This is a genomic window from Phenylobacterium sp., from assembly GCF_030698145.1.
Classification (GTDB): domain Bacteria; phylum Pseudomonadota; class Alphaproteobacteria; order Caulobacterales; family Caulobacteraceae; genus Phenylobacterium.
This window is the reverse complement of record NZ_JAUYNW010000017.1, coordinates 1-54519: the sequence shown is the minus strand read 5'-3', so window position 1 is coordinate 54519 and position 54519 is coordinate 1. Positions and strand designations below refer to the sequence as shown.

Genomic DNA, 54519 nt, shown 5'->3' with positions numbered 1-54519 from the left:
GCTGCTGGCCGTCCTCGTGGCCATGCCGGCGCTCGGCCAGGAAGCTGCGCCGCAGGACGGCGACACCCTGATGAGCGAGCTGGTGGTGACCGCGCAGCGGCGCGAAGAGGCCCTGCAGGACGTGCCGATCGCGGTGTCGGCCTTCTCGCAGACCATGCTCGAGGCGCAGAAGATCGACGGCGGCGCCAACCTCCAGCGCGCCGTGCCGAACGTCACCTTCTCCAAGGGCTTCTATAGCGGTTACAACTTCCAGATCCGCGGCATCGGCACCAAGCAGACGGCGGTGACCGGCGACACCTCCACCGGCGTCCACCTGAACGGCGCTCCGCTCACCGAAAACCGCCTGTTCGAGGCCGAGTTCTTCGACGTCGAGCGCGTCGAGGTCCTGCGCGGCCCGCAGGGAACGCTCTACGGGCGCAACGCCACGGGCGGCGTGGTCAACGTCATCACCGCCAAGCCGACGAACAGCTTCGAGGCCGCCATCCGCGGGGAGATCGGCAATTTCGACACCCGCAAGGTGCGTGCGATGGTCAACATCCCGCTCATCGACGACACCCTGGCCCTGCGGGTCGCCGGCTCCTATCTCAGCCGTTCGGGGTTCGCGACCAACCTGACCACGGGCCACGACATCGACGGCCGCGACCTCTATTCGGTCCGCGCGAGCCTGGCGTTCACGCCGGTCGAGACCTTCAAGGCCAATCTTGTCTGGCAGCACTTCGAGGAGGATGACGATCGCCTGCGCACTGGCAAGGGCCTGTGCACTCGCGACAACGGCCCCTCGTCAGTCGGCGGCGTGGCGGTCACCAACAATGTGGTGCGCGGCTTCCTCAGCCAGGGCTGCACCAACGGCTCGATCTATGCCGACGCCGCCAACGGAACGCCCAACTCGTTGTCCACCCTGTTCGGCCTGCTGGCCTATCGGGGCGGTCTGGCCAGCGGGGATCTCAGCGCCAACAGGCGCCAGGTCGCCGACCTGAGCACGGTCGAGTCGGCCGTCGATCCGAGCTACTACGCCAAGGAGGACGTGCTTGAGCTCAGCGCCGCCTGGGACATCACGCCGACCCTGCAGTTCAACCTGCTGACCTCGTACTACAAGGGCGAGTACAACTCCGAACAGGACATGTACCGCTTCGGCTTCCCGACGGCGTTCAACGCCACGGCGACGGCGCCGGGCGGGGTGGTGAACGATCCGCAGCTCGGGCCAGCGAACACGCTGCAGGTCTACGATTCCAACCAGCATCCGTCCGAGCAGTGGACCCAGGAGGTGCGGCTGTCGTCGTCGTTCGAGGGGCCGTTGAACTTCAGCATCGGCGCCAACTACGTCGACTACGAGACGATCCAGTCCTTCTACATCCTGTCGAACGCCCTCACGAACTTCGCGCGGGTGGCGAACGGAGGGGCGACCTGCGCGCTGGGCGCCACCAACTGCATCTACATCAACCCGAACCCGGAGCCGAACCCCAGCGGGCACGGCAACTATCTGAGCTATCAGCCCTACACACTGGATTCCAAGGCGGCCTTCGGCGAGATCTACTGGGAGGCGACCGACGCCCTGAAGGTCACCGGCGGCCTGCGCTACACCAAGGACACCAAGACCCTCTACAGCTATCCGGTGAAGCTCCTGACGCCCGGCTCGGGTCTGACCCCCGGAGCGCCGGCATCGTACACGGCCGAGTTCAGCGAGATGACCGGCCGGGTCGGGGTGGACTGGAAGCCGGACCTGTCGTTCACCGACAGCACCCTGCTCTACGCCTTCTATTCGCGTGGCTATAAAGGCGGCGGTCCCAACAATATCGGCGCCGGCGGGATCGGGGCTCCGCGGCCGATCTACGACCCGGAGTTCGTCAACGCCTACGAAGTCGGCATGAAGAACACGCTGCTGGACGGGACCCTGATCCTCAACCTCACGGGCTTCTACTACGACTACAAGGGCTATCAGATCTCGAAATTCGTGAACCGGATCTCGGTCACCGAGAACATCGACGCCATCGTCACCGGCTTCGAGGTCGAGGGCATTTGGGAGCCGGTGAACAATCTGCGGTTCAACGTCAATGCGGGCTTCCTCAACACCGAGGTCCAGAACGGCTCGTCCATCGACCCGGTCAACCGCACGCAGGGCAATCCGAGCCTGACCCTGGTCAAGGCCTCGAGCATGGCCGGGTGCGTCGCCCCGACCGCGGCCCTGGGCAATCTCCTGGCGATCATCCAGCAGCAGCCCGGCGCTGCGACCGTGGCGGGCGTCTCGGGCAATCCGCTGGCTCTGCTCGGCGTCTGCTCGGGGACCTTCGCCTCGCTCGGCGTCGTCCCGGCCGAGGGCGTCGCGGCCAAGCTGTCGGGCAAGGAACTGCCCAATGCGCCGCCCTGGACGGTGTCGCTGGGCGCCCAGTACACGTGGAACCTGCCCTCCGGTTGGGACGCCACCCTGCGCGCCGACTACTACCGCCAGGGGGAGTCCTTCTCCCGGGTCTACAACACCACGGTCGACCGCCTCGAAGGCTGGGAGAACGGGAACATCTCAATCCAGGCGAAGAACGAGGCCATGGGCCTGGAGATCGAGGCCTATGTGAAGAACGTCTTCAACGACCGGCCGATCACCGACACCTTCTTCGTCGATGAAGCCATGGGTCTGCTGCAGAACGCCTTCATCCTCGACCCCCGGACCTACGGCGTCTCGATCAGCAAGCGGTTCTGATCAGACGGGGTTCGCCTCCCCGGCGGCGGCCTTCCGGCCGCCGCCGCCCGGCCTGAGATCCTGAACGCCGATCGTCCGCCGCATGGCTGCTCGCCTCCGAGTTCGCCCAGCGCCGATGTTCCTTGGGACAGAGACCATGCACCAACGCGTCGCAGCCGCCGGCGGGATCGCTCGGGACGTCACGCCGGGCTACCGGCGCTATGTCCTCATCGTGCTGATGCTCGCCTATGCGTTCAACATGCTCGACCGGCAGATCGTCACCATCCTGGCCGAGCCGATCAAGCACGACCTCAAGCTCGCCGACTGGCAGGTCGGCGCGGTCACGGGCCTGGCCTTCGCACTGTTCTACACCGTGCTCGGGATTCCCGTGGCGAGGCTGGCCGATCGCGCCAATCGGGTGGCCATCATCGCCGGCTCGCTCGCCATCTGGAGCGGCTTCACCATTGCGTGCGGCTTCGCCCGCGGCTTTCCGGAGCTTCTCCTGATGCGGATGGGCGTGGCCACTGGGGAGGCGGGCTGCACGCCGCCGGCCCATTCGCTGATCACCGAGTACGCCCCAAAGGAAAAGCGGGCCTCCGCGCTCGCCTTCTATTCCCTAGGCATTCCGCTGGGATCGCTCCTGGGCCTGACCATGGGCGGACTTCTGGCCGACAGCCTGGGTTGGCGGACGGCTTTCGTGCTGGCCGGCGCGCCGGGGCTGCTGCTGGCGGCCGTCATCGCACTGACCCTGAAGGAGCCGCGTCGCGGCGCGGCCAAGGCCAGCGCCCCGACGCCTTCCTTGAGCCTGCGCGATGCGATGGCGGAGCTACGCGCCAAGCGTTCCTTCTGGCTGGTGGCGGTGGCGGGCGGCTTCTCCTCGTTCGTCTTCTACGGACACTCGGCCTTCTACGGCTCCTTCTTCCTGCGCACGCATGGCGAGGCGCTCGGCCGGCTCGGCGAGCAGAGCGGGCTCGGTCCGATCGGCTTCCTGGGTGTCGCCCTCGGTCTCCTAGTCGGCGCGGGGTCGGGCGCCGGGACCTATCTAGGCGGCGTGCTGGCCGATCGCGCGGCGAGGAGGGATATCAGCGGCTATGCCCGGCTGCCGGCCCTGGCGACCCTCTTCGGCGCGCCGGCCTTCGCCCTCGTCATGGCGCCGGCCTCCCTTGAGCTGTCACTGGCCCTCGTGCTGCCGGCGGTGCTCGCCAACGGCCTGACCTTCGGGCCGGCCTTCGCCGCCGTGCAGAGCGTCGTGCGCCCCGAGGTGCGCGCGACGGCGGCCGCAGTGCTTCTGTTCCTCGTCAACATCATTGGCCTCGGCCTGGGGCCCCTGACGATCGGCGTCCTGAGCGATCTCCTGGCGCAGCACCTCGGCGCCGAGGCCGGCCTTCGGTGGTCCATGGCGCTGATGGCTTCGATGATGCTGGTCGCCGCCTGCCTGTTCGGCCTGGCCGCGCGGACCATCCGCCAGGACGAGGTCGGCTAGCCCGTCCAAACGCCGCAATTCAGTGGAGGCCCGATGCCGGCCGCGGACACCCTCTTCCGAACTTACGATGTCGCGGGCCTGCGGTTGCCCAACCGCGTGGTCATGGCGCCGATGACCCGGTCGCGATCGCCAGGCGGCGTGCCGGGCCCGGACGTCGCGGCCTATTACGCGCGCCGCGCGCGCGCCGGCGTCGGGCTGATCATCACGGAAGGCACGGTGGTGGAGCGCCCTGGATCGGGGGATGATCCCAACGTGCCCAGGTTCTGGGGCGAGGCGGCGATGACCGGTTGGGCCGAGGTCGTTTCGGCCGTGCACGCGGAGGGCGGACGGATCATGCCGCAGCTGTGGCATGTGGGCGCCACCCAGGGCCGTCGGTCGCAATGGGCGCCCGACGCGCAGGTGGAGAGCCCGTCGGGCCTGATGTCGCCAGACGCGCCGTTCGGACGGGCCATGAGCGAGGGCGACATCGCCGACACCATCGGGGCCTTCGCTGCGGCGGCGCGCCGGGCCGCCGACCTGGGTTTCGACGGTGTCGAGATCCATGCCGCCCACGGTTATCTCATCGACCAGTTCTTCTGGGCCGGGACGAACCGGCGGACGGACCGCTATGGGGGCGCCACGCTCGCGGAGCGCACTCGGTTCGCCACCGAGATCGTCCAGGCGATCCGCCGCGAGGTGGGTCAGGCCCTGCCAATCTCCCTGCGCGTCTCACAATGGAAACAGCAGGACTACGCCGCCCGCTTGGCCGACGGGCCGCGCGAATTCGCCGCCATGCTGGAGCCGCTGTGCGACGCGGGTGTGGACATCATTCACTGCTCGCAAAGGCGCTTCTGGGAGCCGGCCTTCGAGGGTTCGGATCTGAACCTGGCGGGGTGGGCGCGCCGCCTGACCGGCCGGACCGCCATGACGGTGGGATCGGTCGGCCTGTCCGGCGACTTCATCACCGGCTTTGGAGGCGGGACATCGGCGCCGACCTCCATCGACCAGCTCCTCGAACGGCTGGCGCGCGACGAGTTCGACCTGGTGGCCGTCGGGCGCGCCCTGCTTAGCGATCCGCATTGGCTGGAGAACATCGCAGAAGGGCGCGGCGACCGACTGCGGGCGTTCGATATCAGCAAGCTCGACGAGCTCCATTGATGGACGACTTGGCGAGATTGATCATCGAGCGGGCGTGCGAGCGCCTTTTGGCGGACTATTTCCGCCTGTTGACGTCTCGCGACGGGGAGGCGGTGGCGTCGCTGTTCGCCGTGGATGCCGAGGTCGTGCGGAGCGGATCGCTTCCCTTCAAGCTGAGGGGCCGGTCGGAGATTGTCGACTTCGTAAAGTCGATCCCGGAGCAGGGCCTCAGGCTCTATGTGGCGCTCGACGCCCATCGACGCCGATACGGCGCAGGGCGGCTGCCTGGGCGTGGTGATCGCGAGCGAGGAGGGACCAGGAACGGCGACGCCGGTCGGCCGCGCCACTGGAGTCGTCAGATACAACGACTTATTTCGCCGCGGCTCGGGCGGCTGGTGTTTCAAACGGCGTGCAATCACGCCTCTGATGGCGTTGCCATAGACCCTGCGGCCCACACGATCATGCAGACCTATCCAGAACCGGGGGAGACCCATGACCAACACCGACAAGCTGCAGGAACTCTGGGATCGAGAGATGATCCGAGACTGCATCTATCGCTACTGCCGCGGGATCGACCGCAAGGACGAGGCGGCCCTGCGCTCAGCCTACTGGCCGGACGCCACCGACAATCACGGCGCCTACCAGGGCAGCGCTGAGGGCTTCATCGCCTGGGCCCTGAAGACCCTGCCGACGATCGAGAGGGGCATCCATCAGATCCACAACATCCTTATCGAATGCAAGCCGGGCGGCGCGGCCGTCGAGTCCTATTTCACCGCCCTGCAGCGTCAGACCGAGAACGGGGCCCTCGTGCAGTGGGACATGGCCGGCCGCTATGTCGACTGGTTCGAAAAGCGCGGCGACGAGTGGCGGGTGGCCCGCCGTCTGGTGGTGTTCGACTGGGTCGAGCAGATGCCCCTGCCGCCGGGAACGGAAGCCGAGCGCTTCGGCCGACGCCAACCGATCGGCGGCTCATGGCCGGACGATCCGATCTATGCGCTGATCGGCCGACCCAATACACCCTAGACTTGACCTATCCCGGCGACGGGGGCTGGGTCATTGGCGACGAAGCCACGTGGTCGGGCGGCGATAAAGATGACAAAAGCGCGTCGCGCTCCGCCCCACTCTCGTCGATCCAAGATGCGACTGGAGGCTCTTCCGCCATCTAAGGTTCGTCATGACTCAGGTGCTCGACATCGCCGGCGCCAGCGGCGCCACTTACCGGTTCCGGCGTCATCAGGAGCGCGAGGAGCTCCCGGCCACGGCGGGGAACGTGATCTACGTCCGGCGAGATGACGCTAGCTGGGCTCTGATCTGCTGCGCTGAGATCGACAGCCTCCGCGAGGCATTTCGCGGCTGGAAGGTAGCGCAGACTGTCCACCGCGCCACGGACGTCTTCATTCGTCTGAATGTCAGCCGAGCGAAGCGTCACGAGGAGTGCCTCGATATCGCCGAGAAACACGAACCCCCGATGCGGACGCTCGAGACGAATCTCTAGGGGGCGAAGCGCCGGCTTGCGCACTGCGTCTCGGCCTCGATGTGGCGGTGTCTCCGGCCGCTTTCGCCTCAACACGCCGCGAGGGCTCTGATGTCAGTGGTCGCGAGTTTGCCGTTCCAAACGCCGTTCTAATGTCGACGCTTGACTATCTCCCGAAAGGGTCGGCCTTAATTCTCGGAATTCTAAGAGAATTTTTGTGGGTGCGGTAGGATTTGAACCTGCGACCCGCTGATTGAGAGCGGGTCCTCCCGGCAGTTCGGACCGCGCCGCCAGGCCCCATGCTTGAGGCCCAGGAAGGTCGTCTGGGCTGTCGATCGGCGCGGGACTATGTCGCCGCGGCGCCGCGAACGGTCACCAGAATCCGGTTGCCGGCGCCGTGCTCATCACTCAGCGCCACCGCGTCGAAGCCGCCCAGGCCGAGGGCGCCTTGAAACGTCCGCCAGTCGGGTCCGCCATGAAGCCACGGGGTCACGTTGACGACGGCCATGCCTCTGGGACGAAGCACCCTCGCCACCGCCCGCCAGAAGGACTGGGACAAATAGGCCTTGGGCGTCTCGATAGAGTCCTGGAAATCGATGAGGACGCCGTCGAAGGAGGTCGCCGCGGCCCACTCGACGTAGGCCGCGGCGTCGCTGACAACCACATCGAGGCAGGGCGGGGCCCGAAAGAAGAGCTGCGCCAGCGGCTTGGCGCAGGGATCGCAGTCCACAGCGAACACATCCACGCCAGCTCGGTGCAGCATGGTCGAGGCCGCGCCGCCGCCATAGCCCAGCACGAGCGCCTGGCGAACCTTCTCCTGCAGCAGGACATCCACCGCAGCGTTCACATGCGGCGCGAGGTTGTGGCCGCGGGCGTCGATCAGCGTCTGCAGCACCCCGTCTTTCACATAGCCGACGGCGCGATCGGACCGGCGCAGGATGACCGCCACTTCGCCGCCAGCCGTCTGGACGCTTCGAAGCGGGATCATGCGACCGCCGTCGTGGCGGCGCGGGCCGTGGCGAAGTCCGGTGCGAACCCGACCTTCTCCAGGACGTGGGCCTCCACCGTGCGCAGGAGATTGGTCCGCACGCTGTCACGGGCGCCGCAGACGACGATCTCGGCGCCGTCCTGGATGGCGCGGCGAAGGAACGACGAAAGGGCGGCGGCTCCGGTCGGATCGATCAGCGGAACCTCCTCGAACCTCAGGATGTAGCGCCGGCTGCGGCCGCCGATCTGGTCAAGGGCGTCCTTCAGCACGCTGGTGCTGCCGAAGAACAAGGGACCCCTGAAGGTGATCACCGCGGTATCGTGGGGCAAACCCTCATGGGGTTCGTAGGCCGGCTCGTCCGCGCGGTTGAAGTCGTCCCGGTCGCCGTCGATGAGGGCCGGGCCGCCGCCCTCCACGGTGGAGAGCTGGCTCATGCGATGCATGAACACGAAGGCGGCCAGCACCATGCCGACCTCGATGGCCAGCGTCAGATCCACGACGACCGTCAGCCCGAAGGTCAGCAGCAAGACGGCCCGGTCGCCGTTGGATGTGCCGAGCAGCAGCCGGAAGCGTTGCAGCTCGGCCATATTGATCGCGACCACCACCAGGATGGCCGCCAGGGCCGCCAGCGGCACATACTTGGCCAGGGGCGAGAGCAGCAGCATGAAGAGCAGCAGGAAGGCCGCGTGCAGCATGCCGGCCACCGGAGAGTGGGCGCCGGAGCGGATATTGGTCGCGGTGCGCGCGATGGCGCCGGTCGCCGGCAGGCCGCCGAAAGCGGCCGAAGCGATGTTGGCGATCCCCTGGGCCACCAGCTCGATATTGGAGCGATGCCGCCGACCCGTCATCTGATCGGCGACGACGGCCGACAGCAGCGACTCGACACCGGCGAGCAACGCGATGGTGAGGGCGCTCGGTAGGACATCGCGCGCCTTCGTCCATGACCAGAACGTGAGGTTCGGCGGGGGCAGGGTGGAGGATACGCCCCCGAACCGCGTGCCGATCGTCTCGACCGGTAAGGCCAGCAGGGTGACCGCCACCGCCGCGGCGACCGTCACCACGAGGAAGCCCGGAATCTTCGGCGCCAAGCGCCGCAACGTCATGATCGCGACGAAACAGATGACCGCAAGGGTCAGGGTGGGAAGGCTCAGGCTGGCGCGCGCACCCCAGAGCGCCTGCAGCTTGGGAATGATGTCGGCGGGGACGCGCTCGATCGAGAGGCCGAAGATGTCCTTCAGCTGGCTGACCAGGATGATGGTGGCGATGCCGGTCGTGAACCCGGTCGTGACCGGATCGGGAATGTACTTGATCAGGGTCCCGATGCGAAGGAGCCCCGCGGCGATCAGGATGAGGCCCGCCATCGTCGTGGCGATCAGCAGACCATCGTATCCGTGCTTGGCGATCACGCCATAGACCACGACGACAAAGGCTCCGGTCGGTCCGCCAATCTGGAATCGGCTGCCGCCGAGGAATGAGATCAGGAAGCCGGCGACCACCGCGGTGATCAGGCCGCGCTCCGGCGTGGTTCCCGACGCGATGGCCAGCGCCATGGCCAGCGGCATGGCGATGATCGCCACCGTCAGGCCGGCGACGACATCGCCGCGGAACGGCGCCAGGCCGTAGCCCTGGCGCAGGACCGTCACGGTCTTGGGAATGAACAGGCGCCAGTCATGCGACATCAGCCGGACGCCTCTTTTCGGACCGGGCGATCATTCGCACGCCTCGCCAGGCGACGGCGCTTGCGGACCTGCTGGGCGACGAGGGCCGCCTCGAAAGACCGCAGCACCGCCAGCGTATGAAGTCCCATGGGCGCCACATTTAATGGGCGAGGGGCGTCAACGCCGGCCGCGCTGACCGCGCCTGCCGGTAGACCGCGCGCAGCGCGCCGCGCAGGGCGGGCTTGGCGGCCACGAAGCGGATGTATCGCGAGAGCCGGCTTGGCTCGAAGGGTTTGACGAGCACATGGGCCTCCGACGGAAGGTCGTGCGTCTCCTGAGGCGCGGGCGTGACCACGATCTGGATCTGGGGCGCCAGCGCCCTGGCCTGCCGGGCCATATCGTAGGTCACCACGCCGCCGCCTTGGGGGGAAATGACGAGAATGTCCGCCGACAGGCCCTGTTCGATCGCTGCGAGGGCGGGGCCGCCGTCCTCGTACTCAACGACACGCATGCCGTCGTGCCGAAGTCCGGCGGCGAGCCGGCCGCGAAGTTCGCCGTCGCTCTCCACCAGAACGATGGTCGGTCGGTCGCAGACGACGTTCAGCGGCATGGCGGACTCTCGGATGAGGGGCGCGAACAGGATGACCTTGAGTCCGCAATTTCACCACAGCAAACTGATGTGTCAAGCATCATGAAGAACGTATTTTGGATCAACATATTGTCTTGAAATTACCCTCAAGGCGTTCGGAATATCATTCCGGTCCATCTGGCGTGCTTCCGCAGAACGGCCTACGGAAAATCGTGAATCTTGGCCATTCACATATCGCGAACGATATGTAAGACATCATGGGAGACATGGAGGCGGTGCGGATGGCGACGCTCGACCTCCCAGCAATGGTGGTTGCCGGTTGGACTGCGCGACGGATCTCGCCCGCCTGAGGCGATCGCTCACCCTGTTCGAAGGGGAGTCGCTGCTGGAGGGATGGGCGGCTGAGCGCGTGACGTCGGGAGTTGGTCGCCTTGGACTGGTGATGTTGACCAGCTGGCGGCTGATCTTCATCGATGACGCGGAGCAACTCTCAGCGATCCCGATCGGGAAGATCGACGAGGTGGTCACGGTGTCCGCGACGCGCTTGGCGATACGCGCCTGGTACGACCGCATGGATCTGGTCTTTGATGGTCCGGCCGCGGCGGGCGCGGTGCTCAATCTCCTGCGTCAGGATCCGAAATTTGCCGCACGCGAAGTCGGGCGCATGTGCGACTTGATGATGCATTGCGCATCATTATAGATACGAAAATGATCACGGGCTCACAGATGAAGGCGGCGCGCGCGCTGCTCGGTATTGACCAGAAGGAGCTGGCGCGGCTGGCGAACGTGTCGCTGCCCACCATCCAACGGATGGAGGCAAGCGACGGAATTGTGCGCGCGGTCGTCGACAGCCTCGAGAAAGTGGTCAACGCCATCAATGCGGCCGGCGTGGAGCTGATCGCCAGCGGCGCGCGGAGCGAAGGCGAGGGGCGGGGCGTGCGGCTCCTGGAACGCAAGTAGTTCGACGAGGCGACCCGCGCGGGCCCCCGGCTCAACGACCGGGCTTTGCGTGGCAGACCACTAGGGTGTTGCCGACATCTTCCGCCAACACGGGGACCAGCCGGGGCGTCAGGCCCGCCAATCGCAGCGCCCTGGCGATCCATTGGGCCGGCCATGACGCCGTGCAGTCAGCCACGTTCCAGACGATCAGGCCGCCGGGCGAGAGCACGTTAGCGAGCAACTGCCCGATGTCGGTGGTCAGCATGGCGTCCGGAATCTCCGTGCCGCTGAAGACGTCGATCGCGACGGCGTCCCACCGCCGTTCCGTCGAGCGCAGGAAGGTCAGGGCGTCGGCGTGGATGCACTCGACCTCGGTCGGGAGATGGAACCAGCGGCGCGCGATTTCGAAAGCCGTCGGCCAGTTGTCGACAGCGGTGACCTTCGCGCCCCGTCGGCTGAGCTGGGTCGCCAGGGCCCCGCCCGCCGTCCCCAGCAGGAGGAGATTTTCGCGACCCTTGAGCGCGGCCTCCATGGCCGAAACATATTCCAGGAGATTGACGCCCTCAGCGTCCACGTGGGTGTAGAGCGCGCCGTCCTCGAAATAGAAGCGAGATCCGTCATGGATCGCCTCGAAGACGCGCACCTTCCTGTCCGCATCATCGCATTGGACAAGCACCCTCATAGCGCCGGCTTCCCTGAGACCGCAGGCTACGTTCGCCGGGGCGACGAGAAGGTGAACCTAGGAATCGTCGGAAAGCATATCACCGATGATGGCATGAACATCAATCATGATGTGAAACGCCCCTCGCTCGGCCTTGGACGCAAACGCGCGCTCGCCACCGTCGAGATCGCCGTGCGGGGCTCCCTTGCTTCAGGCGGCGGCCTCGAAGGCATGCAGCCGCGCGGTCTTGACGATGGTCAAAACCGGGCGGCTGGCGGGCGCGTAGAGTTAACCATTCTCGCCGACACCGCCGGTTAGCGGACGGGGACATGATCATGCCCGATGCAGTCGCCGACGCGGGCGCCACCGACGCCCGCCAAGGCCCAACACCCCCCACCGGCCGCAGCAGCCTCTGCGACGACTGCCGCCTCATCGAGGAGGCCAATCATCGGATCGCCAACCACCTGTCCATGCTGGCCGCCTTCGCGCGCCTGAAAGCCATCGAGATGGCCCGCCAGTCCCCCGCCGAGCCCACAGGTGAATCCGTCCAGCTGTTCCTTGAGAGCATCCGGACTCAGATCGAGGCGATCGCCCGGCTGCATCGGTCGCTGGCCGCGAACGGACGGCGCACATCCGCCGACCTCAGCGAACATCTGCACGAGGTTTGCGCGCCGCTGGCGTCTCTCCTGACCGGCAGGATCGAACTGGTCGAGGACTTCGCACCCGGATGCCGGGCGCCGACCGACCAGATCCTTCCGCTCACCCAGATTGTTTCCGAGGCGATCACCAATGCCGTCAAGCATGCCTATGCCCCAGGGCAGGCGGGCAAGATCCTGGTTCGGAGCCGCCAACCGCGGCTCGGTGCGCTGGTCATCGAAATCGCCGATAATGGACCGGGTCTGCCAGTCGCGGTTGATGCGGCCTCGGGCGGCGGGCTGGGCCTGCGGCTGATGCGCGCGCTCGGCAAGCAGCTTGGCGCGCGCATCGAGTTCAGGTCCCAGGACGCCGGTCTGACCGTTCGGGTCACGCTCCCGCCGGCGGCCAACCTGGCTTGATCGCGGCCCGCGGCCCAGGCGCGGCGGTCCGGGTGCGCGCTTGGCCGTCCTTGTGATTTCGATCAAGGGCGTCGGGCCGTGCGGGTGAGAGGAAGGACGCCCAAGGAGCCCTCCAATGTCTCTCCACGACAAGCCGGCCGCCGCCCCGGGCCTGGGCGCCGACGCTGTGCGCCACCTTGGCGCGCGCGACCTCCCGGCCTCGCGGGTCGAGTTGGACGTGGCCAGCCTTCTCGTTGTGGCCGCCGAGCCGCTTCGAGGACTGAGCGAAGAGCAGGCCGCGCAGCGGCTGCTCCAGGACGGCGCCAATGAGCTTCCGCGCGCCGCCGGGCGAGGGCTCCTGCGGATCGCCGTCGAAACCATGCGCGAGCCCATGTTCATCCTGCTCATGGTCGCCGCCGTCCTCTACCTGGCTTTGGGCGACCTCGGCGAGGGCCTGTTCATCCTGGCCGGGGCGCTGGCCACGATCGGCCTGGTTATCTTGCAGGAGGCGCGCAGCGAACGGGCGATGGCGGCCCTGCGCGACCTGGCGCAACCCTTCGCGCGGGTGATCCGCGGCGGCGCCGAGCGACGGATTCCGGCCCGCGAACTGGTGGTTGGCGACATCATTCTGGTGGGAGAGGGCGAGCGGCTGCCGGCCGACGGCCTCTTGGTGGCGGGGGACATGCTTGGGGTCGATGAATCGGCGCTGACCGGTGAGTCCGCGCCGGTGTCGAAGCGATGGATGGAGGCCGGCGAGGCGTTCACCGGCGATGCGGCGCCCGGCGCGGAGCTAGGCCCGCACCTGTTCGCCGGCGCGCTAGTGGTGCGAGGGCAGGGCGTGGCGCAGGTCACCCGGACAGGCGGAGATACGGAGTTGGGCCGCATCGGCGCCTCGCTCGCCGCTATCGGCCAGGAACCCACGCCCCTGCAGCGCAAGGCCGGCCGGCTCGTCGGTCTGCTCGGTTTGCTGGCGCTCGGCTACTGCGTTCTGGTGGCGGTCGCCTACGGGCTGATCCGCGAGGATTGGGCGGGCGGCGTGCTGGCCGGCGTTACCGCGGCCATCGCGCTGGTCCCGGAAGAGTTCCCGATGGTGCTGGCCGTCTTCCTTGCTCTGGGCGCCTGGAGGTTAGCGACCCACAGAGTGCTGGTCCGCCGAAGCGCGGTGATCGAGACACTGGGTGGGGCCACCGTGCTCTGCGTGGACAAGACCGGCACGCTCACCGAGAACCGGATGGAGGTCGCGCGCCTCTGGACCGAGGCTGGCGACGTCGCGATCCAGGACTCTGGGGCCCTGGCGGACGAAACGGCTCAACTGCTGCAGCTGGCCGGCCTGGCCTCGGCCGTCCGCCCGGTCGATCCCATGGACCGGGCGATCCGCGAACGCCTGCGCGGGGCCTCCACCGAGCCTGGACTTGAAGCCTTCGAACCCGAACGTTGCTGGCCGCTCCGGCCCGACCGGATGGCGGTCATCCAGGCTTGGCGGAAAGACGGCGCGATGCGGCTTGCCGCGGCCAAGGGCGCGCCGGAAGCGATCTTCCGCCTCTGCAGGCTGTCCGACCGCGAGGTGAGGCGTCTCCATGATGTGGTCGACGACTTCGCCCGCCAGGGCTTGCGGGTGCTGGGCGTCGCCTCCTCGCAGGCCGAGGGCGCCTTTCCCGACGATCCCCAATCGGCTGAATTCCAGTTCGCCGGCCTGGTCGGCTTCCTCGACCCGGTCCGCGCCGACGTACCCGGCGCCTTGCGCGAGGCGCACGCCGCCGGGATTGCGGTGGTGATGATCACCGGCGACCATCCGGCCACCGCTCGGGCGATCGCCGAGACCGCCGGGATCGACACCTCCGCGGGCGTGATCACGGGCCCCGAGGTCGCTGCGATGTCGACGCCCATGCTCCGCGAGCGGCTTCGGACCGCGCGGGTCTTCGCCCGTATGATTCCGGAGCAGAAGCTCCGGCTCGTGGAGGCGCTCAAGGCCAACGGCGAGGTCGTCGCCATGACCGGCGACGGGGTCAACGACGCCCCGGCGCTGGAGGCGGCCCATATCGGCGTCGCCATGGGGAAAAGGGGGACCGACGTCGCCCGCGAGGCCGCCGATCTCGTGCTGCTGGACGACAGCTTCGCTGCGATCGTCGGCGGGGTGCGCCTCGGCCGGCGCATCTTCATCAACCTGCGCAAGGCGCTGACCTATGTCACCGCCATCCATGTGCCAATCGCCGGCCTGGCTCTGGGGCCGATCGTCCTGGGCATGCCGCCGCTGCTGTTCCCAATGCACGTGGTGTTGCTGGAGCTGGTCATCGATCCGGTGTGCGCCCTGGTCTTCGAAGGCGAGCCCAGCGAGGCCGACGCCATGACTCGTCCGCCGCGACGCCCGGACGAGGCGCTGTTTGGGCCCGCTCAACTCGCCCTGGCTCTGGTCCAGGGCGGCGGGGTCCTCTTGGGCGTGTTCGGCGTCTACGCCTGGGCTCTGGAAGCCTATTCCGAACCGCAAGCTCGAGGGGCGGCTTTCATCGCCCTTGTCGGCGGCAACCTCGTGCTCGCGCTCGCCGATGCGGTGCCGGTCGGCGGGCGGCTCCTGGCGACGCATCGCTGGGCCTACTGGTCGATCGCCGCGGCCGCCTCAAGCGTCCTTGCCCTCGTCCTGGCCGTCCCGGCCCTGGCCAAGGTGTTCGGCATGGCGCTTCCGGATGCTCGGCTGCTGGCGATGGCCCTGCTGGTCGCCGTGGTGAGCGGCGGCTGGCTGGCCCTTATGCTTCGTTTGCGAACCCTCAGCCCGTCGGGTCAGGGGGAGACGCGTTCGACGCGCCACTCGTCGACGACCCGCACCAAGACCCGGCGACCGGGCGGGGTGGCGTAGTCGATCACCGAGACGATCTGCGGCCGGGCCTCCAGCACCGCCACATTCGCCGAGCTGGGGTGGGGAGTGAATGCGGCCTCGGCGGGACGGCTCCAGATCAGCTTGTTGAGCTGTTCAATCCGATCGGGCTCGAGGACCTCGCTGACGCGCGCGGCCATGGAAAGGCCGCGAACCGGAGCCTCTCGGCCGGCCCCGCCGCCGATGGCGATGGACACCCGCGAGTCGCGGCTGATGTTGGCGAACTTCTGGCTGTCGCGGGCCACCACGAAATAGAGGGCCCGACCCTGCCGCAGGTAGTTCACCACCGTGACCTGAGGCCAGCCATCGGGGCGATTGACGCCGATGCTCATCAGCCGGTTCTCGTCCAGGATCTCGATGATCAGGCGTTGAATTTCGTGTTCGTCGGCGCCGTCGATCTCGACGGGTGGGTGGGCGTCTTTCGCGGTCATGTTCGCCTCCCTGTGGGACGCCGGGGTGATTTGACCTTGGGCTCCTGCGGCCGACCCGGCTTTGACGCCGCTCAAGGCCAGTTGGTCGGTCGCCAGACTCACCCGCGCCGACGCCGCGGTGCTGCGGCTGTAGATGGCAGGCGTTTAGTAGGCGTGGTCCTTTTTCGCCCGACGGACCGCGACCTGCATGGTGTCGAGCGCCTTGGCCGCGGCGTCGGCGGACGCTTTGGCGGCGTCGCGCGCCGCCCGAAGGGTCTCCTGGGTCGTGGCCTGATCGGCGGCCTGGGCGGTCTGCGCCGCCCTGGCCGTTTCCTCGGCGGCGCTCCGGGCGGCCTTCACGGATCGGTCGGCGGCGATTCGCGTGTCGGCCGATCCCCGGGCGAAGGCTTCCTTGGCCCGTGCGGCGGCCGCCACAGCGGCGGCCTCCGCCTCCTGCGAGGCGGTTCGCGACGCGTCGGCGCTCTCGCGGGTCACCTCGCGCAGCGCCGTCTCGGCCGTGTCCAGCGCCTTGATCGCCGACTGCGCCGCCGAACTCGCCGCATCGATGGCGCGGTCGGCCGCCGAGTGAGCGTGGGCGTCCATGGCGCGCAAGGTCTGTTCGGCCTGGCTGCGAGGTTTGGCGGGCTGGGCCTGGGTCGCATAGGCCGGGAGGCTCAACAGGATCGCCGAGACGATCAACAGGGGGCGCTGGTTCACAGGTGTTCTCCGGAGACGCGGGTCTTGGCGGTGGCGGGAATCCGGCGCCGGGCAAGGCGAGGCGTTCCAGCGCCCAGGGCGACCCCGAAGAGACCCAGGATCAGGGCCGAGGCGCACCAACCGCAGTGCGGCTCCAACGGCGCGCCGCAGATGATTCCCATCTGGTCGATCGCGCGCATGTGGGCCCATGCCAGGGCGGCGCTGCCGGCCGACGCCAGCAAGCACAGCGCCCCGGCGACGGCTCCCGCATCCAATGGCTCGTTCGCGTGCATGGGTGTTCCTCCACTCCCCGACAGGATCGCGAGGCGCGAACGCGTCGGCCTTGACTGAAATCAAAGCCATCCGGCCGCCGATTGTGAGACTGGCGGCCGGGCATCGCAGCGACTCGCGGAGAACATGACCACTCAATCGGCACAAACCGACACGGCGCCCCTGAACGCCGTCCTGCTCTATGCGCTGACGGGCCTACTGGCCTTCGGCGCCCTCATGGCGACGGCGTTCTCCGACGACCGCCTGTTCCGGTTCCATGGCTGGATATTCATCGCCGCCTTCGTTACGGCGCTCAGCGCCATGACGGTGGGGCTGTCGTCGGGCCGGTTCCGCTCTCCCCAGAACCAGTACGCCGACGGCGTGGTCCGCGCCGGTGTCATCGCCACCATGTTCTGGGCCATCGCTGGCCTGCTGGCGGGGGTGGTGCTCGCCGCCCAGCTGTCCTGGCCGACCATCTTCTACTTCCCTGAGGCGGGCTGGCTGAACTTCGGGCGCCTTAGGCCCCTGCACACCTCGGGCGTGATCTTCGCCTTCGGCGGCAACGCCCTGATCGCAACCTCGTTCTATGTCGTGCAACGCACCTGCAGGGCGCGCCTGGCCGGCGGCGCCTGGCCCTGGTTCGTCTTCTGGGGCTACCAACTATTCATCGTTCTGGCGGCCACCGGCTACCTGGCCGGCATCACCCAGTCGCGGGAATACGCCGAGCCCGAGTGGTACGTCGATCTGTGGCTGACCGTGGTCTGGGTCGCCTATCTGCTGGTCTTCCTGGGCACGATCTGGAAGCGCAAAGAACCGCATATCTATGTGGCCAACTGGTTTTACCTGGCCTTCATCGTCACCATCGCCCTGCTGCACGTGGTCAATAACCTGGCCATGCCGGTCAGCTTCCTAGGCCATCATAGCTATTCGCTGTTCGCCGGCGTCCAGGACGCCCTGATCCAGTGGTGGTACGGCCACAACGCGGTCGGTTTCTTCCTCACCGCCGGCTTCCTGGCGATGATGTATTACTTCGTGCCGAAGCGCGCGGAGAGGCCGGTCTATTCGTACCGCCTGTCCATCGTCCACTTCTGGTCGCTGATCTTCATCTACATCTGGGCGGGTCCGCACCACCTCCACTACACGGCCTTGCCGCAGTGGGCCCAGACGCTGGGCATGACCTTCTCGATCATGCTGTGGATGCCGTCCTGGGGCGGGATGATCAACGGCCTGATGACGCTCTCGGGCGCCTGGGACAAACTTCGCACCGATCCGGTCCTACGGATGATGGCGGTCTCCATCGCCTTCTACGGCATGTCGACCTTCGAAGGCCCGCTGATGTCGATCCGCGAGGTCAACGCGCTCAGCCACTACACCGACTGGACGATCGGGCACGTGCATTCCGGCGCCCTGGGCTGGGTCGGCTTCATCTCGTTCGGGGCGGTCTACTGCCTGGTGCCTTGGCTGTGGAAGAAGGACCGGCTCTACTCCAACGCCCTGGCCGAGTGGCACTTCTGGATCGCGACCCTGGGGATCGTCCTCTACATCTGCGCGATGTGGGTCTCCGGCATCATGGAAGGCCTGATGTGGCGCGAGTACACGCCGCAGGGTTTCCTCGCCAACTCGTTCGTCGAGACCGTCTCGGCCAAGCACATCGAGAACGTCATCCGCACCCTCGGAGGTCTCATGTACCTCTCCGGCGCGCTGATCATGTCTTACAACCTGTGGCGTACGATCCGCATGCCGAGCCGGGCGCCCGACGCCCAGGCCGCCGGTCCCGCCCCCGCGCTCGTCGCGGCCGAGTAGGGGACCCGACCATGTGGAAACATCACAGCAAGCTTGAGCGGAATTCGCTGCCGCTCGTCCTCGGCATCCTGATCGTCGTCTCCATCGGCGGCATGGTCGAGATCGCGCCGCTCTTCTACCTGGAGAGCACGATCGAGAAGGTGGAAGGCGTACGCCCCTACACACCGCTCGAGCTCGAAGGCCGCGACATCTATGTCCGCGAGGGCTGCTACCTCTGCCACTCGCAGATGATCCGCCCCCTGCGCGACGAGGTGGAGCGCTACGGCCACTACAGCCTCGCCGCCGAGAGCATGTACGACCACCCTTTCCAGTGGGGCTCCAAGCGCACCGGGCCAGACTTGGCGCGGGTGGGCGGAAAATACTCCGACGCCTGGCACCGCGACCACCTGATCGACCCGCGCTCGGTGGTGCCGGAATCGGTGATGCCGCCTTACGCCTTCCTGGCGGACAAGCCGCTCGATTACCGCGACATCCAGGCGAAGATCCGGGCCATGAACAAGGTCGGCGTCCCCTACACCCAGGAGATGATCGACAGCGCCAAGGAAGACCTGGAGACCCAGGCCGACCCCTTCGCCGGCTCCGCCAAATTCCTGGCCCGCTACGGCGCCAAGGCCCAGCAGCGCGACTTCGACGGGAATCCCGACCAGGTCAGCGAGATGGACGCCCTGGTGGCCTACCTCCAGATGCTGGGCACCCTGGTCGACTTCAAGACCTACCAGGCCGAGGCCCCGGAGAACCGGCGATGAGCGGTCTCACCTACGAAACCGTGGCGCGGTTCGCCCAGCAGGGCGGGCTGATCTACTTCGGCGCCGTCTTCGCCGCGGGGGTTCTCTACGCGCTGTGGCCCAAGAACCGCGAGGCGTTCCGACGCCTGGCCCACCTTCCCCTGCAAAACCATGAGGATCCCGATGTCGAAGCGTGAGTCCGACGAGGTCGCGGGCGTCGAGACCACGGGCCACGAGTGGGACGGCATCCGCGAACTGGACAATCCCCTGCCGCGCTGGTGGCTCTGGGTGTTCTACGCCAGCATCGCCGTGGCCGTGGTCTACTGGGTGCTGATGCCGTCCTGGCCGGGCCTGACCGGCTATTCCAAGGGGATCCTGGGACAGTCCGACCGCCAGGCGGTCGTCGGCGAACTCCAGGCCCTGACAGCCGTGCGCGGCGCCCAGGCGGCCCGCCTGCGCACCGCCTCGCTCGACGAGATCGAGCGCGATCCAGAACTGCAGGCCTACGCCCAGGCGGTCGGCCAGTCGGTGTTCGGCGACAACTGCGCCACCTGCCATGGCACGGGCGGGGTCGGCGCCAAGGGCTACGCCAACCTGCGCGACGACGTCTGGCTCTGGGGCGGCGAGCTCGCGGACATCCACCGGACCATCCAGGTCGGCGTCCGATCGGGCGGCCCCGATGCGAGGTTCTCCCAGATGCCGGCCTTCGGGCGCGACCAGATGCTGACCTCGGCCCAGGTGGACGACCTGACGGAGTTCGTGGTGGCGCTGTCGCATCGCCCGGCCGATGTCGCCGCCGTCCGGCGCGCCGCGCCGGTCTATGTGGCCCAGTGCGTCTCGTGCCACGGGGTGAAGGGGCTGGGCGACCAGAAGCAGGGCGCGCCCAATTTGACCGACCAGGAGTGGCTGTACGGCTCCGGCCGCCAGGCCATCCACGACCAGATCTGGAATGGGCAGGGCGGCGTCATGCCGGCCTGGAAGGACCGCTTCGACCCCGAAACCCTCAAGGCGCTCGCCGTCTACATCCACGCCAACGCCGGAGGGCGATAGTCCGGCGATGACCGTGGTGATCGACCGGTCGGGCCCTACCGCCGCCAGGACCTCGCCGGTCTCGGCGGCGGCCAAGGCGCGCGGTCCGGCCTATGTGACCGGGCTCTACAAGCCGCGCCAACCAATCTATCCCAAGCTGGTCCACGGCCGCTGGCGCGCCATCAAGTGGGCGCTGCTGATCGCCACGCTGACCATCTACTACGTCACGCCCTGGATCCGCTGGGAGCGGCCGGGAACCCTGCCCGACCAGGCGGTGCTGGTCGATTTCGCGGGCCGGCGGTTCTATTTCTTCTGGATCCAGCTCTGGCCGCAAGAGGTCTATTTCCTGACCGGACTGCTGGTGCTCGCCGCCCTGGTCCTGTTCCTCAGCAACGCGCTCTTCGGGCGGCTGTGGTGCGGCTACTCCTGTCCCCAGACGGTCTGGACCGACCTGTTCATCCATGTGGAGCGATTGTTCGAGGGCGACCGCAACGCGCGCATGCGGCTGGACGCGGCGCCCTGGTCGCTGAACAAGGCCTGGCGAAAGATCGGCAAGCATGCGGTCTGGCTGGGGATCGCTTTCGGCACCGGCGGCGCCTGGATCTTCTACTTCCACGACGCGCCGACCCTGATCCGCACCTTCTGGATCGGGCAAGGGCCGCTCACCGGCTACATCTTCTGCGCCCTGTTGACCTTCACGACTTACGTCTTCGCCGGGTTCATGCGCGAGCAGGTCTGCACCTACATGTGCCCCTGGCCCCGCATCCAGGGGGCGATGCTCGACGAGCATTCGCTGCAGGTCACCTATCGCTACGACCGGGGCGAACCGCGCGGGGCGCACAAGAAGGGCGCCGACTGGGCCGGGCGGGGCGACTGCGTGGACTGCACCCAGTGCGTCACCGCCTGCCCGATGGGGATCGATATTCGCGACGGGCCGCAGCTCGAGTGCATCAATTGCGGGCTCTGCATCGACGCCTGCGATGAGATCATGGTCCGGGTCGGACGTCCCACCGGTCTGATCGCCTTCGACACCGACGCCGCGGTCGAGGCGCGCGACCAGGGCCGGCCCGCCGTCTACAAGCTGGTGCGTCCCCGGACCGTGTTCTATGGCGTCGCCCTGGCCGCGGTGTCGGGCGCCATGGCCTGGGGGTTCAGCGTCCGGACAACCCTCGACCTCCACGTGCTGCGCGACCGCAACCCGGTGTTCGTGCGCCTGCACGATGGGGCGGTGCGCAACGGCTACACGCTCAAGATCGTCAATCGCGGCTTCGAGGATGAGACCGTGACCGTCGGCTTCGACGGCCCCGCGGGCGCCATGATCAAGACCCCGGCCGCGGCTTCAAGCGGCGCCAGCCTGAGCGTCGTGGCGCCTGCCAACGAGGTCCGGGCGCTGCGGGTGTTCGTCACCCTGCCGCCCCAGGCCCTCAGGGCGCCCAACCTGCCCGCGAGCTTTGTCGTCCGCACCCCAACGGCCGAGGCGCGCGCCCAAACCACCTTCCTGTCGGGAGCCGCGAACACGCCATGAATCCAGCCCCGCCCGCCGCCGGCTTTCGTGTGACCGGCTGGCATGTCCTCATCGCCGTCGTCGCGTTTTTCGGCATCGTGATCGCCGTCGACATGGTCTTCGTCGTCACCGCCTATCGCACCTTCCCGGGCCAGGTCTCGGCGACCCCCTACGAAGACGGTCTACGGCACAACCGTTCCGTTGCGCGGCTGAAAGCCCAGTCCGCGCTTGGCTGGCGCGCCCTGGCCGCGCCCGCCCAGGGTCGGGTCGAGGTCGAGATCGTTGACCAGACCGGCCGGCCGATCCGAGGCCTGACGCTGTCGGGCGACCTGCAGCGGCCGGCCACCGAGGCCGGGCGCATCGTCCTCGACTTCACCGAGGTTTCGCCCGGGCGCTACGCCGCGCCCGCCTCCCCGGCGCCCGGCGCTTGGGACCTGCGGTTCACGGCCGCCGGTCCGCAGGCCGCGCCCTTTGAAGCCGAGCGTCGTCTGACATGGCCCTGATTTCCGAATTCACGCCGCACCAGGACTATTCCGCCTTCCTGCGTCCGGATGGCGGCGGCCAGCGCCTTGAGCTCCTGGTGCGAGGCGCCCGTTGCGCCGGCTGCATCTCCAAGATCGAACGCGAGGTGGGGACGCTGTCCAACGTCGCCTCGGCGCGCATGAATCTGACCACCGGCAAGTTGTCGGTGGTGTTCGACGATGGGGCGAGCGACGTGTCCGAGGTTCTCGATACCCTCGGCCGCCTCGGCTATCCCGCCACGCCCTTCGATCCGGCCGGGGCCGCCGCGGCGCACGACGCCGAGGGGCGTCGCCTGGCCATGGCGCTCGGCGTGGCCGCCTTTGGGGCCGGCAACGCCATGATGTTCTCCGTGCCGATCTGGGCGGGGCTGTTCGGCCAGGAACTGGGTCCGGCGATGCGGACCATGATGCAGTGGATGAGCGCGGCGGTCGGCGCGCCCTGCGCGGTCTATGCCGGCATGCCGTTCTTCACCTCGGCCTGGCGCTCGCTCAAGGCCGGCCGGGCCAATATGGATGTGCCGATCTCCATAGGCGTCCTGCTGACTCTCGCCATCAGCTTCGTCGAGACCGTGCTGGGCGGCGCCGACACATATTTCGACGCGGCGGTCTCGCTGCTCTTCCTGCTGCTCATCGGCCGGTGGCTGGATCATCGCCTGCGCGCCCGGGCCCGCAGCGCGGCCGGCGACATCCTGGCGCTCCAGGCGCCGGTCGCCGCCGTCATCGGCCCCGACGGGCAGGAACATCGTCGACCGATCGGCGACATCGTTCCTGGCGATCACCTTCTGGTCCGGCCGGGCGACCGCATTCCGGTGGACGGTCGGATCGAGGCGGGCCAGTCGTCCCTCGACAACGCCCTGCTCACAGGCGAGACGGCGCCTGTCCTGGCCCGCGTCGGCGACACGTGCCGGGCCGGCGCGCTCAATCTAACGGGGACCTTGCGCCTGCTGGCTACGGCCACCTCAGAGGATTCCGCCATCGCCGACATCGCCCGGCTGGTGGAGGCCGGCGCGCAGTCGCGCTCCCGCTACGTCCAACTCGCAGACCAGGCCGCGGCCCTCTATGTGCCGGTGGTGCACAGCGCCGCGGCGATGACCTTCGCCGGCTGCATGGTCCTGGGGATGGGGCCACGGGAGGCGCTGCTGCGGGCCGTGGCCGTCCTGATCATCACCTGTCCCTGCGCGCTCGGCCTCGCGGTCCCCGCGGTGCAGGTCAGCGCCTCGGCGCGGCTCTTCCGCTGCGGCGTGTTGGTGAAGTCCGGCGCCGCCCTGGAGCGGCTGGCCGAGATCGACCATGTCATCCTCGACAAGACCGGTGTCCTGACCCTGGGCCGTCCACGCCTGGTCGATCCCGTCCCCGCGGCCGTGGCCATGGCCGCGCCCCTGGCGCGGGCCTCGGCCCATCCGTTGGCTCGCGCGCTCGCCCTAGAAGCCGGCCCCACGATTTTGGCCGACAAGGTGATCGAGACGCCGGGCCAGGGCGTCGAGGGCTTCATCCGCGGACGCCGGGCCCGCCTGGGCCGGGCCGCGTTCGTGGGCGTGACCGGCGCGCAGCCCAGCGAGACGGAGCTGTGGCTGGTGATCGAGGGCGAGCCCAAGATCCGCTACGTCTTCCAGGATCAGCTCAGGGCGGACGCCGTCGCCACGGTCCAGGCCCTGCTGGCGCGCGGACTGAGCGTCGAGATTCTGTCCGGCGACGGCTTGGATCCGGTTCGACGTGTCGCGAAGGCCGTCGGGGTGACCGCCTGGCGCGCCGGTCTCACCCCGGCCGAGAAGTCGCAGGTCGTCGCGCAGCGGACGGCCGAGGGCCGGCGCGTGCTGATGATCGGCGACGGGCTCAACGACACCGCCGCGCTCGCCAACGCCCATGCCGCCATGGCGCCTGGCACGGCCCTGGACGCCAGTCAGAATGCGGCGGACCTGGTGTTCTCGGGCGAGGGGCTCGACGCTGTGGTGACGGCCATCGACACGGCGCGGACGGCGCGGCGGCGGGCGCTGCAGAACTTCGGCTTCGCGGCGGCCTACAACCTGATCGCCGCCCCGGCGGCCATGGCAGGCCTGATCAACCCCTTCGTCGCGGCCCTGGCGATGTCGGGCTCCTCGCTGGCCGTGACGCTCAACGCCCTGCGCATGGGCGGCGGAGGCGGTCGGCGATGGACATCCTGATCTTCCTGGCGCCGGCCTCGGTCTTCCTGGCCCTCCTCGGCCTCGCCGCCTTCAGGTGGACGCTCGGGAGCGGCCAGTACGACGATCCGATTGGGGACGCCGAGCGCATCCTGGCCAAGGACCCCGAGGACGCGCCCCTGGCCGGCGATTGACCGATGTCACGGCGCCGGATGGCCAGATCGCCAAGCTGGCGGCCAGACACAGGAGCCGCCCTTGACCGCCGTCCAGTCGACCTATTCGCCCGCGCCCTCCATGGCCGACCTGGTCGCCCAGTACGATGGGCGCGCGCCGCGCTACACCAGCTACCCGACCGCCGTTCAGTTCACGCCCGCCGTCGACGCCGCCCTCTATCGGACCTGGCTGCGTGATCTGCCGACGGCCGATCCGGTCTCGATCTACGTCCACATCCCCTTCTGCTCGCGCCTGTGCTGGTACTGCGGCTGCAACACCCGCGCGGTGCGGCGCCACGGTCCGGTGGCCGACTATGTGGGCTATCTGATGGACGAGCTGGCGCTGCTGAAACGGGCGCTGCCTGGGAAGCTCGACGCCGGAGCGATCCATCTCGGCGGCGGCACGCCCAACATGCTGACGGTCGACGAACTGGCCATGCTGTTCGGCGGGCTCGGGCGGGTGTTTCGCCTTCAGCCGGGACTCGAAGTCGCCGCTGAGATCGATCCGCCGGGCCTGACCCCCGAATGGGTGCGGGCCGCGGCCGGTTACGGCCTGAGCCGGGCGAGCCTTGGCGTGCAGAACCTGTCGCCGCGGGTGCAGGACGCCGTGAACCGTCAGGGCAGCCTCGAGGAGGTGGCTCGTTGCATGGGCTGGCTGCGCGAAGCCGGCGTGGCCTCGATCAATCTCGACCTCATGTACGGCCTGCCGCATCAGACGGTGGCCAACACCCTCTCCACCCTCGACCAGGTGCTGCCCCTGCGTCCCGAACGCCTGGCGCTGTTCGGTTACGCCCACGTGCCCTGGATGAAGACCCATCAACAGCTCATCCACGAGGCGGCGCTGCCCGGTCCCGCCGAACGGCTCGACCAGAGCGAGGCCGCCGCCGAGCGGCTCGTCGCCGAAGGCTATGTCCGGATCGGCCTCGACCACTTCGCCCTGCCGAGCGACGACCTGGCGCGGGCCCAGGCCGAAGGCCGGTTGCGCCGTAACTTCCAGGGCTACACCGCCGACGGGGCGGGGACCCTGCTGGGCCTCGGGGCCTCGGCGATCGGCAGCCTGCCGCAAGGCTTCGTCCAGAACGTCACGCCGGAGCTCGGCTGGCGCGAACTGGTCGCCAAGGGCGAGCTGCCGGTCGCGCGCGGCGTGGCCGTGACCCGCGAGGATCGCTTCCGCGGCGAAATCATCGAACGTCTGATGTGCGAGTTCCAGGTGGACCTCTTCGACATCTGCGAGCGGCACAACCGGGAGCTCGGTGAATTGAGCCGCGAGCTCGCGCGGCTGCGGGCCTTCGAGCGCGACGGGCTCGTCATCTGCGACGGCGGCCGGGTGAGCGTCACCGAAATTGGGCGGCTTGTGGTTCGCACGATCTGCACGGTGTTCGACCAGCATTTCGCGGCGGCTGAGGGCCGCCATTCGAAGGCGCTCTAATGGCCAAGAACATTCTGGTTCTCAACGGCCATCCCGATCCGCGCGGCGAACGGCTCTGCGCGGCGCTGGCCAACGCCTATGGCCGCGGGGCGAGCAGCGCAGGCCATCAGGTCCGGCGCATCGACGTCGGGGCTCTGGACTTTCCCCTGGTGCGCACGACGGATGAGTTCATGTCCGAGGCCGCGCACCCGGCCATCCTCGAGGCGCAGCAAGCGCTCCGCTGGGCGGACCACCTAGTGATCGTGCATCCGCTGTGGCTGGGCGGGCCGCCGGCCCTCTTCAAGGGTTTTCTGGAGCAGGTGTTTCGCTACGGCGTAGCCTTGAGCCCACCGGGGGCGCCGCCATCCGGACTGCTCAAGGGCAAATCCGCGCGCGTGGTGGTGACGATGGGCATGCCGGCGATGATTTTCCGGGTGGTCTTCGGCGCGAACGGTCTGAAAAGCCTGGAGAAGGGCGTTCTTTGGATCTCCGGCTTCAAGCCGATCCGGCATGCAATCATCGGTGAGGTGGAGACGGCCGGGCCCCGCACGCGGCGGCGCTGGCTGGCGGCGATGGAACGTCACGGGGCGGCGGGGACCTAGCGGGCCAGCGCTTCGCGGATGCCGCTCACCAGGCCGTCGCCCAGCAGCGGCTTCTCGATGAGGCCGGCCCCGGCCGCCCTGATCCTCTCGCGCACATTCGGGGACGGGGTGCTGGTGATAATCAGCGCCGGGATATCCACCTGCCGGTGACGAAGTTGGACCAGCGCCTCCAGGCCGGTGATGCCGGGAAGATTGTAGTCGAGCACCATGCAGGCAGGACCGGCCGGAAGGTTGCGCAGCAGCAGGGCTTCGCCGCTCTCGCAGGTCTCGACGTCGAACCCCTCGATCTCGAGATTGAACTTCAGGGCCGCGCGCAAGGCCGCATCGTCATCGACCAGCAGGATCGTCGGTCTGGAATGAAGGCGGTTTAACATGGCCTGTCGGCGGAAGAGGACGTTGAGAGGTCAGATTACCTGCTCCGCCCCGCGCCGCCTTGACGAGCCTCAAAGTCCGCCGGCCAGAAGGGCCATGCGCACCAGTTCAGAGAGGCTGCCTGCGGACGTCTTGGTCATGACGTTGGCGCGATAGACCTCGACGGTGCGCGCGCTGATGCCGAGTTCGAAGGCGATGACCTTGTTCTGCTTGCCGGCGAGCACGCCCTTCAGCACTTCGGTCTCACGTGGGGAGAGTGCGGCGAGCATGGCTTCGAACTTGCGGCGCTCCTCGCTCGCCTGGGTCGCCTGACCGCCGATCGTCAGCGCCGTCCGGATCGAACCGAGCAGGGCCTCGTCGTCGAAGGGTTTCTCCAGGAAGTCGACCACACCTGCCTTCATGGCCTCGACGGCGAGCGGAACATCGCCGTGGCCGGTGATCACGATGATCGGATGGCTCGCGCCGCGGTCCTTCAGCCGGCGGACGAGCTCGAGGCCGTTCATATCCGGCATGCGGATGTCGGTGACCACGCAGCCGGGGGCCGCGCCCGCCAGCTGGTCGAGGAAGGTCACGGCCGACTCATAGGTCCGGGAAGCGATTCCGGCTGTCGTAAGCAGGAAGGACAGCGAGTCACGCACCGCCTCGTCGTCGTCGATCAGATGCACCACGGCTTCAGTCACCGTCGACAAGCTCCCCCTCGGTCACCGCGCGCAGCGTGAATCGGAACACCGATCCGGCGTCGGGACCGGGCTCGACCCAGATTCGGCCGCCATGCGCTTCTATAATTGTACGCGAAATCGACAGCCCGACCCCCATGCCCTGCGCCTTGGTGGTGAAGAAGGGCTGGAAGAGCTGTACGGCGACCTCGGGACTGATGCCGGAACCGGTGTCGGCGACCGCGATCTCGACCGCGCCGTCCGGGGCGGGGAGGGTGGAGACCGTGAGCTCCCGCCGCGGCGCGTCTTCCATGGCCTCGATGGCGTTGCGCATCAGGTTCAGAACGACCTGTTGGATTTGAACCTTGTCGGCCAGGACCAGCGCCACCTGCGGATGGATGCGGTACTGCAGCCGCACGCCGCGCTCCTTTGCCCCGATCATGGCCAGGGCGCCAGCTTCCTCGAGCAGCTTGGGCAAGCTCTCGATGCGAGGTTCCGCCTCGCCCTTGGAGACGAAGTCCCGGAGGCGTCGGATGATCTGGCCGGCTCGCAGCGTCTGGTCGCCGGCGCTGGCCAGCGCATCGCGGATCATGCCGCGATCGGGATTTTCCGCCTCGAGCAGACGCACCGAGCCCTTCACATAGTTGGCGATGGCCGACAGAGGCTGGTTCAGCTCATGCGCCAGGGCCGAGGCCATCTCGCCCATGGCGGTGAGACGCGAGACATGGAGGAGCTCCGACTGCACGTCCTGGAGCCGCCGCTCCGTCGCCTGCCGTTCGCTGAGATCGCGGACAAACCCAGTGAAGAACCGGGGCGTCGTGGCCATCTCACCCACGGAGAGCTCCATGGGAAAGGTCGATCCGTCACGCCGCTCGCCCACCACGACGCGGCCGATACCGATAATCCGCCGCTCGCCGGTCGTGAGGTACCGGGCGATATATCCATCGTGGCCCTCGCGGTAGGGCGATGGCATCAGCATGGAGACATTCCGCCCGATCGCCTCGCCCGGGGTCCAGCCGAACAGCCGCTCGGCGGTGGCGCTGAAGGACTGCATGATCCCGTGCTCATCAATGACCACCATGGCGTCGGGCACCGTGGCGAGGATCGAGCGCAGGTGCGCCTCACGGTCCTCGAGATGGGCCAAGGCCTCGGCGTTCTCGCGCCGGCCGCGATGGTACCGCCAGCCGCCAAAACCGATCGCCGCACCGATCGCTAGGAACAGGCCGGCGTTGGTGAAGCTGGCGGCGTCTCCCAGGACTTCGCCCCAGCGAAACACCAGCAGTCCGCCAAGCCCGACCCCTGTGGCGACCAGGGCCGGCCCGGCGCCGCCGAACGCGGCGCTGACGATCACGGCCGGCACAAAGACCAGGAAGACGACCTGGTCCCCGAAAATTGGCTCCAGGGCCAGGTGCAGGACCAAAGACGCGATGCTCGCGGCGGCCGCGAAGGCATATCCCGTCCACCGCGGCGCGTGGCGCGTGGCGGCGGGGGGTGCTGCTTTGGCGGAACCGTTCATAGCCTCAACTGGTAGGCGCCAAGACCGGCCGCGGCAAGGCGCGTCGCCGAGAACGGCCTTTCAGCCGCCGCACTTGGCGGTCTGACGCTTGGCGTCCGGATCCTCGGACTCGGGACGGAAGAACAGCCCCAGGCGCGCGTCGGCGCGCACCTTCCCATAGAACCGGAGCACTGGCGCCCCGAGCGCCGCCTCGCTGAGCTCACCAGTCACGGTCGCGCCGCCAGGGGCAGAGAACGGGGCGCCGGCGCCGGCGCCCCCGCGCCCAGTGTCTTGACCAAGCGAACGCGGCTGAAGTCGCCCTCGGCGGCGTGGCGTTCGAAGCCAAACGCTGCGGCCATGGTCAGCATGCGGGCGTTATCGCGGGCGACGTCGCCCCAGACCTCCCGAAGACCTCGCGACTGCGCATGCTCCAGCAGGGCGGCGAGCAGCAAGCGACCCAGGCCGCGGTCATGATGGTCGCTGCGCACCATGAGCGCGAATTCCGCTGTGTCGCCTTCGGGATCGCCCACCAGGCGCGCGACGCCGAGGATCGAGCCGTCGGGCGCCTCGGCCACCAGCGCCATCTCCCGGTCATAGTCGATCTGCGAGAGCCGTTCGGGCCAGCCCTGCGGCAGGGTGCGGAGACCGGAGCGGAAGCGCAGCCGGACGTCCTCGGGCGCGCTCTTCTCCACCATCTGCGCCAGGCCCGGTCCGTCCTGGGGTCGCACCGGTCTCACGATGAGGGCCTCGACGCCAACGGTCAGTTCACGGCGGAGGTAGTCGGGGTAGGGAAGGATCGCGGTCCGCACCGGTTGGGCGCCGATCGGCCGCAGCGCCATGCGCGCGTCGAGGGCGAGCACGCCCTCGGCGTCGGCGAGCAGGGGGTTGATGTCGAGCTCGGCGATCTCCGGTAGCTCGACCACCAGCCGCGACAGCCGCGCCAGCACGTCGGCGATGGCGCCTATGTTCGCCGGCGGGCGATCACGATAGCCCGCGAGAAGGCGTGAAATCCGCGTGCGCGCGATCATGTCCTTGGCCAACACCTCGTCGAGGGGCGGCAGGCCGATTATACGGTCGGCGACCACCTCCACCGCCACCCCGCCCGCCCCGAAGACGATTACCGGCCCGAAGGTGGCGTCCTGGGCCACGCCGGCGAGCAGCTCGAGCGCCTGCGGGCGGCGCACCATCGGCTCCACGACGAAGCCCTGGATGCGCGCGTCCGGTCGGGCCGTTGCTACGCGCGCCAGCATGCCCCGGGCCTCGGCCTCGGTCGCGGCGGCGCCTTGCAGGCCGAGGGTGACGCCGCCAACGTCGGACTTGTGGCTGATGTCGGGCGACAGGATCTTTAGGGCCACGGGTCCAGCGAAGGTCGCCGCGGCGGCGGCGGCGGCGGCAGGGTCATCGGCTTGCAGGCTCTGCAGGACCGGCACGCCGTAGGCCTGCAGGATCGCCCGGGCTTCGGGGTCGGTGAGCGCGGTGCGACCCTCGGCGGCGGCCTGGTCGATGACCGCGCAGGCTGTGGCGTGATCGCACGCGGGCCCAGCCGGCGCGGCGGGGGTGCGCAGCAGGGCCTGCTGGTTCTTGCGATGCTCCACCAACTGCATGAAGGTTCGCACGGCTTCGTCGGGGGTCTCGTGGGCCGGCACGCCGGCCGCAGAGAGGCGCCGGCGACCTTCCGCCACGGCGGTCTGACCAAGCCAGGCGCTGAGCACCGGTCGATGCGAACGGTCGGCGCGCAGGGTCTCGATCACGACGTCGGCGGCCTCGGTGCTGTCGCTCACGGCGGTGGGGCAGTTCATGACCAGGATGGCGTCGGCGGCGGGTTCAGCCAACAAGGCCTCGAGGGCGCGGCCGTAGGCGGGCGCTCGAGCGTCTCCCAGGATGTCCACCGGATTGGCGTGCGACCAGTTGGCCGGCGCGGCGGCGTTCAACCGTTCGAGGGTGGCGGCCGACAGCTCGGCCAGCCGGCCGCCGCGGGCCTCGAGGGCGTCGGCGGCCATGACGCCCGCGCCGCCGCCATTGGTCAGGATCGCCAGCCGGTCCCCGGTCACCTTCAAGCCCGCGCCCAATGCCGCGACCGCGTCGAAGAGTTCACGCAGGTCGTCAACCCGAAGCATCCCCGCTCGCCGGAAGGCCGCGTCATAGACCATGTCGGACCCCGCCAGCGCGCCGGTATGGGAAAACGCGGCCTTGGCGCCCGAGGCGCTGCGGCCGGCCTTCACGACCACCACCGGCTTGGCGCGCGCGGCGATGCGCCCTGCTGTCATGAACTTCCGCGCATCGGCCAGGCTCTCGACGTAGAGCAGGATCGCCTTGGTCTCGGGATCGAGCGCCAGATAGTCGAGGAGATCGCCGACATCGACATCGGCGGCGTCGCCGATGCTCAGGACATGGGAGAAGCCGATGCCGCGGCCATGGGCCCAGTCGAGGGCCGCGGCGGCGACCGCGCCGGACTGCGAGACCAAGGCCAGCCCGCCGGCCGCCGGGGTCAGGTGGGCGAAGCTCGCATTGATTCCGACCCTCGGCGAGATGAAGCCGAGGCAGTTGGGCCCTACGATGCGCATCAGATGCGGTCTGGCGGCGTCGAGCATCGCCTGACGAAGGCCTGCGTCGACCCCTGCGCTGATCACCACGGCGGCTCGGCACCCTCGTGCGCCCAGCTCGGCGATCAGGCCCGGAACCGTGGGCGCCGGGGTGGCGATGACCGCCAGGTCGGGTGTCAGCGGCAGGTCGGCGACGGACCGATAGGCGACGGCGGATCGGATCGCGGTTGCGTTCAGGGCGACCGGCAGCACGGGCCCGGCGAAGCCGCTTTCCAGCAGGTTTCGCGACAGCACCTGGCCCACCGAGGCCGGCGAATTGCTGGCTCCGATCAGGGCGATGACCCCGGGATGAAAAAGGGCGTCGAGGTTTCGCGTGGTCATGGGGTCGCCGGCACGGGAATGGGCTAGTGGCTCAGGAGCACGAACCGCTCCGGGGCGTGGATCAGACCTTGGCTCACGCCGCCCATCACCCATTCGCGCATCCGGCTGTGGCCGTAGCAACCGGCCACGATCAAGTCGGCTGCCATCGACCGGGCCTGGATATTGATCTCGGCGCAGGCGCGTTCATCGGCTTCGACCTCGACCCTGGCGCTGGCCTCCACGCCATGACGCTTGAGGTGGGCGACCACCTCGGAGGTGTGGAATTCGGCGGCCTCAACTCGGTCCTCCGCGCAGACCTCCATGACCACAACCGCCTCGGCGCGCTTCAGGAACGGCATGGCGTCGGCGAGCGCGCGCCGTGCTTCGCGGGTGTCTTTCCACGCCACGAGGATGCGGTCCCCGTGGAATGTTCGTTGAGTCGGAGGCGCCACGAGGACCGGGCGGCCGGCACGGATGGCGAGTTCGGCCGTATCGGCCTGGCGCCAATAGTCGGCGCCCGTCAGGGGCGCGCCGCCCGCCACGATCAGGTCCGCGCCCCGCGCGATATGGCACAGGGCCTCCGTTGGAGGCTGATAGAGCGTGCGCCAATCGGTTCGCAGATCTCTGGCGTGCTGGCGAAAGGCCTGTTCGGCGGTCTTCAGGTTGTCTTCCAGCTGCTGGCGCATCACGCCCTGCCATTCCATGGCGAGCATGCCGAACGGGTCGGCGACGGCGGTCGATTGCAGCAGTTCGGCGCCGACGCCCATCAGCAGGGCGTCGAAGCTTTCAGCGACAGCGGCCGCGCAGGCCAGGCGCGGCGAGGCCGCGGCGTCGGGTTCGGCATGGACGAGAACGCTCGCAATGGTCACGAATGCCTCCCTGGAAGGCTGGCCGGTGCGCAGGCGGCGTGGGTCGCGCCTCAGGCGCCGATCTTGATGTGGTCGTCGACGGCGGTGACACCGGGGGCGGCCCATACGGCGGCCTTGGCGATGTCGCGTTGATAGGGGGCGCGGACGCTGCCCTCCAGCCGGACCTTGCCGTCCTGGACCAGGACCACGATCCTGCCGGCGTCCAGGTGGGCCTGCCGGTCCAGCGCCTCTTCGATCCGATGCTTCAGGTCCGGCGCCATTCCCCGGGGCCTGACGGTTACGTGGTTGGTCAGCCGTACGACGCCGCGCAGGCCCAGCAGGCATTCCTCGGCGGCCTTGCGCTGGTAGTCGTAGTCCACCTCGCCGGCAAGGATGATGTGGCCGTCATCGACGCGGACCTGGACCGCATTCTTGGGCACCGAGACGTTCCAATCGAGGCTCCGGAGTGCGCTGGCCGCGACTTCGTCGTCGGGCGCGCCCATCCCATCGGGAGGACGAACCTCGAGGTCCTGGGCCAGGCCGCGGAAGCCCTTGACGCGCTTCACCGCCCGCTCGGCGACGATGCGCTGCACATAGTTCGGGACATGTCCGCTCAGGGTGACGATGCCGTCCTTGACGGTCACACCCACCCGGCTGGCGTCGATGGCCGGATCCCACTCGAGCTCGCGCTCGACGCGTTCCTTGAGCTTGCGGTCTTCCATGGTCTTGGCCCTTTTAGTCGGCCCGCAGCCTGCGGACAGTCCATGCTCATCCGCCCCGCCAAGGGCGGCCTTGACGGCGGTCAACCCGCGGCCATCTCCTGCAGGGCCTCGGCGTCGCAGATCCGGAACAGCCGGCTGCCCTTGAATTCCACGACCTTGGCGGCCTGGAGCTGGGTGATCATCCGCGAGACGGTCTCGATGGTCAGGCCCAGGTAGTCGGCCGTGTCCTGCCGCCCCATGGCGAGTTCCACGTGGCCCCCCCGGCGGCGATTGGCCAGGCCCAGCAGGAAGCTCGCGACCCGCTCGCAGGCGGTCTTGCGGACCAGCAGGGTCAGGTGCTGGCGGGCGCTGTCCAGGTCACGAACGGTCGCTTCCCAGACCAGACGCTTGAGTTCGTCCTCTCCGCCCGCGGCGCGCAGGGCCTGCCGGTTGGCCACCAGGATCGTGCAGTCGCTGAGCGCCTCGGCGCCCATGGCGTGCTCGTCGCCGGTCTCCAGGCCGAACAGGTCGCCCGCATAGTAGAAGTCGCCGATCGGCCGGCGTCCGTCGGCCATGAAGCGCGAGGTGCGCACGGTCCCGCTGATCACGCGGTAGATCAGGTCGGCGTTCTCGCCCTGGCCGTAGATCTCCTCGTCCTTGGCGAAGGTCATCCGCACGCCGATGCGTGACATCAGATCGTCGGGACCGACCTCGGCGGGGCCGAGTGCGGCGCGGGTGTCGTCGAAGGATTGGATATAGGACATGTCGAGCCTCCTGTTGACCTATGGCTAGGCCCATGGCGGTCGGCTCGAAATTCGGGAACGCCCCCTAAGCAGCGCCCCCTAGGTAGTCATACGGAGGCAGGGACGCCGACTGGTGGAAACGCCCGGGCGGCGGCGGCGCGCACCTCGGCCAGCATGTCTTCGACCGACTCTTGGGTGATGTCTGGGACCACGCCACCGAGGTGGACGTGGTCGACAAGCTGCAGGCCGCAGACCGCGGCCAGGTGGCAATCGAAGACGGCGATCAGGCTGCTCAGGGCTCCAGTCTGGCGCACCCAGCTGTCCGGTGCGCCGGAGGAACTGAAGCTGATCAGCTTGCGGCCGGTGAGCATGGGTTCGGTCCCGCCAAAACCGGGTCGATAGCCGAAGCCGGTGCAGAAGATCCGGTCCACATAGCCCTTCAGGATCGCCGGCGGGGCGTTGAACCACCACGGATAGAAGAAGGCGAAGACATCGACAGCGGCGAGCCGGGCGCGTTCAGCCGCCGCGTCGGGGCTGGTTTGGTAGCCCTCTCCGGTTGGGACTTCCTCGCGCTTCAGGCACGGGTCGAAGCCCATGGCGTAGAGGTCGCGCTCGACCACCTCATGGCCCTGGGCGGCGATGGCGGTGCTGTAGGCGCGCGCGACGCTGTGGGTGAAGCTCTTCGGATTGGGGTGGGCGATGATGAGCGCGTGCCTCATGGGGGTCTCCTGCAGCCGACGGCGCGCCGATAGGAACCCAGACTCTCGCGCCTGGGTTTGATCGTCGTCACAGCGTGCCCGATGGCGGGTCTCCATCGTCGCCTCAAGGATGGAGGTTCCCATGATGGAAGACGTCACGACCTGGGTCGTCACCGCCGACGGGCGCCAGGCGCGGGTGTTCGAGGAACGCGTGCGCGGCGGCCCGCTGCATCCCTTGCCGCAATACAGCATCGAGGCCGACAATCAGGACCGCCCGACGGCGCACGCCCATCGGGCCACGGTGCACGACCGCGCGGGCTTCGGCCGGCAGGGCAGCGGGGACAAGCCGCTGACTCAAATCCAGGAGCGCCGTTTCCTCACGCGCGTCGCCCACGCCCTGGACGCCGCGGCCTCGGCCGGACTGTTTGAGCGCCTTGTGCTGCTGGCGCCGGCCCGCGTGCTGGGGGTTCTGCGCGCCGAGCTCGATCCCAAGACCGCGCGCCGCATCGAGGTCGACGCGCCGCGCGACAGGTCAAGCCTGGCCGAGGAAGTGCTGCGCGAAGCCCTGCAGGCGGCGCGGATCGCCCACTGATGCGGACCGATGGCCACCGCCGCGCTCAACACGGAAACCCCACCATGCCCCTGAAGCTCACATTTCACGGCGCCGCCGGATGCGTGACCGGGTTCTGTGCCCGGCTCGAGACCGGGCGCGCCACCGTGCTCGTCGATTGCGGCATGTTCCAGGGGTCGAAGACCCTCAAGGCGCTCAACTACGAGCCGTTTCCCTTCGAGGCGTCAAAGATCGACGCCGTGCTGCTGACCCACGCCCATATCGATCACTCGGGTTTGCTGCCCAAGCTGATGAAGGCGGGTTTCGAGGGGCCGATCTTCGCGACGGCGGCGACCCGCGACCTGTGCGGTGTGATGTTGCCCGACGCCGGCAGCATCCAGGAAAGCGAGGTCCGCCAGCTCAACCGCCGCAATCAGCGGCGCGGCCGGGACCAGGTCGAGCCGATCTACACCGTGCGCGACGCCGTACAGACCACCGAACTCTTCGAGCGGGTGAAGCTGGGCGAGAGAGCCGCCGTCGCTCCCGGCGTAACCGCGACCTATTGGGAAGCGGGCCACATCCTCGGCGCGGCCTCCATCCAGGTATGCGTCGAGACCGAGGAGGGGCCCGTCACCATCCTGTTCTCCGGCGACATCGGGCCCGGCGGCCGGGACTATTCCCCCGACCCTGAAGGGCCGGCCGGGGTCGACCACCTGGTGCTGGAATCGACCTACGGTGATCGGCCTCGCCTGCTCGTCGACCCGACCACGCGCCGCAAAATGCTGGCGCAAGAACTCAACGCCGCCCACGCCGCGGGCGGGCCGCTGCTGATCCCGGCCTTCGCCGTGGAACGCTCGCAGGAGCTGCTGGCCGACATCCTGGCGATCATGGCCGACGGTCAGGCGCCGGAGGCCGACATCTTCTTGGACTCCCCGCTCGCTATCGAAGCCACCGAGGTATTCCGCCGGCGCGGGTGGAACCGGGCGACGGGCGTCAATCCGTTCCAGGGGCTCTACGCCAACGATCGGCTGAAGTTCATGCGCGAGCCCTGGGAGAGCGACCGTCTCGACCGCCTGAAGGGCTGGCACATCATCCTGGCGGCCAGCGGCATGTGCGACGCCGGTCGGGTCCGAAAGCACCTGAAACGCCTCCTGTGGCAGCGCCAAGCCACCGTACTTCTGCCCGGCTATCAGGCCGTCGGCACGCTGGGTCGGATTCTTGAGGAGGGCGCCGAAAGGGTGCGCATCCAGGGCGAGGACGTTCGCGTGCTGGCGCGGATCCGATCCCTGGATGTCTATTCCGGCCATGCCGACGCCGACGCTCTCGTCACCTGGGCGAAGGCTCGGGCGCCGGTGGGCGGCAGCGTGTTCCTCGCGCACGGCGAACCTCCGGCGCTTGAGGGCCTCAGGAGCCGGCTGGCTGCAGCGGGCTTCGCCGAGGACCGGCTGGCGATCCCATCGCTCGACGAGCGCTACGTCCTCCTCAAGGGCCAGGCCACGGTCGACGCCCAAGGCAAGCCGCGGCTCGCGGCCGCCGCCGTCTCGCGCCCGGATTGGCACAACCTGCGGGCCGCCTTCCTGCTCGACCTCGATGGGCGCATCGAGCTCGCGAGGTCGGACGAGGCCCGCAGCGCCCTGATCCGCAACCTGCGCGCGGCCCTGGAGATCCCTGTTGACAGCGATCAAGGCGCCGACGCGCCGGCCCCGGTCTCCTGAAGGCGTACAGCAACAAGGAGCCGCACCATGAGCAAATCCGTCGCCAAGAGGATCGCCAACGACCTCGATGACGCCCTCGACGACATCGGTCACGAACTGAAGAAGGCCGGCGAAGCCATCAGCGAGGAGGCGCGGGACGACTTCACCCGCGTTTCCACCAAGCTCCAACGCGCGGCCCGGGATTTCACGGTGGAGGCCCGCGAGCAGTCCCGCGACCTGACCGACCGAGCCGTGGCCCAGGCCAGACAGCATCCGGCGACCGCCGTCGCCATTGCCGTCGCGGCCATCGCCCTGATCGGGCTGGCCTTCTGGCGCGCCCAGCCGTCCGACTGAGGCCGTCCTGGACGCGCTCTTCGAGTCCGGCCGCATCGTCCCGTTCCTGGTGGCGGTCGGCCTTGTCGAGCTGCCGCCTGGGCCGAACATGGCTTATCTCGGCCTGGTGGCGGCGCGGCACGGTCGCGCCGCCGGCCTGGCCACCGTGGTCGGGGTGACCCTGGGCCTCGCGCTCTACCTGCTCGCGACCGTCGTCGGCCTGGCTGGGATCGCCGCGCGGGCGCCGTGGCTGTTCCAGGCCGTTCGCCTTGCCGGCGTCGGCTACCTGCTGTGGCTTGCGCTGGGCGCCTGGCGCGGCTCGCCGGACATCGCGCCGACCCCAGCCGACGAGCGGCGGTCCTACGGCGGGTTCGCGGCCCAGGGGTTCCTGGCCAATGTGCTCAATCCCAAGGCCGCGGTCTTCTACCTCGCCCTGTTGCCAAGCTTCACGACGCCGGCCGCCGGTGGAACGACGCCCCAGGTCCTGGTCCTCGGCGCTATCCATCTGGGCGTGAGCCTGGTCGTCCACCTCGGCATCGTCGCCCTGGCCGGTTCGGCCGCCCTGGCCCCGCCCAAGGGCGGCGCCTATGAGAAGCTGATGAGGGCGGTGTTCGCCGGCGCCTGATCGGCGCTAGCCGTGAACCGGGCGGGCGGCGACCGGCCCGTCGACCGTCGCGGGCGGCTCAGGGTCCGGGGGGCAAGAAACTTCGGCTGTGGAGAAGCTCGGTAGGCGTCCTGAGAATAGCTCAAGGATCGCCGAAAAGGCGGCGCCGAAGAACGCCGCGACCTCGAAGACTGGGCGCATCTTGCGGCAGATCCGCACGCGCAGGCGACGGAGTTTCGAGCGGACCGTCCGGCCGGGACGGGCCGGACCTCGAATCGCCAGCGGCGCGGTTTGGTTCACGGACACTAGGAATCTCCTCCTCTGCCATGTCCGCCGTGGAGCAGGTGGAGAAAAGGACACACCGCCAGGATCAGGTAAGGCAGGTACCCCACGGCGTGCCCGCGATGCTCGCGGAGCAGATAGAACATCAGGATGAGCGCGGCCGAACCGGCGGCGATAAGGGCGGGACGCTTCCAGTCGTACTTGGTCATTTCCGACCTCTCCCCAGGCGATGGACCGAGGGTCGCTCGGCCTATGTCGTTCGCGATCAGCGCCGATCGAAACGGCAGCAGGTTGTAGAACGCAGCGATGAGCGCGCCGGCGAGCGCGCCGAACACGAGCGACCAGCAAAGGCCTTCAACCAGCGCAGCCGTCGAGGCGACGGGCTGGGTCGTGAACAGCGCAATGAACATATGTGACTGGCTCTCGACGGCGACGGCCCCGACCCAGCAGAGGGCGAACAGGACAGTCACACTCAGCGCGGCCGACGCGGCGCAGCGGATGACGCCCAGCGGCCTCGGGGAACGGATAGGCGAAGGTGTGGCGGTCATCGTATGACCCTCGGCGACGGCTGGCGAAGGGGCCAGCCTGACGATACCCTATCGCCCCGCGCGCCGCCGGCTTTGACGGACATCAAGAGCCTTGCGGCAGATGGGACAGGCGCCGGCCCGGTCCTCGAGACCTGCGACGGTTCCTGGCGCCGTCGATGCCGGCGCGGCCAAAACTCCGGCTGTCTGGTCGGTGTTCGGAGTCCTTCCGATGGCTCGCTTGGAACGACTTGACGCATCGCAAGGCTCAAAGCGCGGAACGCGCCACATTGGGCCACCTTGCACACAGGAGATCTGCAATGCGCGCCCTACTCATATCTGTCGCCAGCTTCGCGGCGTTCGCCGCCGGGCCGACCCTCGCCCAACAGGACCATGCGGGTCATCATCCCACGACCGCGGGAACGCCGCCGGTGGCCTCGACGCCGGCCGGCGCAGCCGAAGCCACGCACGAAAATTGCAAGGCCGTGATGGCCTCCAAGATGGCGGCGAAGCAGCCGCACGATCACGGTCGCGACAAGACCGGCGCTCCGACCTGGCCGCAGGGCAAGAAGCTGTCGCCCGAGGAGATGGAGAAGCTCCACAAGCAGTGCGAGACGATGATGTCGAAAGACGCGGCGCCGGCCCCGAAGTAGGCGCTTCGACCACCATGGGCGGCCCGGGCTTCGCCGGGCCGCGGTCGCCGGCGAGGCTTAGCGCAGGCGCGGCGCCGGGCTCGAACGGACTTGCCGCGGCGGACCCCGACCGTCCGCGCCATGCCAGATCTGGGTCCGGATCTCCTCGCGCGCACCGCCGTTGATCCACACGCCGTCGGTCAGGTCTGGGACGCCTGTCATCGCCTCGCCTTCGCCGGCCAGGCCATGGCACGCGGCGCAGTTTCGTTCGTAGAGGGGGAGGGCGCGCAACACCGCGGCGTTGTCCGTCGATCGCATGGAGAGCGCCAGGACAAACTCGGTCAGGTCCTCAATCTCTGAAGGGCCAAGCAGCTGATCGCGGCCGAAACCGGGCATCTCGACTGTGCGCGGCGACAGGTGGAGCGAGGTGTGGCTGATGGGCGGCGGCCGCGAAGCCAGACCCAGCGTCGTCGCCGCCGCCGCCAGGACGACCGCCCCTGTGAAGGCCCAGGCATGGGCGGGCTTGACCATGCAAGGCTCCTCGAAACGCAGGCGCAGCTTGGCGTTCTGACCGAGGAGCGGCCTTGACGCCGATCAAGGCGCTGGCCCCGGCTCGGAGGTCCGATGGTGATCGCAATTCCGGAGGGTCCCATGGCCGCCATGATGAAAGCCGCCGTCTTCGTCGAGCCGGGACGCATCGTGCTCGACGACAAGCCGCTCCCCGACGTGGGTCCGCTGGACGCCTTGGTCCGCATCACCACGACAACGATCTGCGGCACCGACGTCCACATCCTGAAGGGCGAATACCCGGTGGCCCGGGGCCTCACCGTCGGGCACGAGCCGGTGGGGGTGATCGAGAAATTGGGAAGCCTCGTCCAAGGTTATAGCGAGGGCCAGCGGGTAATCGCCGGGGCCATCACCCCCAGCGGCCACAGCAACGCCTGCCAGTGCGGTCGGTGGGCCCAGGACGGGGCGGGGACAGCGCACGGCTGGAAGCCCATGGGCGGCTGGCGCTTCGGCAACACCATCGACGGGTGCCAAGCTGAGTACGTCCTAGTTCCCGACGCCATGGTCAACCTTGCCCCTGTGCCTGACGATCTGACCGACGAACAGGTGCTGATGTGTCCCGACATCATGTCCACGGGCTTCGGCGGCGCCGAGAGCGGCAAGATTCGCATCGGCGACAGTGTCGCAATCTTCGCCCAGGGCCCGATCGGCCTTTGCGCCACAGCCGGTGCAAAGCTCTGCGGCGCGACCATGATCATCGGCGTAGACCGCCTACCGGACCGCCTGGCCATGGCCCGCCGCATGGGCGCCGATCACGTGGTCGACGCCAGCCGCGTCGATCCCGTGGCGGAGATCCTGCGGCTGACCGATGGGCGCGGCGTCGATGTCGCCATCGAGGCCCTGGGGACCCAGGCCACCTTCGAGGCGGCGTTGCGCGTGCTGCGACCCGGCGGGACCCTTTCCAGCCTCGGCGTCTATTCCGGTGACCTGACGATCCCGCTGGGGCCGTTCGCCGCCGGCCTGGGCGACCACGCCCTGGTCACGACGCTCTGCCCGGGCGGCAAGGAGCGCATGCGCCGCCTGATCGAGGTGGTGCGGTCCGGCCGCATCGACCTCTCGCCCCTCGTGACCCACCGTTTCAAGCTCGACGAGATCGAAGCGGCCTACGAGCTCTTCGGCCACCAGCGTGACGGCGTGCTGAAGGTGGCGATCACGCCGTGACCCCACCGGGTGCGGGGCCGCTGACGCGCTTGAGCACGATCAAGGCTGTCCTGCCGGAACGCTCCCATCCTCGCGCTGCACGGAGATGGTTCAATGACCTATCGCGACATTCTGGTTGAGGTGGACGCCGATCCGGCGGCCCAAGGCCGCTGCAACCAGGTCGTACGCCTGGCCAAGAGCATCGGCGCCCATCTATCGGGGGTCTTTCTCGAGCCGGCCTTCGCCATGCCGGTCACCGCGACGGGAGGGGCGTGGATCCCGCCGGCGCTGCTGACCTCAGCGCTCGAGGCGCACGAGGCGGCGGTCAACCGGGCGGAGCAACAGGCTCGCGCCTGGCTTGGCGCCGCCACCCAGGCCGTCCAGGTCGATTGCGACTGGGTCAGGCTCAAGCAGGACTTGGCCCGACGCTTCATCGATTGCGCTCGGGGTGCGGACCTAGTCGTGGTCGCGCCGGGGCGGACACCTGCGCAAGGCGAATTCCATGTCTCGCCCACGGAGCTGGCGTTCGGATGCGGAGGCCCGGTGCTAGTCCTGCCCGACGCGCCGGAGCCGGCGAGCGTTGGGCGCCGCGTCCTGGTCGCCTGGAACGGAAGCCGTGAGGCCGCCCGCGCCGTGCGTGACGCCTGGCCGATGATCTCGGGCGCCGACCATGTGGCTGTGGCCATGGTGTCGCCGCGGTTCGACCGGGCGGACGTCTCGATCCTGCATCAACGCTTCGAACGGCGCGGCTGCAAGGTTGAGGTCTTCGTGGAGACGTCGGAGGAGGCCTCGGTCAGCGACACGCTGCGCGGCCAGGTCGAGGATTGGAAGGCCGACCTGCTGGTCATGGGGCTCTACGGCCGCACGCGGCTGGCCGAGCGGATCCTCGGCGGCGTCAGCCGCGATTTCATGGACGATCCGCCGACCGCCCTCCTGGTCTCGCACTAGGAGGCTTCGATGCGCGCGGAATCATCGGGCAACGCGGCGCAGATGACGTCGCCTTCCTATGAACTGGCCGCCCTCGACCAGCCCTTCCTGTTGGGGGATTCCATGCGCGGCGTCCGGTTCCTGCTGGAGTTCGCCAAGGCCGACCAAGCCCTCCGCGCCTGGGGCGTGAGGTCGACGATCGTGGTCTTCGGCAGCGCGCGCCTCGGCGAGGCGGGAAGCGCCGACCAACGCCGCTGGTACCAACAGGCGCGCCTGTTCGGCAAGCTGGCGTCGGAGCGGGGCGGGGCGCTCCAGCCCGAGGGCGGGCAGCGAGACAACGTCATCGCAACCGGCGGCGGCCCGGGCGCCATGGAGGCGGCCAATCGCGGCGCGGACGACGCCGGCGCGCCCTCGATCGGCTTCAACATCACCCTGCCCAGAGAGCAGGCCCCCAACCCCTACAGCACGCCGGCCCTGACGTTCCGTTTCCACTATTTCGCCATGCGCAAGATGCACCTGGCGATGCGGGCCAACGCCCTCGTGGTGTTTCCGGGCGGCTTCGGGACGCTCGACGAGCTCTTCGAAATCCTGACTCTGCGGCAGACGGGAAAGAGCCCGCCCATCCCCGTGGTCCTTGTCGACCGCGCCTACTGGACCTCGGTGATCAACTTCGAGGGCCTGCTGGCCCACGGCATGATCGGCGCGCAGGACCTCGAACTCTTCCATTTCGCCGAGACCGCCGAGGATATCTGGGCGCGCTTGCTGGCGGAGGGCGTGCGGCCGGGCCGGCGCGTGGCGGAGTGAACTGGCTGGTCGTGCTCGCCACCGCCATCGTCGCCACCGCGCCGGTCGCCGACCTGCGCGGCTTCCTCGACGGCCAGCAACTCCACGAACACTGTCGGCCACATCCGGCGGACGATATGGCGGATCTGCGGTCGGCCCTTTGTCTCGGTTACATCGTCGGGTCGGCGGACCAGATCCTGGCGGCGGAGGCCGAAACACCGCCACAGCTCAAGAGCTTCTGTCCGCTGCGGACCGTAATCGCCGAGGATCTGCGGGGCGCGGCGATGGACTTTCTCGACCGTCACCCCAAGGCCCGAAGTGCGGCGGCGGCAACCTTGGTCGCCGCGGCGCTTACCGCGCGCTATCCATGCGCCGTCGCCGAGCTGAATGATCGGTAGACGCCCCACTGCACCCGCGACGGTGTCAAGGCTGCGGTCTGGTGGCCCGACGATGGAGCGTACATATTAGATAATAAAATCAAATTGTTATAGCGTGTCGCGTGCAATTTCGGTGCACTGATGTTCGCGTATTCTTTCGTTGTTTTTTCGATGATCCGGTACGCTCGATTGCGCCAGAGGCACCCAAACCCAGGCTGCTTACGCCGTCAGTTTGAGCCTTTACCCGATGCCGGTCCTAAGGTCCGATTTGGCCTGCCATGTCAGGGCCCGCGGTCCCTCAACCTCGGGAGCGCCCGGACCCGGCGCTGGATCCGGGGCAGTGTCGTGCTGGTCGAGCCCGCGGTTGTGGTCTTGCACCTAGCCGGAACCTGATCCCCGGAACCGCGTGAGCCGAACCGCGCCGCATGCGCTATGGTGGCTGGCCCGCGCGGCGTCGGCCCGTCGATCTGCGCCGCTCAGAGGGCCTCGAGCGCGAGGGCGATACCCTGGCCCCCGCCGATGCAGAGGGTGACGACGCCCTTCGAGATCCCATCTCGCTTCATCGCGTGGAGCAGCCGCGTCACCAGGACCGCCCCGGTCGCCCCGATGGGGTGGCCATGGGCGACGGCCCCGCCTTCGACGTTGACGATGTCTTCTGGCAAGCCGAGCTCGCGGGCGACGGCGATGGGCACCGCGGCGAAGGCTTCGTTGATCTCGATCCGCTCGATGTCGGAGAGCGCCCAGCCGGCGCGATCCAGCGCCCTGCGCACGGCCGGGACCGGGCCCAGCCCGAACATCCCCGGCTCGACGGCGGCGACGCCGTAGCCCGCCAGCCTGGCCATGGGTTGGAGACCTTTCGCCTCGGCGAAGGCGCGGCCGGCGACGATCATCGCCGCTGCGGCGCTGTTCAGCCCCGGCGCGTTCCCCGCGGTGATCGTGCCGTCGGCGCGGAAGGCCGGCTTCAGTCGGGCGAGGGTCTCCACCGTGGTGTCCGGGCGCGGCGCCTCGTCGACCGCGAAGCTCTCCGTTCCCTTCTTGCCCTTCACCTCGATGGCGACGAGCTCCGAGGCGAAGCGGCCCGCCGCCTGGGCGGCGGCGAACCGCTGCTGGGAGCGGGCGGCGAAGGCATCCTGGTCGGCGCGCGTGATCTGCATCTGGGCGACCAGGTCTTCGGTGTGCCACCCGGAATGCTGGCCGGAAAAGGCGTCGTTGAGACCGTCCGTCAGCAGGCTGTCGAGGATCTGGGCGGGTCCCATGCGGTAGCCCCACCGACCGCCGTCCATCAGGTAGGGCGCCCGGTCCATGTTCTCCATGCCGCCAGCGACGGCCGCGTCCGCGTCGCCGTTGGCGATCTCCTGCGCGACCGTCAGGATCGCTTGCGCCCCGGATCCGCAGACGCGGTTGACGGTCATGGCCGGGACCGAGACCGGCAGGCCGCCGCCAATGGCGGCCTGCCGCGCCGGGTTCATGCCGTTGCCGGCCTGGATGACGTTACCCATCACCACCGTACCGATTTCATCAACGTGGAGGCCGGCGCGGCGCAGCGTCTCGCGCACGACGATCGCGCCGAGCTCGGTGGCAGGCAGGGCCTTCAGGGACCCGTTGAAGCCCCCGATCGCGGTGCGGACGGGGTGGCACAGAACAATGTCACGGGTGCTCATGGGGATTTTCCTTGCTCGACGGCCGACAGGCTCATGTGGATAGATGGTTCAGCAGGGTGCCTAGCCGCCCCTCGGATCGGGGCCCGCCGCGCACCTCGCGGGCCACGGCGGCAAAGTCCGCTGGCCGCCGCTCGACATAGGCGCGGATCGCCTCACGGGTCTCCGCCGACCCGCTGTGCCGCACCATGCGCGCCGCCTCGGCGTCGAGGGCTGGCAGGAAGTCGAGCCGCATGGCGTCGTCGAGGTTGTCCTTGATGAGGCCGATCGTGTGGCGGGGTCCGGCGGCCAGGCGCGCGGCGAGGTCGAACGCCGCGACGAACAGCTCGTCGTCGGGAAGGACGCGGTTTACCAGGCCCAGCTGCCGGCAGCGTTCAGCGTCCAGATCCTCGGACAGCAGCATGAGCTCGCGGGCCCGGCCGGGCCCCACCGCCCGCGTCAGCAACCAGTTGACGCCATAGTCGCCAGGCAAGCCGATGCGGATATAGGCGGTGCGAACGAACGCGCTGGCGGCGGCTAGCCGGAGATCGCAGGCGAGCGCCAGCGAAAGGCCGGCGCCCGCGGCCGGACCGGGGAGGGCGGCGATACTCGGCTTCCGGCTCCGGACCAGCGCCCCGGTCAGCATCCGCTGGCGTCGGATCAGCTCGGCCGTCCGGGCCTCGAGGGACACGTTGGTGCGAGGCGGCGAGGCCCCCATGTCCTTCACATCGCCTCCGGCGCAGAACGCGCCGCCGGCGCCGGTGATCAGGAAGGCGCCGACCTCCGGGTCGCCGTCGCAGGCGGCGATGCCGGCCCGCAGCGCCGGCGTCAGCCGGTCGGACAGGGCGTTGCGCGCCTGGGGACGGTTCAGCGTGAAGATGGCGACCCCGTCGCGCACTTCGCCAAGGAGTTCGTCGGTGCCGGTGTCCAGCTGACGGCGGCTCATCGCGCGCTCCTGCCTGGCGTGTTTCGTTTCAAGGCCACGCCGGACCTCAACTCGAGCTCAAGGCATATAGGTCCTAAAACGGAACCCGGTCAATCTGCATGTAAATCATCATCCAGATGCAATGGGCCGGATGGCCAGGGCGGGCCCACGCGATCAGCTGGGCGCAATCGGGCCGCGGAACCACCGGCGGCAGGCCCGGCTGAAGCTGGACGGATCGGTGTAGCCTAGCTGCTCGGCGATCTGCGCGTGGGACAGGTCGCCGTCGCGCAGCAGCCGCTCGGCGCGGCCTCGCAGTTCGGCGTCCACGAGCTCGCGGTAACCGGCGCCGGCCTCCGAGAGCCGCCGGACCAAGGTTCGTCGCGATACGCCGGTCAGGCGGGCAACCTCGTCCGCGGTGAGGCGGCCGGCGGGCAGTGACTTCAGCAGCCGCTCGACCCGGCCCCGCAAGCCGACGGGCGCGGTGAGCCGCGCCCTGGCGGCCTGCAGCTCGTGGAGCGCGACGGCGTACAGGGTGGCGTCGGCGAAGGGGGACTGCAGGGCAAGCCACGCCGTGGGAAAACGGATCGCGTTGCGCTGCGCGCCGTAGGCCACGTGGTCGCCGAGGATGGCGCGGACCTGTGGCGCGTGCTCCGGCTCGGCGCAGGCGAAGGAGAAACGCGCCTCCGCAGGCGGCGCGGCCAGCATCGAGGCGATCCCGGCCCGGATTCCCATGAAGGAGATTTCCATCATCGGTCGCCAAAGGCGCTCGTCGAGATCGACGGTCAGCTCGTAGTCCACCTGGCTCCAGTCCGCGCCGCGCCGCAGCGACGTCCTGTAGAAGGGCGCGCGGACAAAGCCGAACTGAGTGATCACATCCATCATCGTGGCCATGTCGGGCGCGGCGATGCCGGCGACCCCTAGGGGGCCATGCGACGAGGCGTTCCACATCTCGGGGGCGCGCAGCGCCCAGCCGTCCCCGAACAGGCCGGTGACGTTCTCGATTTGTCGGACCTGCTGGAAGAGGCTGATGTCGGCGGACGGATCGCGCAGCATCTCGTCGGTCACGCCGGTGCCGGCCAGGATGGCGGCCTGACGCTCTGGGGTGTCGCCGAAGCATCGCAGGACCAGCCGGAAATAGCCCAGGGACATCGGCAGTTGTTCTAGGGCCTCGGCCATCTGGCGCAAAATGCCATGAAGTAGGCGCAAGGCGCCATCCCCCATCATGAGCCGGCCACCTAACCTCACGCATCAGACCCGCCTGAAGGCGGGCGGCAGGGAGTGAAGACCATGGCCGACGGAGCCGTTGCCCAGACCGCGACTGATCGCGTCCGATCCACTCCTCTGGCGGAGATCGACGTCAGTCAGCCGGAGCTGTGGCGCACCGATAGCCACTGGCCCTACTTCGAGCGGCTGCGGCGCGAGGATCCGGTGCACTACTGTCGCGAGAGCCAGTACGGTCCCTATTGGTCGATCACCAAGTACAACGACATCATGGCGGTCGACACCAATCACCAGGTGTTCTCGTCGGAAGCCGCGCTCGGCGGGATCGTCATCGTCGATCCGGCCACGCCGCTGCGCCTGCCGATGTTCATCGCCATGGACCCGCCCAAGCACGACGCGCAGCGCAAGGTCGTCAGTCCGGCCGTGTCGCCCTTCAACCTGCAGCGGATGGAGCCGATCATCCGCGAGCGGGCCGCCAAAATTCTCGATGAGCTGCCGAGGGGCGAGACTTTCGACTGGGTCGATCGTGTGTCCATCGAGCTGACCACCCAGATGCTGGCCACCCTGTTCGACTTCCCCTTCGAGCAGCGCCGCAAGCTGACCTATTGGTCGGACATGGCCACCATGGAGCCGGGGCCCGACATGCCGCTGAAGAACGACGAGGAGAAGCTCGCCGTTCTCATGGAGTGCCTGGGGGCGTTCACCGAACTCTGGAACGAGCGCGTCAACGCCCCGCCGACCGGCGACCTCGTCTCCTTGCTGGCCCACAACGAGGCCACCCGGAACATGAGCCCCGAGGAATACCTCGGAAACCTCATCCTCCTGATCGTGGGCGGCAACGACACCACTCGCAACAGCATCTCGGGCTCGCTGTACGCCCTGAGCAAGAACCCCGACCAGTACCAGAAACTGCGGGACAACCCCGCGCTCATCCCCTCGATGGTCTCCGAGGCGATCCGCTGGCAGACGCCGCTCGCCCACATGCGCCGCACGGCGCTGGAGGACATCGAGTTCGGTGGCAAGCTGATCAAGAAGGGGGACAAGGTCGTCATGTGGTACGTCTCGGGCAACCGCGACGACGAGGTGATCGACAACCCGAACGCCTTCATCATCGACCGCGAGCGGCCGCGCCAGCACATGTCGTTCGGCTACGGCATCCACCGCTGCGTCGGCAACCGGCTGGCGGAACTCCAGCTGAAGATCATCTGGGAAGAGATCCTCAAGCGGTTCCCCGTCATCGAGGTTGTCGGCGAGCCGGAGCGCACCCCGGCCTCCTTCGTGAAGGGCTACCTCAACCTTCCGGTCCGCATTCCGGTCTGACGCCGCGCCGCCACGCCCAAGCCTAGCGCCGGCCTCGGCCGCGACGCGTATGAGAAGCCGACATGCCCGTCATCACCTATGTCGAACACAGCGGGCAAGAGCACCGCATCATCCTCCAGCCCGGGGTCAGCCTGATGCAAGGCGCGGTCGCCCACGGCATCTCCGGCATCGACGGCGACTGCGGCGGCGCTTGCGCCTGCGCCACCTGCCACGTCTACGTGCATCCCGACTGGATCGCGCGCCTGGGCGACCGCAACGAGATGGAAGCGTCCATGCTGGAGTTCGCCGAGGGGGTGCTCGAAACGTCCCGTCTGGCCTGCCAGATCAAGGTCCACGCGGACCTCGACGGCCTCGTCGTCCACCTGCCGGCAGCACAGCATTGACCGCCGAGGGCCGGCCGGGGTGGGCCAGATCGAAGACAGGGGAACGTGAATGTCTGTCGAGCCGCTCGACGCGCCGTCCAGGACCTATCGCATAGGCCATCTATGCCGGGAGTTCGGAGTCTCCGCCCGCACGCTGCGCTACTATGAAGAGTTGGGCCTGCTGACGCCGGATCGTCAGGGCACGACAAGGCTGTATTCCAGGAAGGACCGGGCTCGGCTCACCCTCATCCTGCAGGGCCGTGCGGTGGGCATGCCCCTGGCCGAGGTTGGACACCTCCTCGATCTCCATGAGCGTGAGGGCAGGGCCGCCCTGCATGCGGACGCGCTGTCGATTTTCCGGCGGCAGCTCCGGCTCCTCGAGGCGCGCCGTGAGGCGGCCGAGAAGGGGATCACGGTGCTTCAGTCCGCGATCGCACGGCTATCTGATCAGGACGAAGCCCGAGTTCCGAGACGCCCTGAGGCCGGGCCCGCGGCTAGCGGCGAGCGGCTCTTGGCGCGCGGCCCGGAGTGGTGGGGACAGGGACGCGCGCCGCAGGCCGATCTCGTTCAGCGGCGCGGCGGCCCGTCGCACGACGCCGAGGTCCCGCCTGCCGCCCAACTCATCTGCGACTTGGAAAACGACGTCGTCCGCGACTGAGCGGCGCCGGGATCACTCGCCGTCGCGGACAGCCGCATCCAGGTCGAGGATGGATTGCCGGACCGTGCGTAGAATCTCATCGGAACGACCCGTGCCGCGGAACACCCGCGATAGGCTCATGGCGCCGACCATGGCGCACCACGCCGTGACCGCGGCGGCCTCCGCCTTCGGGTCGCCGCCCATCGCCTTGGCCATGTCCTCGAAACTCTGCTCAAGGCGACGCGCCATCTGCGTGCGGACTTCGTCGTCCTCGGCGCGCCCGACATCGCCCGACAGGGCCGCGATCGCGCAGCCGTCGCGGGTGTCGTCGCGATGCGCCGGGCTCAGATATCTGTTCACGATCGACTTGACCGTTCCGGGCGCGTTGGGGGTCCTGGCGGCCACGAAGGAGGCCTCGCCGCGGTCCATCGCCCGCTCGAGGGCCGCGGCGATCAGCGCCGTGCGGGACGGGAAATGGCCGTAGAAGCCGCCATGAGTCAGGTTCGCCGCCTTCATGATCTCGGCGATGCTCAGGCTATCAAGCCCGCCTTGCCGAATCTGTCGCGCCGCGACGTCGAGGATACGCTCGCGGCTCTCGGCCTTTTCCGCCCGTGAATGGCCCACCCGATCAACTCCAACTCATGCTTGACGACCTGCATGACGGTCATCATGCGAATGCACATGCATGAGGCATAACATGCAGAATAGCCTCAGGACAATCCGTCGATCCCGAGCGCGAGACGCGGATGCGCCACGCCCTGGGCCGTCTCGGGCGCGCCAGCTTGACCGGACTCAGGCCGGCACGGGTTCCAGAGTGCGCGCGAGGCGTTGGCGGATCAGGCTCTCGGCCTCATCCATGATGCGGTCGAGCAGCTCCTTGACCGTCGGAACGTCGTGGATCAGGCCGGCGACCATGCCGCAGCTCCAGCCGCCGGCGTCCATCTCGCCGCCGAGCATGATCCGCGGGTAGACCCCGGCCACCTCCGGCGCGATGTCGGCGAAGGTGATCGCCGGGCCCAGGGTCCGTTCCTTCTCTAGAAGCCGGTCGACGCCTGCGTTGACGAGCACGCGCTCGGTGTTGCGCAGCGGGCGCATGATCAGGCGAGTATCGAGCTCGCTGGCCGCCACCAGGGCCTGCTTCACGTTCTCATGCACCGGCGCTTCCTGGGTGGCGATGAAGCGTGTGCCCATGTTCATGCCCTCGGCGCCCATCGCTATCGCCGCCACCAGCGAGCGGCCGTCAGCCATGCCGCCGGAGGCCACGAACGGGATCTTCAGCTCGTCGGCCGCCCGCGGCAGCAGGATGAAGTTGGGCACGTCGTCCTCGCCCGGGTGACCGCCGCATTCGAAGCCGTCGATGCTGAGGGCGTCCACGCCGATCGCCTCGGCCTTCAGCGCGTGGCGTACGGAGGTGCATTTGTGGATCACCTTGATCCCGTTGTCCTTCAGGACAGGCATCCACTTCTGCGGGTTGTTCCCGGCCGTCTCGACGATCTTCACGCCCCCGTCGATGATCGCCTGGATGTAGCCGGGATAGTCCGGCGGCGTCACGGAGGGGAGGAAGGTGAGATTCACGCCGAACGGCTTGTCCGTCAGGCCCCGGCATTTACGGATCTCGGCGGCCAGATGCTGCGGCGAGGGCTGGGTGAGCGAGGTGATCAGGCCTAGCCCACCGGCGTTCGCGACCGCCGCGGCCAGCTCCGCGAAGCCGACATAGTGCATGCCGCCCTGGATGATCGGCCGTTCGATGCCGAGGAGCTCGGTGATGCGGGTCTTCATGTGATTCCTGCCGTTCGGTGTTGGGACGGGGGTCAGGCGAAACGTGTGAGGCCAAGCGACTCGGCGACGAGCGCCGGCTTTTCGGCTCCCTCAATCTCGACCGTAACCTGGCTCTTGATCAAGATCTCGCCCGGCCCGCGATCCACCACTTCGTTGAGCACGAAGCGGCCGCGGACGCGGCTCCCAGCCCGCACCGGCGACATCATCCGCACGCGGTCGAAGCCATAGTTCACCGCCATCAAGGTACCCGCGAGTCGGGGCTGACCGTCGAACATCATCGGCGCCAGGAGCGACAAGGTCAGGAAACCGTGGGCGACCGTGCCGCCGAACGGGGTCGCCTTGGCGCGCTCGGGATCCACATGGATGAATTGATGATCCTCGGTGACGTCGGCGAACTTGTCGATGCGGTCCTGGCCGACTTCGAACCAGCGCGAGACGCCCACCTCCTGGCCGATCATCGCCTTGTAGGCGTCAAGGGTGATTTCAGACATGGGTAACGTCCTTTGCGACGGGAAAACGGGACGCGATCGGGCCGAGACGAGAAGGCCCGGCCGGCGCCTTGCGACCTCGGAGGCTTCGCCCGACCACGCGCCTGAGCACTGGCTGCTAATCAGCATGTCAATCGACATGCTGAAAGTCAATCGCGTGCCGGCCGGTTGGTCGGTTAGCCCCCTTCGAGCTGGCCCTGCTAAATCCCGATCTTGAGGAAGCCGATGATCTCTTCGGCGACGCGCTGGGGCTGCTCCAGTTGCAGGAAGTGACCCGCATCCTCCATTACGACCTTGCGAAGTCCCGCAGGAAACTGGTCCTCCATTCCGTCGAGCAATCCGACGCCCATGCAGCCGTCGTTGCGGCCATGCAGGTACAGGGCCGGCATGGAGATCGGGCCGCCAAGCTTGGCCGCTGTCTCCGCCCACTCTGGCTTCACCTCAGGGCCGCCGAAGAGCTGCCGATAGTACCCCAGCGTCTCTTCCAGGACGCCCGGGTGGGCGAACATGGCCTTGAGTGCGACGCGATCAGCGTCCGGCAAAACGTAGCCCGGTGACCATTCCGCCCAGAGACGATCGATGAAGGCGAAGTCGTTCGCGCCGGCCGCCATGACGGCCATCGGCGTCTGAAAGAAGAACATGTACCAGCTGCGTCGCTGCTGATCGCCGTCGAGCATGAACGCTGCCCGGATCTGAGGTCCGTAAGGCACCGCCATGGTGATGAGCTTGTTGATCCGCTCCGGGGCCAGGTTGGCGGCGGCGTAGGCGGCCGCAGCGCCCCAGTCATGGCCGATCACGACTGCAGTCTCTGAGCCCAACGCCTCAATCAAGGCGACGGCGTCGCCGCCCGTGGCCCACGACTGGTAGCAGCCGTCTGGAGCCCTGCCGTCTGGCCAGTAGCCGCGCATCGCCGGCGCCACTGCACGATACCCCTCCTTCGCCAGGCGCTCGATCAGATCCGTCCAACTGCGGGCATGGTCGGGAAAACCATGCAGGCAAAGAACCAAGGGTCCATCGCCCGCCTCAAGGACCGGAAAGTCCAGGCCATTGGCGCGGACGGTGTGTTGCTTGAGGGTCACATGGCGCTCCGGGGTTGGCCTAGATTAGGTCGGACTTGATTGTCTGAATGCTAACCGTCATGCTGTTTTGGATATGAGATCAAGCGCAAAGTCTCTGGACGACGGGCGCTTGTCATCGGCTCCGATCAGTAGGCGAAGGGCGTCGCCCAGGCTGGAGCGAGGCGCAAGGCGAGGGAGGCCACCCTGTCGGGGCGACCTGCTTGATCACCCACAACGAAGGAGCGCGTAACATGACCGAAGCCGTCGCCACGGACAGCCAGACTTCGTCACGCGACGTCGCGCTTATCGTTGGGGGCGGCCCCGGCATCAGCGCAAGCTGCGCCCGGCTGTTTGCCCAGAACCACATGCGTGTCGCGATCGCGGCTAGGAATCCGGACAAGCCTGTGCTGGAGGCCTTGGAGGCGTCTCATGGGGTGCGCCGATACGGGTGCGACGCCGCCGACCCAGCCGCCGTGGCGCTCCTGTTCCAGGACGTTGTTCGAGACCTTGGGGCTCCGACGCTGGTCGTGCACAACATAGATGGCCGCGTCGCCGGAATCTTCCGCAAGGGAATCACCGAAGCCGACCCGGGCATGGCGCTGGAGACCCTGCGAAACGCGGCCTTCAGCGCCTTTTTGGTCGGCCAGCAGGCCGCGAGCGTGATGCGCGACAATCCCGTGAACGCGAACGGCGCGAAGGGCACGATCGTCTTCACCAACGCAAGCGCGGCGCTCAAAGGCTTCCCGACCAGCGCGGCCTTCGCCATGGCGTGCCAGGCTAAATCCGGGCTCGCCCAGAGCATGGCGCGGGAGCTGATGCCCCAGGGCATCCACGTCGCAAACGTGCCGATCGACGCGGCGATTGGCTGGACGCAGGAAGATGGCAGCCGCGCCCACCGGCTGGCGGGCACGACGGTCGATGACAACATGGCCGACCCGGATCGCATCGCGGAGACCTATCTGCAGCTCCATCGCCAACATCGGTCGACCTGGACGTTCGAGGTCGTGCTGCGGCCTTGGACGGAGAAGTGGTGATCGAGCTCAAGTCGCGGCGGTGAAGGCCTGATCGGCCGCTAGATCCCGTCCAGCCGACAGCCGCGCGCCACGAGAATGGGCCGCAGCGCGCGGAACGCCGCCGGATGCCGCATCAGCGGCATGCGCGGATAGAGGTGGTGGATGATGTGGTACTGCATTCCCATCGTCAGGATGTTGCCGAGCCGGCTCCGGAAGCCGCGCGTGTCGCGGTAGCGGCCCAGGTCCGTGGCCGGATGGTGCGGCGCCCAGCTCAGGAAGAATCGGATGTAGACCCCGCCGATGATGCGGGGCAGCCATACGAGCGCCGCCACCTCCAGCGCGTAGCCGGCCCAGGCGAACCCGAAGAGCAGGGCGTTGGTGGCGAGCGCATACATCAGGGCTGTGGCGCCAGCGCGCCGGGCGTCGTCCGTCCCGAGCCGCTCCAGGGCCTTGGCATAGGAGGTGTTC

59 protein-coding genes and 1 pseudogene (1 of these 60 only partly in view) are annotated in these 54519 nt (G+C 68.4%); 34 read left to right on the top strand and 26 right to left on the bottom strand.

The window, feature by feature from the left end; translation table 11 throughout:
• The 6 genes and pseudogenes from Q8Q77_RS01965 to Q8Q77_RS01945 all read left to right on the top strand — a co-directional run.
• On the top strand, window positions 1-2692 hold the 3' portion of the coding sequence (locus tag Q8Q77_RS01965) for a TonB-dependent receptor (RefSeq protein WP_305580632.1). 47 nt of this gene lie to the left of the window's left edge; 2692 of the gene's 2739 nt are visible here — the last part of the coding sequence; its start codon lies beyond the left edge, outside the window; its stop codon occupies window positions 2690-2692.
• A gap of 136 nt (window positions 2693-2828) precedes the next feature.
• On the top strand, window positions 2829-4154 hold the full coding sequence (locus tag Q8Q77_RS01960) for an MFS transporter (RefSeq protein WP_305580630.1): 1326 nt from the start codon (window positions 2829-2831) through the stop codon (window positions 4152-4154).
• 33 nt (window positions 4155-4187) lie between these two features.
• Complete coding sequence (locus Q8Q77_RS01955) at window positions 4188-5291, top strand: NADH:flavin oxidoreductase (protein WP_305580628.1); 1104 nt, start codon at window positions 4188-4190, stop codon at window positions 5289-5291.
• A pseudogene (locus tag Q8Q77_RS20685) lies at window positions 5291-5470 on the top strand (nuclear transport factor 2 family protein); the annotation flags it as partial. The gene Q8Q77_RS01955 and the pseudogene Q8Q77_RS20685, both read left to right, overlap by 1 nt.
• 292 nt (window positions 5471-5762) lie before the next feature.
• Window positions 5763-6293: a nuclear transport factor 2 family protein gene (locus Q8Q77_RS01950; protein ID WP_305580626.1), complete on the top strand. Its 531-nt coding sequence runs from the start codon at window positions 5763-5765 to the stop codon at window positions 6291-6293.
• A gap of 151 nt (window positions 6294-6444) precedes the next feature.
• Entirely contained in the window at window positions 6445-6765 is a 321-nt protein-coding gene (locus Q8Q77_RS01945; protein ID WP_305580624.1) for a hypothetical protein, read from the top strand.
• A 325-nt stretch (window positions 6766-7090) separates the two neighbouring features.
• On the opposite strand, the gene Q8Q77_RS01940 is transcribed toward Q8Q77_RS01945, so the two are convergent.
• The 3 genes from Q8Q77_RS01940 to Q8Q77_RS01930 form a co-directional block, all read right to left on the bottom strand.
• Entirely contained in the window at window positions 7091-7732 is a 642-nt protein-coding gene (locus tag Q8Q77_RS01940) for a methyltransferase domain-containing protein (RefSeq protein ID WP_305580622.1), read from the bottom strand.
• On the bottom strand, window positions 7729-9411 hold the full coding sequence (locus tag Q8Q77_RS01935; protein ID WP_305580620.1) for a SulP family inorganic anion transporter: 1683 nt from the start codon (window positions 9409-9411) through the stop codon (window positions 7729-7731). Before Q8Q77_RS01935 ends, Q8Q77_RS01940 begins: the two co-directional genes overlap by 4 nt.
• Before the next feature lie 139 nt (window positions 9412-9550).
• Window positions 9551-10000 (bottom strand): hypothetical protein, encoded by a 450-nt coding sequence (locus tag Q8Q77_RS01930; protein WP_305580618.1) that lies wholly within the window; start codon window positions 9998-10000, stop codon window positions 9551-9553.
• A gap of 298 nt (window positions 10001-10298) precedes the next feature.
• On the opposite strand from Q8Q77_RS01930, the gene Q8Q77_RS01925 reads away from it, so the two are divergent.
• Window positions 10299-10679: a hypothetical protein gene (locus Q8Q77_RS01925; protein ID WP_305580616.1), complete on the top strand. Its 381-nt coding sequence runs from the start codon at window positions 10299-10301 to the stop codon at window positions 10677-10679.
• An 8-nt stretch (window positions 10680-10687) separates the two neighbouring features.
• Window positions 10688-10939, top strand: coding sequence for a helix-turn-helix domain-containing protein (locus tag Q8Q77_RS01920; protein ID WP_254836598.1), 252 nt, complete (start codon window positions 10688-10690; stop codon window positions 10937-10939).
• Between the two features lie 31 nt (window positions 10940-10970).
• Here the strand turns inward: Q8Q77_RS01920 and Q8Q77_RS01915 are convergent, their stop codons facing one another.
• Complete coding sequence (locus Q8Q77_RS01915) at window positions 10971-11561, bottom strand: spermidine synthase (RefSeq protein ID WP_305580612.1); 591 nt, start codon at window positions 11559-11561, stop codon at window positions 10971-10973.
• On the opposite strand from Q8Q77_RS01915, the gene Q8Q77_RS01910 reads away from it, so the two are divergent.
• The 3 genes from Q8Q77_RS01910 (at window position 11538) to Q8Q77_RS01900 (ending at window position 15464) form a co-directional block, all read left to right on the top strand.
• Window positions 11538-11897 carry a hypothetical protein gene (locus Q8Q77_RS01910; protein ID WP_305580610.1) on the top strand — a complete coding sequence of 120 codons (360 nt, stop codon included), beginning with the start codon at window positions 11538-11540 and terminating at the stop codon, window positions 11895-11897. The two genes, Q8Q77_RS01915 and Q8Q77_RS01910, sit on opposite strands and share 24 nt — an antisense overlap.
• 11 nt (window positions 11898-11908) lie before the next feature.
• Window positions 11909-12634, top strand: coding sequence for a sensor histidine kinase (locus Q8Q77_RS01905; protein WP_305580608.1), 726 nt, complete (start codon window positions 11909-11911; stop codon window positions 12632-12634).
• Window positions 12635-12749: 115 nt separating this feature from the next.
• A complete protein-coding gene (locus tag Q8Q77_RS01900) occupies window positions 12750-15464 on the top strand; it encodes a cation-translocating P-type ATPase (protein ID WP_305580606.1) in 2715 nt (904 codons plus the stop codon).
• Here Q8Q77_RS01900 and Q8Q77_RS01895 read toward each other — a convergent pair.
• From Q8Q77_RS01895 to Q8Q77_RS01885, 3 genes are all read right to left on the bottom strand, one after another.
• The gene (locus Q8Q77_RS01895) at window positions 15389-15913 is read right to left on the bottom strand and encodes a pyridoxamine 5'-phosphate oxidase family protein (RefSeq protein ID WP_305580604.1); all 525 of its coding nucleotides are present in this window, start codon (window positions 15911-15913) and stop codon (window positions 15389-15391) included. The two genes, Q8Q77_RS01900 and Q8Q77_RS01895, sit on opposite strands and share 76 nt — an antisense overlap.
• A 144-nt stretch (window positions 15914-16057) precedes the next feature.
• Complete coding sequence (locus Q8Q77_RS01890; protein WP_305580602.1) at window positions 16058-16609, bottom strand: hypothetical protein; 552 nt, start codon at window positions 16607-16609, stop codon at window positions 16058-16060.
• Window positions 16606-16881, bottom strand: a complete 276-nt coding sequence (locus Q8Q77_RS01885; RefSeq protein WP_305580600.1) for a hypothetical protein — start codon at window positions 16879-16881, stop codon at window positions 16606-16608. Before Q8Q77_RS01885 ends, Q8Q77_RS01890 begins: the two co-directional genes overlap by 4 nt.
• 214 nt (window positions 16882-17095) lie before the next feature.
• On the opposite strand from Q8Q77_RS01885, the gene ccoN reads away from it, so the two are divergent.
• The 10 genes from ccoN to Q8Q77_RS01835 all read left to right on the top strand — a co-directional run bounded on the left by ccoN (window position 17096) and on the right by Q8Q77_RS01835 (window position 26782).
• Window positions 17096-18661 carry a cytochrome-c oxidase, cbb3-type subunit I gene (gene ccoN, locus Q8Q77_RS01880; RefSeq protein ID WP_371130389.1) on the top strand — a complete coding sequence of 522 codons (1566 nt, stop codon included), beginning with the start codon at window positions 17096-17098 and terminating at the stop codon, window positions 18659-18661.
• An 11-nt stretch (window positions 18662-18672) separates the two neighbouring features.
• Entirely contained in the window at window positions 18673-19407 is a 735-nt protein-coding gene (ccoO, locus tag Q8Q77_RS01875; protein ID WP_305580598.1) for a cytochrome-c oxidase, cbb3-type subunit II, read from the top strand.
• Window positions 19404-19583, top strand: a complete 180-nt coding sequence (locus tag Q8Q77_RS01870; protein ID WP_305580596.1) for a cbb3-type cytochrome c oxidase subunit 3 — start codon at window positions 19404-19406, stop codon at window positions 19581-19583. The genes ccoO and Q8Q77_RS01870 overlap by 4 nt, the downstream gene beginning before the upstream one ends.
• Complete coding sequence (ccoP, locus tag Q8Q77_RS01865; protein WP_305580594.1) at window positions 19570-20436, top strand: cytochrome-c oxidase, cbb3-type subunit III; 867 nt, start codon at window positions 19570-19572, stop codon at window positions 20434-20436. Before Q8Q77_RS01870 ends, ccoP begins: the two co-directional genes overlap by 14 nt.
• Before the next feature lie 7 nt (window positions 20437-20443).
• Entirely contained in the window at window positions 20444-21940 is a 1497-nt protein-coding gene (ccoG, locus tag Q8Q77_RS01860; RefSeq protein WP_305580592.1) for a cytochrome c oxidase accessory protein CcoG, read from the top strand.
• Complete coding sequence (locus Q8Q77_RS01855) at window positions 21937-22422, top strand: FixH family protein (RefSeq protein ID WP_305580590.1); 486 nt, start codon at window positions 21937-21939, stop codon at window positions 22420-22422. Before ccoG ends, Q8Q77_RS01855 begins: the two co-directional genes overlap by 4 nt.
• The gene (locus tag Q8Q77_RS01850; protein ID WP_305580588.1) at window positions 22413-24602 is read left to right on the top strand and encodes a heavy metal translocating P-type ATPase; all 2190 of its coding nucleotides are present in this window, start codon (window positions 22413-22415) and stop codon (window positions 24600-24602) included. Before Q8Q77_RS01855 ends, Q8Q77_RS01850 begins: the two co-directional genes overlap by 10 nt.
• Window positions 24590-24754: a cbb3-type cytochrome oxidase assembly protein CcoS gene (gene ccoS / locus Q8Q77_RS01845; protein WP_305580586.1), complete on the top strand. Its 165-nt coding sequence runs from the start codon at window positions 24590-24592 to the stop codon at window positions 24752-24754. The genes Q8Q77_RS01850 and ccoS overlap by 13 nt, the downstream gene beginning before the upstream one ends.
• 61 nt (window positions 24755-24815) lie before the next feature.
• The gene (gene hemN, locus Q8Q77_RS01840; protein ID WP_305580584.1) at window positions 24816-26201 is read left to right on the top strand and encodes an oxygen-independent coproporphyrinogen III oxidase; all 1386 of its coding nucleotides are present in this window, start codon (window positions 24816-24818) and stop codon (window positions 26199-26201) included.
• A complete protein-coding gene (locus tag Q8Q77_RS01835) occupies window positions 26201-26782 on the top strand; it encodes an NAD(P)H-dependent oxidoreductase (protein ID WP_305580582.1) in 582 nt (193 codons plus the stop codon). Before hemN ends, Q8Q77_RS01835 begins: the two co-directional genes overlap by 1 nt.
• Here Q8Q77_RS01835 and Q8Q77_RS01830 read toward each other — a convergent pair.
• The 9 genes from Q8Q77_RS01830 to Q8Q77_RS01790 form a co-directional block, all read right to left on the bottom strand.
• The gene (locus Q8Q77_RS01830) at window positions 26779-27156 is read right to left on the bottom strand and encodes a response regulator transcription factor (RefSeq protein WP_305580580.1); all 378 of its coding nucleotides are present in this window, start codon (window positions 27154-27156) and stop codon (window positions 26779-26781) included. The two genes, Q8Q77_RS01835 and Q8Q77_RS01830, sit on opposite strands and share 4 nt — an antisense overlap.
• A gap of 69 nt (window positions 27157-27225) precedes the next feature.
• Window positions 27226-27834, bottom strand: a complete 609-nt coding sequence (fixJ, locus tag Q8Q77_RS01825; RefSeq protein WP_305580578.1) for a response regulator FixJ — start codon at window positions 27832-27834, stop codon at window positions 27226-27228.
• The gene (locus Q8Q77_RS01820) at window positions 27827-29230 is read right to left on the bottom strand and encodes a PAS domain-containing sensor histidine kinase (protein WP_305580576.1); all 1404 of its coding nucleotides are present in this window, start codon (window positions 29228-29230) and stop codon (window positions 27827-27829) included. The genes fixJ and Q8Q77_RS01820 overlap by 8 nt, the downstream gene beginning before the upstream one ends.
• 156 nt (window positions 29231-29386) lie before the next feature.
• The gene (locus tag Q8Q77_RS01815) at window positions 29387-29536 is read right to left on the bottom strand and encodes a hypothetical protein (RefSeq protein WP_305580574.1); all 150 of its coding nucleotides are present in this window, start codon (window positions 29534-29536) and stop codon (window positions 29387-29389) included.
• Window positions 29533-32229: a bifunctional acetate--CoA ligase family protein/GNAT family N-acetyltransferase gene (locus Q8Q77_RS01810; protein ID WP_305580572.1), complete on the bottom strand. Its 2697-nt coding sequence runs from the start codon at window positions 32227-32229 to the stop codon at window positions 29533-29535. The genes Q8Q77_RS01815 and Q8Q77_RS01810 overlap by 4 nt, the downstream gene beginning before the upstream one ends.
• A gap of 23 nt (window positions 32230-32252) precedes the next feature.
• Window positions 32253-33077, bottom strand: coding sequence for a universal stress protein (locus Q8Q77_RS01805; protein ID WP_305580570.1), 825 nt, complete (start codon window positions 33075-33077; stop codon window positions 32253-32255).
• Window positions 33078-33127: 50 nt separating this feature from the next.
• The gene (locus Q8Q77_RS01800) at window positions 33128-33778 is read right to left on the bottom strand and encodes a BON domain-containing protein (RefSeq protein WP_305580568.1); all 651 of its coding nucleotides are present in this window, start codon (window positions 33776-33778) and stop codon (window positions 33128-33130) included.
• Between the two features lie 80 nt (window positions 33779-33858).
• The gene (locus tag Q8Q77_RS01795) at window positions 33859-34521 is read right to left on the bottom strand and encodes a helix-turn-helix domain-containing protein (RefSeq protein WP_305580566.1); all 663 of its coding nucleotides are present in this window, start codon (window positions 34519-34521) and stop codon (window positions 33859-33861) included.
• Window positions 34522-34607: 86 nt separating this feature from the next.
• On the bottom strand, window positions 34608-35219 hold the full coding sequence (locus Q8Q77_RS01790) for an NAD(P)H-dependent oxidoreductase (protein WP_305580564.1): 612 nt from the start codon (window positions 35217-35219) through the stop codon (window positions 34608-34610).
• A gap of 121 nt (window positions 35220-35340) precedes the next feature.
• On the opposite strand from Q8Q77_RS01790, the gene Q8Q77_RS01785 reads away from it, so the two are divergent.
• From Q8Q77_RS01785 to Q8Q77_RS01770, 4 genes are read left to right on the top strand one after another with little or no spacing between them, the layout of a single operon-like run.
• Window positions 35341-35790: a host attachment protein gene (locus tag Q8Q77_RS01785; protein WP_305580562.1), complete on the top strand. Its 450-nt coding sequence runs from the start codon at window positions 35341-35343 to the stop codon at window positions 35788-35790.
• A gap of 44 nt (window positions 35791-35834) precedes the next feature.
• Window positions 35835-37463 (top strand): MBL fold metallo-hydrolase, encoded by a 1629-nt coding sequence (locus Q8Q77_RS01780; RefSeq protein ID WP_305580560.1) that lies wholly within the window; start codon window positions 35835-35837, stop codon window positions 37461-37463.
• Between the two features lie 27 nt (window positions 37464-37490).
• On the top strand, window positions 37491-37796 hold the full coding sequence (locus Q8Q77_RS01775; protein WP_305580558.1) for a hypothetical protein: 306 nt from the start codon (window positions 37491-37493) through the stop codon (window positions 37794-37796).
• A gap of 49 nt (window positions 37797-37845) precedes the next feature.
• The gene (locus Q8Q77_RS01770; protein WP_305580556.1) at window positions 37846-38400 is read left to right on the top strand and encodes a LysE family translocator; all 555 of its coding nucleotides are present in this window, start codon (window positions 37846-37848) and stop codon (window positions 38398-38400) included.
• Between the two features lie 284 nt (window positions 38401-38684).
• Here the strand turns inward: Q8Q77_RS01770 and Q8Q77_RS20680 are convergent, their stop codons facing one another.
• Window positions 38685-39209: a DUF2933 domain-containing protein gene (locus Q8Q77_RS20680; protein ID WP_371130388.1), complete on the bottom strand. Its 525-nt coding sequence runs from the start codon at window positions 39207-39209 to the stop codon at window positions 38685-38687.
• A 296-nt stretch (window positions 39210-39505) separates the two neighbouring features.
• On the opposite strand from Q8Q77_RS20680, the gene Q8Q77_RS01760 reads away from it, so the two are divergent.
• Window positions 39506-39838: a hypothetical protein gene (locus Q8Q77_RS01760; protein ID WP_305580554.1), complete on the top strand. Its 333-nt coding sequence runs from the start codon at window positions 39506-39508 to the stop codon at window positions 39836-39838.
• Window positions 39839-39895: 57 nt separating this feature from the next.
• On the opposite strand, the gene Q8Q77_RS01755 is transcribed toward Q8Q77_RS01760, so the two are convergent.
• The gene (locus tag Q8Q77_RS01755; protein WP_305580552.1) at window positions 39896-40348 is read right to left on the bottom strand and encodes a c-type cytochrome; all 453 of its coding nucleotides are present in this window, start codon (window positions 40346-40348) and stop codon (window positions 39896-39898) included.
• A 120-nt stretch (window positions 40349-40468) separates the two neighbouring features.
• Between Q8Q77_RS01755 and Q8Q77_RS01750 the strand changes: the two genes are divergently transcribed.
• The 4 genes from Q8Q77_RS01750 (at window position 40469) to Q8Q77_RS01735 (ending at window position 43632) form a co-directional block, all read left to right on the top strand.
• Entirely contained in the window at window positions 40469-41545 is a 1077-nt protein-coding gene (locus tag Q8Q77_RS01750; protein ID WP_305580550.1) for an NAD(P)-dependent alcohol dehydrogenase, read from the top strand.
• A gap of 93 nt (window positions 41546-41638) precedes the next feature.
• Window positions 41639-42472 (top strand): universal stress protein, encoded by an 834-nt coding sequence (locus Q8Q77_RS01745; protein WP_305580548.1) that lies wholly within the window; start codon window positions 41639-41641, stop codon window positions 42470-42472.
• A gap of 9 nt (window positions 42473-42481) precedes the next feature.
• Window positions 42482-43255, top strand: a complete 774-nt coding sequence (locus tag Q8Q77_RS01740; RefSeq protein ID WP_305580546.1) for a TIGR00730 family Rossman fold protein — start codon at window positions 42482-42484, stop codon at window positions 43253-43255.
• Window positions 43252-43632 carry a Rap1a/Tai family immunity protein gene (locus tag Q8Q77_RS01735; protein ID WP_305580545.1) on the top strand — a complete coding sequence of 127 codons (381 nt, stop codon included), beginning with the start codon at window positions 43252-43254 and terminating at the stop codon, window positions 43630-43632. The genes Q8Q77_RS01740 and Q8Q77_RS01735 overlap by 4 nt, the downstream gene beginning before the upstream one ends.
• Before the next feature lie 455 nt (window positions 43633-44087).
• On the opposite strand, the gene Q8Q77_RS01730 is transcribed toward Q8Q77_RS01735, so the two are convergent.
• From Q8Q77_RS01730 to Q8Q77_RS01720, 3 genes are all read right to left on the bottom strand, one after another.
• Window positions 44088-45272, bottom strand: coding sequence for an acetyl-CoA C-acyltransferase (locus Q8Q77_RS01730; RefSeq protein WP_305580544.1), 1185 nt, complete (start codon window positions 45270-45272; stop codon window positions 44088-44090).
• 31 nt (window positions 45273-45303) lie between these two features.
• Entirely contained in the window at window positions 45304-46194 is an 891-nt protein-coding gene (locus Q8Q77_RS01725) for an enoyl-CoA hydratase-related protein (RefSeq protein WP_305580543.1), read from the bottom strand.
• A gap of 153 nt (window positions 46195-46347) precedes the next feature.
• Window positions 46348-47379, bottom strand: a complete 1032-nt coding sequence (locus Q8Q77_RS01720) for an AraC family transcriptional regulator (RefSeq protein WP_305580541.1) — start codon at window positions 47377-47379, stop codon at window positions 46348-46350.
• An 81-nt stretch (window positions 47380-47460) separates the two neighbouring features.
• Here Q8Q77_RS01720 and Q8Q77_RS01715 point away from each other — a divergent pair, with 81 nt between their 5' ends.
• The 3 genes from Q8Q77_RS01715 to Q8Q77_RS01705 all read left to right on the top strand — a co-directional run bounded on the left by Q8Q77_RS01715 (window position 47461) and on the right by Q8Q77_RS01705 (window position 49734).
• Window positions 47461-48714 carry a cytochrome P450 gene (locus Q8Q77_RS01715; RefSeq protein ID WP_305580539.1) on the top strand — a complete coding sequence of 418 codons (1254 nt, stop codon included), beginning with the start codon at window positions 47461-47463 and terminating at the stop codon, window positions 48712-48714.
• Between the two features lie 62 nt (window positions 48715-48776).
• Complete coding sequence (locus Q8Q77_RS01710; protein WP_305580537.1) at window positions 48777-49097, top strand: 2Fe-2S iron-sulfur cluster-binding protein; 321 nt, start codon at window positions 48777-48779, stop codon at window positions 49095-49097.
• A 49-nt stretch (window positions 49098-49146) separates the two neighbouring features.
• Complete coding sequence (locus Q8Q77_RS01705) at window positions 49147-49734, top strand: MerR family transcriptional regulator (protein WP_305580535.1); 588 nt, start codon at window positions 49147-49149, stop codon at window positions 49732-49734.
• A gap of 12 nt (window positions 49735-49746) precedes the next feature.
• Here the strand turns inward: Q8Q77_RS01705 and Q8Q77_RS01700 are convergent, their stop codons facing one another.
• From Q8Q77_RS01700 to Q8Q77_RS01685, 4 genes are all read right to left on the bottom strand, one after another.
• A complete protein-coding gene (locus tag Q8Q77_RS01700; RefSeq protein ID WP_305580533.1) occupies window positions 49747-50337 on the bottom strand; it encodes a TetR/AcrR family transcriptional regulator in 591 nt (196 codons plus the stop codon).
• A 168-nt stretch (window positions 50338-50505) separates the two neighbouring features.
• A complete protein-coding gene (locus Q8Q77_RS01695) occupies window positions 50506-51492 on the bottom strand; it encodes a nitronate monooxygenase family protein (protein ID WP_305580531.1) in 987 nt (328 codons plus the stop codon).
• A gap of 32 nt (window positions 51493-51524) precedes the next feature.
• Window positions 51525-51983, bottom strand: a complete 459-nt coding sequence (locus Q8Q77_RS01690) for a MaoC family dehydratase (RefSeq protein WP_305580529.1) — start codon at window positions 51981-51983, stop codon at window positions 51525-51527.
• 197 nt (window positions 51984-52180) lie between these two features.
• Complete coding sequence (locus Q8Q77_RS01685) at window positions 52181-53059, bottom strand: alpha/beta fold hydrolase (RefSeq protein WP_305580527.1); 879 nt, start codon at window positions 53057-53059, stop codon at window positions 52181-52183.
• A gap of 230 nt (window positions 53060-53289) precedes the next feature.
• Between Q8Q77_RS01685 and Q8Q77_RS01680 the strand changes: the two genes are divergently transcribed.
• Entirely contained in the window at window positions 53290-54072 is a 783-nt protein-coding gene (locus Q8Q77_RS01680; RefSeq protein WP_305580525.1) for an SDR family oxidoreductase, read from the top strand.
• Between the two features lie 38 nt (window positions 54073-54110).
• Here the strand turns inward: Q8Q77_RS01680 and Q8Q77_RS01675 are convergent.
• On the bottom strand, window positions 54111-54519 hold a 409-nt coding region (locus Q8Q77_RS01675; protein ID WP_305580523.1), incomplete at its 5' end, for a fatty acid desaturase.

What these genes read in the sequence shown, in the direction of transcription:
- Q8Q77_RS01960 (WP_305580630.1), top strand. Translation starts at nt 2,829, where the DNA reads ATGCACCAACGCGTCGCAGCCGCCGGCGGGATCGCTCGGGACGTCACG.
- Q8Q77_RS01955 (WP_305580628.1), top strand. Translation starts at nt 4,188, where the DNA reads ATGCCGGCCGCGGACACCCTCTTCCGAACTTACGATGTCGCGGGCCTG.
- Q8Q77_RS01950 (WP_305580626.1), top strand. Translation starts at nt 5,763, where the DNA reads ATGACCAACACCGACAAGCTGCAGGAACTCTGGGATCGAGAGATGATC.
- Q8Q77_RS01945 (WP_305580624.1), top strand. Translation starts at nt 6,445, where the DNA reads ATGACTCAGGTGCTCGACATCGCCGGCGCCAGCGGCGCCACTTACCGG.
- Q8Q77_RS01940 (WP_305580622.1), bottom strand. Translation starts at nt 7,732, where the DNA reads ATGATCCCGCTTCGAAGCGTCCAGACGGCTGGCGGCGAAGTGGCGGTC.
- Q8Q77_RS01935 (WP_305580620.1), bottom strand. Translation starts at nt 9,411, where the DNA reads ATGTCGCATGACTGGCGCCTGTTCATTCCCAAGACCGTGACGGTCCTG.
- Q8Q77_RS01930 (WP_305580618.1), bottom strand. Translation starts at nt 10,000, where the DNA reads ATGCCGCTGAACGTCGTCTGCGACCGACCGACCATCGTTCTGGTGGAG.
- Q8Q77_RS01920 (WP_254836598.1), top strand. Translation starts at nt 10,688, where the DNA reads ATGATCACGGGCTCACAGATGAAGGCGGCGCGCGCGCTGCTCGGTATT.
- Q8Q77_RS01910 (WP_305580610.1), top strand. Translation starts at nt 11,538, where the DNA reads ATGGATCGCCTCGAAGACGCGCACCTTCCTGTCCGCATCATCGCATTG.
- Q8Q77_RS01905 (WP_305580608.1), top strand. Translation starts at nt 11,909, where the DNA reads ATGATCATGCCCGATGCAGTCGCCGACGCGGGCGCCACCGACGCCCGC.
- Q8Q77_RS01900 (WP_305580606.1), top strand. Translation starts at nt 12,750, where the DNA reads ATGTCTCTCCACGACAAGCCGGCCGCCGCCCCGGGCCTGGGCGCCGAC.
- Q8Q77_RS01895 (WP_305580604.1), bottom strand. Translation starts at nt 15,913, where the DNA reads ATGACCGCGAAAGACGCCCACCCACCCGTCGAGATCGACGGCGCCGAC.
- Q8Q77_RS01885 (WP_305580600.1), bottom strand. Translation starts at nt 16,881, where the DNA reads ATGCACGCGAACGAGCCATTGGATGCGGGAGCCGTCGCCGGGGCGCTG.
- ccoN (WP_371130389.1), top strand. Translation starts at nt 17,096, where the DNA reads ATGGCGACGGCGTTCTCCGACGACCGCCTGTTCCGGTTCCATGGCTGG.
- ccoO (WP_305580598.1), top strand. Translation starts at nt 18,673, where the DNA reads ATGTGGAAACATCACAGCAAGCTTGAGCGGAATTCGCTGCCGCTCGTC.
- Q8Q77_RS01870 (WP_305580596.1), top strand. Translation starts at nt 19,404, where the DNA reads ATGAGCGGTCTCACCTACGAAACCGTGGCGCGGTTCGCCCAGCAGGGC.
- ccoP (WP_305580594.1), top strand. Translation starts at nt 19,570, where the DNA reads ATGTCGAAGCGTGAGTCCGACGAGGTCGCGGGCGTCGAGACCACGGGC.
- ccoG (WP_305580592.1), top strand. Translation starts at nt 20,444, where the DNA reads ATGACCGTGGTGATCGACCGGTCGGGCCCTACCGCCGCCAGGACCTCG.
- Q8Q77_RS01855 (WP_305580590.1), top strand. Translation starts at nt 21,937, where the DNA reads ATGAATCCAGCCCCGCCCGCCGCCGGCTTTCGTGTGACCGGCTGGCAT.
- Q8Q77_RS01850 (WP_305580588.1), top strand. Translation starts at nt 22,413, where the DNA reads ATGGCCCTGATTTCCGAATTCACGCCGCACCAGGACTATTCCGCCTTC.
- ccoS (WP_305580586.1), top strand. Translation starts at nt 24,590, where the DNA reads ATGGACATCCTGATCTTCCTGGCGCCGGCCTCGGTCTTCCTGGCCCTC.
- Q8Q77_RS01835 (WP_305580582.1), top strand. Translation starts at nt 26,201, where the DNA reads ATGGCCAAGAACATTCTGGTTCTCAACGGCCATCCCGATCCGCGCGGC.
- Q8Q77_RS01830 (WP_305580580.1), bottom strand. Translation starts at nt 27,156, where the DNA reads ATGTTAAACCGCCTTCATTCCAGACCGACGATCCTGCTGGTCGATGAC.
- Q8Q77_RS01810 (WP_305580572.1), bottom strand. Translation starts at nt 32,229, where the DNA reads ATGACCACGCGAAACCTCGACGCCCTTTTTCATCCCGGGGTCATCGCC.
- Q8Q77_RS01800 (WP_305580568.1), bottom strand. Translation starts at nt 33,778, where the DNA reads ATGGAAGACCGCAAGCTCAAGGAACGCGTCGAGCGCGAGCTCGAGTGG.
- Q8Q77_RS01795 (WP_305580566.1), bottom strand. Translation starts at nt 34,521, where the DNA reads ATGTCCTATATCCAATCCTTCGACGACACCCGCGCCGCACTCGGCCCC.
- Q8Q77_RS01790 (WP_305580564.1), bottom strand. Translation starts at nt 35,219, where the DNA reads ATGAGGCACGCGCTCATCATCGCCCACCCCAATCCGAAGAGCTTCACC.
- Q8Q77_RS01785 (WP_305580562.1), top strand. Translation starts at nt 35,341, where the DNA reads ATGATGGAAGACGTCACGACCTGGGTCGTCACCGCCGACGGGCGCCAG.
- Q8Q77_RS01780 (WP_305580560.1), top strand. Translation starts at nt 35,835, where the DNA reads ATGCCCCTGAAGCTCACATTTCACGGCGCCGCCGGATGCGTGACCGGG.
- Q8Q77_RS01775 (WP_305580558.1), top strand. Translation starts at nt 37,491, where the DNA reads ATGAGCAAATCCGTCGCCAAGAGGATCGCCAACGACCTCGATGACGCC.
- Q8Q77_RS20680 (WP_371130388.1), bottom strand. Translation starts at nt 39,209, where the DNA reads ATGACCGCCACACCTTCGCCTATCCGTTCCCCGAGGCCGCTGGGCGTC.
- Q8Q77_RS01760 (WP_305580554.1), top strand. Translation starts at nt 39,506, where the DNA reads ATGCGCGCCCTACTCATATCTGTCGCCAGCTTCGCGGCGTTCGCCGCC.
- Q8Q77_RS01755 (WP_305580552.1), bottom strand. Translation starts at nt 40,348, where the DNA reads ATGGTCAAGCCCGCCCATGCCTGGGCCTTCACAGGGGCGGTCGTCCTG.
- Q8Q77_RS01750 (WP_305580550.1), top strand. Translation starts at nt 40,469, where the DNA reads ATGGCCGCCATGATGAAAGCCGCCGTCTTCGTCGAGCCGGGACGCATC.
- Q8Q77_RS01745 (WP_305580548.1), top strand. Translation starts at nt 41,639, where the DNA reads ATGACCTATCGCGACATTCTGGTTGAGGTGGACGCCGATCCGGCGGCC.
- Q8Q77_RS01740 (WP_305580546.1), top strand. Translation starts at nt 42,482, where the DNA reads ATGCGCGCGGAATCATCGGGCAACGCGGCGCAGATGACGTCGCCTTCC.
- Q8Q77_RS01730 (WP_305580544.1), bottom strand. Translation starts at nt 45,272, where the DNA reads ATGAGCACCCGTGACATTGTTCTGTGCCACCCCGTCCGCACCGCGATC.
- Q8Q77_RS01725 (WP_305580543.1), bottom strand. Translation starts at nt 46,194, where the DNA reads ATGAGCCGCCGTCAGCTGGACACCGGCACCGACGAACTCCTTGGCGAA.
- Q8Q77_RS01715 (WP_305580539.1), top strand. Translation starts at nt 47,461, where the DNA reads ATGGCCGACGGAGCCGTTGCCCAGACCGCGACTGATCGCGTCCGATCC.
- Q8Q77_RS01710 (WP_305580537.1), top strand. Translation starts at nt 48,777, where the DNA reads ATGCCCGTCATCACCTATGTCGAACACAGCGGGCAAGAGCACCGCATC.
- Q8Q77_RS01705 (WP_305580535.1), top strand. Translation starts at nt 49,147, where the DNA reads ATGTCTGTCGAGCCGCTCGACGCGCCGTCCAGGACCTATCGCATAGGC.
- Q8Q77_RS01695 (WP_305580531.1), bottom strand. Translation starts at nt 51,492, where the DNA reads ATGAAGACCCGCATCACCGAGCTCCTCGGCATCGAACGGCCGATCATC.
- Q8Q77_RS01690 (WP_305580529.1), bottom strand. Translation starts at nt 51,983, where the DNA reads ATGTCTGAAATCACCCTTGACGCCTACAAGGCGATGATCGGCCAGGAG.
- Q8Q77_RS01680 (WP_305580525.1), top strand. Translation starts at nt 53,290, where the DNA reads ATGACCGAAGCCGTCGCCACGGACAGCCAGACTTCGTCACGCGACGTC.